This window comes from Pseudophaeobacter sp. 1A16562 (assembly GCF_041008785.1).
Taxonomy (GTDB): domain Bacteria; phylum Pseudomonadota; class Alphaproteobacteria; order Rhodobacterales; family Rhodobacteraceae; genus Phycobacter; species Phycobacter gallaeciensis_A.
Map to the genome: position 1 here is coordinate 393,274 of NZ_JAXGFT010000002.1, position 44,239 is coordinate 437,512.

Below are 44,239 nucleotides of genomic sequence, written 5' to 3' on the forward strand. Positions count from 1 at the left end.
TGGACCTTGACGCGTTGGTCTCCTCGCGCACCGATATTGCCTGTGGGCAGGAAGGATCGGACCGGGTCTGGCAGGCGGGCCGCCCCACGGCGCGGGACCTTTCGGTGGCGATCCTGATGGATTGCTCCCGCTCGACCGAGGCCGCGATCGGCGCCACCTCCGTCATCGAGGTGGCGCGCGAGGCGCTGTCGTCGCTGGCCGAAGGCATCGACACCGCCGGAGACAGGCTTGGCATCTGGGGATTTTCTTCGCTGCGCCGTGACCGCGTTTTCCTGCACCGGACAAAGAGTTTTGCCGAACCGATGTCGCGCGACGTGACAGCGCGGATCGGCGGGCTGACCCCGGGCCACTACACCCGTCTTGGCGCGGCGATCCGCCATGTCTCTGCCCAACTGGCCGAGGAAGGCGCGACGCGGCGTCTGCTGCTGGTGCTGACCGACGGCAAGCCCAATGACCTTGACCATTACGAAGGCCAGCATGGGATCGAGGACAGCCGCATGGCCGTCCGCGAGGCCCGCGCCCTTGGGCAGGCGGTGCATGGGGTCATCGTTGATCAGGACGGACAGGACTGGTTCGCCCGGATCTTTGGCCGCGCCGGTTTCACCCTGCTGCCCCATCCCGAGCGCCTGCCGCGCGCTCTGCCTGAAATCTATCAAACTCTGACCATGGAGAGCTGAAATGAAACCCATCCTTGCCGTCGCCCTGACCCTGCCGAGTACGGCCATTGCCGAGGCCTTTGACCGTCCGATCCCGCAACCGCAGACAGACACCGCGGAGTTATGGTTCTTCGTCGGATCGATCGCGCTGATCCTTGCACTGGTCGCGGTGCAGATGCTGGTGAGCCGCCGATGAGGCCCTCACCAAAACTTGTCGCCGCACTCTATCCGTTCGGTGCCGGGGCCATGGCGGTGAATCTCTTCTTTGCCTCCCTGATCGGATCCTGGCTGGGCTGGCCGGTGCTGACGCCCTCACAATCGGCTGCCGGGGGGCTGGTCATCGGCCTTCCGGCGACGTACGCCTTCGCATGTCACATCGTGCGATTGATGGAAAAGGCCGACACCGAATGACCGACTGGACAGAATACGGCTTCGCGCTTGGGATCTTCGTCGCGAGCCATTTCCTGCCGCGTGTTGGGGGACTGCGCGAACGGCTGATCCGCGCGTTCGGGCGGCGGGTGTATTTTTCGGCCTACGGGCTGCTGTCCCTCGGATTGCTGGTCTGGGTGATCGTGGCTGCGGGCCGGGCGCCCTATGTCGAACTCTGGCCACAGATGCCGTGGTCACGGTGGGTGCCCAACGTCTTGATGCCGCTATCTGTCGTTCTGGTGACCTGTGGGAGCGGGCTGTCGAACCCGTTTACACTCGGCGGCAAACGGAAGGCGGTTTTCGATCCGGCAAATCCCGGCTTCGCCTCCATCACGCGTCACCCGCTCTTTGTCGCTCTCGCGCTTTGGGCTGGGGCGCATCTTGTCCCCAATGGTGACCTTGCTCATGTCATCCTGTTCGGCAGTTTCACGGTGATGGCCCTTGCCGCGATCCCGGCATTCGATGCCCGCGCGCGGCGGGAACTCGGGCCGCAAGCCGCCAGCTTCTTTGCGGCGACGTCAACCCTGTCGCTGATGTCACTGGCAGATCGCAGCTGGCTGGCGGTCAATGGTCGGGCGCTGGCTATGCGCGCCGCCCTCGGCCTGATCCTCTGGATTGCCGCGCTGCACCTGCACAGTCTGGTGATCGGCGTTTCCCCCTTTCCGCTCTGAGCGTCAAACCCGGAAGAGACGCCGATTGGCTCATGGCTCCCGGACCAGCCGAAACCCCAGGTGTTCCGGCGGCAGGCCAACGGCGCATCCACCTGAACGCGCATCTCTGATGAAATCGACAATGGCGGCGCGATGCAGGCCGCCCGCGATGCGAACCGCGCAATAGGGTTCGCTCGACGCGATGGAGCCGTCCGGGTTCAGGGTTCCGTTTTCCATGCAGCCGCCTGTCCACTCCCAGACGTTGCCGGAGAGATCAGCCACACCTTTGGAATTTATTCCAAACCCCCCGGCAGGCCGCAGTGCCGGGCTGGCCGTGCCGCGCAACAGAACCCCTGCCTTGTAACGGGCCAGCATCCTTTCACCCGGATCCAGATCGCCCGGATCCGCGACCGCATCCCCGTAGCGTTCTGCTGCTGCCAATTGCCATTCGCGGTCGGTCGGAAGGCGCCACACATCCCCGGTTACGTCTGAGTACCAGGCCGCAAAGGCACTGGCATCCTGCCAGTTCACCTGCGTCTGCGGCAGTCCCACTCCCTCGGCGGGAACCTGCGCACAGGCACCGGCCTCCACGCAGGCGCCATATTGCTCTCGGCTGACCTGAAATTTCATGATTGAAAACCCCTCGACCCTGAGCAGGATCTCTTGTGGGGTCTGTGCCTTTCCCGCCTGTTCGAAATTCCCGAAGGGGCGGTAGTCAATGACTCCTGCCTCAACGTCCACAACCTCAACCGGGTCAAAGGGCGGGGGCGCAGCTTCCTGTGCGGGCCACATTGCCAGGGTGACAAGCGCGGCCAGACCGGTGGCTCCAAACGAAAGCGCAATCCTCTTCATATCCGAACTCCTGAACCATAGCGGGGCGACCAATACTCTGGCCGCCCCCATCATCATCACTGATTGTGCCTGGCCGTTATGGCAGCGCGGTCTTGCCCTCATAGGCCGCGTTATATTCGACCGGTGCCTGTACCTGCTCCATCAGGTTGTTGTTCCAGTCGCCCTCGACCACCACGTGGGCTGTCGCGCCAAGGTTCACCGCTTCGATCAGATTGTGGTTCACATAGGCATAGACACCGGGTTGCAGGAATTCATAGAGCGCAGCCCCGGCAGAGCCACCGCGAATGAACCAAGTTTCCAGATCACGCTCCGGCGGGTTGTTGAACTTGCCGGTTTCCCAGACAAGGTCACCGTGGCCGCCGATGAGGTGCGGCCGGGTATCCCGGTTCGCCTGGCTATGGACAAAGAGCACCTTCTCGCCCTGCGCCGCATGAAGCGCGTTGTCGCCGGTCAGCGATCCGATCTTGCCGTTGAATACGACATGGCTCGGGATCAGCCCGTTCATCACCTCCAGCGTGTCGGGGTAGCTTTCGCCGACATCCTCGAACCGCTTGTAGTTTCCGTCTGCATCCTTCGGAATGTAGAAATCATTCTCTCCGATGTAGAAGACGCGGTCATAACGGACCGGCTCGCCATTGTGGTCGCTCAAACCGTTGCGCGGCAGGACCATGATTGCGCCGGACATGCCGCTGACGACGTGCCACGGGATCATCGGGCCACCCGGAGCGCAGTGGTAGACGAAGGTGCCCGGACGGGTTGCCTTGAAGCGCAGTGTGGTTTTCTCGCCAGGGTTCACCAGCGTCAACGACCCGCCGCCAAGGGCACCTGTAGCAGAGTGGAAGTCGATGTTGTGCTGCATCAGGTTTTCGGGCGAATTATAAAGCGTCAGTTCGACATAGTCGCCTTCGTGTACCACCATCAAAGGCCCCGGAATTGATCCGTTGAAGGTCATCGCCTGAAGATAGGCACCATCGCCGACCTCGACTTCCTTTTCAACGATCTGCATCTCGAATTCGACGATGCGCGGTTCCGCAGGGGCCACCTGTTCATGCTCGTGGACCATCGGCGGACGGACCAGCCTCCGCTTGATCCGCTTGAGACTCGACAGGTCGGCGGGCGGAGCCATGGAGGTGTCCATGATCTCCTCAGCCGTGGCTGCCTTTGCAAGAAGCGGTAGCGCGGCAACGCCTGCGCCCCCCATCAATGCGGCTCTTCTCGTCAGCATGTCCCGTTCCTTTCCGTTCTGACTGCTGTTTGAGAAAAAGCTATCCTGGGCGGGAACTCAGAACGTTGCGCAAACACAAACTTCCGGTGTGACTGGCTCTTCAGGAGTTCTTTTTTCACAGAACTGGGCTGTTCTGCTCTGAGTGCTGCCTCGAATCTCGCGGCTGCGACGGCAGGGGAATACACCTTCATCGAAGGGTAGGCTCAAATGAAAGGGCGTTTCCCTCACGTTAATGGAGGAGCAAGTCAACTTCATTGTCTGTTTTCAGGCTGAGCCGGACCCCAGCCAACAACAAGCGACGGGGCAGGTTCTGGCCTGACTTTCTGCTGTTTGGAAAGCGGCTGGGTTGGATATCGCAAGACATCGTTGGAAGGGAGACCTGGGGCACCACGCGGGGAAGTGTATCAACACTGCCCCAGATCTTTCGCTGGCCTCACTTCGGTAGACCGTCCTATTTGATTGCAATGGGTGCAGTCGAGAGCGTGGCAGTTCCATCCAAGCTCCTGGAAGTCGCCCTTGAGCTTCGCGTCCCGGATTAAAACGAATGATCGTCGATCAATGCGCTCGGTTTGGCGAACCGTTCCAGTTCATTCTGGTCCGAAATCGTGATGAGGTTGCCGGTGCTCGTCACGCCGTAGGGCTTCAACCCCTTAAAAGCCCGGCTGAGGTTCTCTGGCGTCATGCCCAGCAGTGAAGCGACCCGCCGCTTTTCAGTGTCCAGCTCGAAACTTTCAGCGCCGCCAGAGCGGGTTTGCTGCCGCAGGAGATAATTGGCAAGGCGTTCCAATGAGGTCCGGAGCTTTAACGTCTTCGTGTTTTTGACCATGCGGCGGTAGCAAAGGGCCAGTTCGGTGACCATGGCGCGGGCAAAATCCGGATCGCGATCGAATACGGCACGCACGTCCTGGCTGGGGATCAGGACGATACGGCTTTTCTCCATCGTGCGCGCCGACATCAGATAGGGGGCATCCTTGATCGTCGCCGCCAGGATGAAGGTCGAAATCGGTCTGACGGTTTCGAGGCTGGTGTCGCGATCATTCCAGCCAGCGTAAAGATCGACAGAGCCTGACAGGACGATATGCAGAAAGTCGCTTTTGTCGCCCTCATGTATAAGGTCAATCTGCGGCGGGAAGTTCTGAACATAAGAGCCGCGCATCAACGAGGCGAAGTTTTCTTCCTGCATGGCGGAAAAAAGTTCGAGCTTTCGTATGTCATCGAAATGCGACTCAGCCATCTGTTTTCTCCATCCCTCCCTGTGCCGACATTTGTCTCATGTCGTCTTGATAAATGTTAACCCATCAGTTGCTTGATGTCTGCATGGCGTTTGACTCTCGTCATGATTGCAGGCCAAAAATTTCAGTAAGACGTTTATTTTAAAGGAAAATATTTCCCTTTCTGATCTGGATCAAGCTTTGCACCCCTGTGCGTCACTAAGGCTCGAAGCAACCCCATCCCATAAGACGGATGGGCGAGCCGAGAGGGGCGAAACCATGCATACACTCGATGGAGTCACGCGCGAAGAGCAATACCGCGCATTGGGGCTCAGCACATTCGCATTTACGGTCTGCTTCGCAGTCTGGACGATTTTCTCGATTATCGGCGTCAAGATCAAACAGGAGCTGGGCCTTTCTGATACCCAGTTTGGTCTGCTTGTCGCGACGCCGGTCCTGACTGGTTCGGTCAGCCGCATCTTCCTTGGCGTCTGGACCGAGCAATTCGGCGGCCGCATCATGTTTCCGCTGCAAATGCTGATCACCGCAGTCTGCGTCTGGCTGCTGACCAGTGTGCAGACCTACGAGGTTTTCCTGCTGGCGGCGCTTGGGCTTGGTTTGGCCGGGGGCTCGTTCATCGTTGGTGTCGCCTATACATCGCGTTGGTTCGAAAAAGAGCGTCAGGGCACTGCGCTCGGTATTTTCGGGGCCGGCAATGTGGGGGCGGCCGTGACCAATTTCGCCGCGCCATTTCTTGTCGTCGCGGTTGGCTGGGAGGGCACTGCCCGCGTCTATGCTGTCGTGCTGGCGGCAACTGCGGTTCTGTTCTACCTGCTGGCGAAAACCGATCCGGTGCAGCAGGAGCGCAAGCGCACCGGCGAACGCCCGGTTTCCGCCAGCTCGCAGCTGGAGCCGCTGAGGAATGTCCAGGTCTGGCGCTTTGCCACCTATTACTTCTTCGTTTTCGGTGCATTCGTGGCATTGGCCAGCTTCCTGCCGCGCTATTACGTGGGCGCCTACGGTCTGGAGCTGACCACCGCTGGTGTCTTCGCAGGCCTCTACAGCCTTCCCGGTTCGGTGTTCCGCGCGCTTGGCGGCTGGATGTCTGATAAATGGGGCGCACGGTCTGTCATGTATCTGACCTTCTTTGTCTCGCTGGCCGTCCTGTTTGTCATGAGCTATCCGCAGACGAGCTACACCGTTGCGGGCATTACAGGGCCGATCGGCTTCGACTTTGGCCTGTCCGTCGGCTTTTTCGTAGCGCTGACCGTGCTGCTGGGTTTCGTGATGAGCCTGGGCAAGGCGGCGGTCTACAAGCACATCCCGGTCTATTACCCGCATCACGTCGGCGCAGTCGGCGGCCTTGTCGGCATGATCGGCGGGCTGGGTGGCTTCTTCCTGCCCATCGCCTTTGGTATGTTGCTCGACCTTACCGGAATCTGGACTGCGCCCTTCATGCTGCTGTTCGTGATCGTCGCGATCTCCACAGTCTGGATGCATGTTGCAATCCGGCGGATGGAACGCTCCCGGCATCCGGGCCTGGCAGAAGAGAAGTTCCTGTCTGACGTTCCCGAAGCGCCGGTGGCCAAACCCGTCAGCGAAGGCCGCAAAGGCGACGAAGCCGCCTCTGCACAACCTGCCCAATAATCCAACACATGTGGGCCGTCCGGCGGCGGCCCACCCCCCGCACCCCGCCTGAAAGGATTGATCTCATGGCGACTTCCGTTTCACATGCCGGTCAACAGGGGCACACCCTGATCGACTGGCGCCCCGAAGACCCGCAATTCTGGACCGATCACGGCAAGGCTGTGGCCAGTCGGAACCTCTGGATTTCCATTCCCTGCCTGCTGCTCGCATTTTCGGTCTGGCTCGTCTGGTCGGTGGTGGTGGCAAAACTGCCCGCCATCGGGTTCGACTACACGACCGGTCAGTTGTTCTGGCTGGCTGCGCTGCCCGGCCTGTCGGGCGCGACGCTGCGCATCTTCTACAGTTTCATGATCCCGATTTTCGGCGGGCGGCTTTGGACCGCACTTTCCACCGCATCGCTGTTGCTGCCGGCCTTCGGCATCGGTTTCGCCGTGCAGGATCCTGATACCTCATATACCTGGTTCCTGATCCTGGCCCTGATGTGCGGGTTCGGCGGCGGCAACTTTGCCTCCTCCATGGCGAATATCGCCTATTTCTACCCCAAGAAAACCAAAGGCAACGCGCTGGCCCTGAACGCGGGCCTGGGCAACGCCGGGGTGTCGGTGATGCAATTCGTGGTGCCGCTGGTGATCACCGCCGGTGTGTTCGGCGCGATGGGTGGTGAGCCTCAGGCGCTCAGCGACGGTGGCAAACTCTATCTTCAGAACGCCGGTTTCATCTGGGTGCCCTTCATCGCCATCGCGGCTCTTGCGGCTTGGTTCGGCATGAACGATATCGCCGATGCCAAGGCTTCTTTGTCGAACCAGCTGACCATCCTCAAGCGTCGGCACAACTGGATCATGTGCATCCTCTACACAGGCACCTTTGGCAGTTTCATCGGCTATTCTGCAGGTTTTCCGCTGCTGATGAAAACCCAGTTCCCGGACGTGAACGTGCTGTCCTATGCCTTTCTCGGGCCGCTTGTGGGTGCCCTGAGCCGTGCCGGCACGGGCTGGATCTCCGACCGGTTCGGCGGTGGCCGCGTCACATTCTGGACCTTCCTTGGCATGATCATCGCGGTAGTCGGCGTGCTGCAATTCCTGCCGCTGGGTGACAGCACGGGCAATTTCTGGGGCTTCTTTGCCTGCTTCATGGCGCTGTTTTTCCTGACTGGTGTCGGCAATGCCTCCACCTTCCAGATGATCCCCTCGATCATGCGTCAGGAAGTGCCGCGCCTGAATCCCGGTCTGAATGAGGCGGCGATGCTGAAACAGTCCGAGATGGAAAGCGCCGCGATCATCGCCTTTACCAGCGCGATTGCCGCCTATGGCGCCTTTTTCATCCCCAAGGCCTACGGCACCTCGATCGCGATGACCGGGGGACCTGCAGCAGCGCTCTGGGCCTTCGCCGGGTTCTATGTGCTCTGCCTGGTGATCACCTGGATCTTCTACAGCCGCAAGAACGCGCCGGTGCCCTGCTAAGCCCGAAATAATGCCACCGGGTGCGGGACATTCCGCTCCCGGCCAGCCCATAGGAGAATGACATGAGCCATTTGCTCGACAGACTGAACTTCCTCCAGCCGAAGGAGCTGGAACAGTTCTCTAACGGCCACGGGCAAGTGACCCGGGAGAGCCGCGACTGGGAGGACACCTATCGCAACCGCTGGCGCCATGACAAAGTTGTGCGCTCGACCCACGGGGTGAACTGCACCGGATCTTGTTCGTGGAAGATCTACGTCAAATCGGGGATCGTGACCTGGGAAACCCAGCAGACCGATTATCCGCGAACCCGTCCGGATCTGCCGAACCACGAGCCGCGCGGCTGCGCAAGGGGTGCATCCTATAGCTGGTATCTTTATTCCGCCAACCGGGTGAAGAACCCGCTGGTGCGCGGCAGGCTGATGAAGGTCTGGCGCAAAATGCGGGAAACCATGACCCCGATTGATGCCTGGACCAAGCTCCAGAACGATCCGATCCTGCGCGCCTCCTACGTCGAAACGCGTGGCAAGGGCGGCTTCGTGCGCGCAAGCTGGGACGAGGCGACCGAGATTACCGCTGCCGCCAACGCCTATACCGCCAAAACTTACGGTCCTGATCGTGTCTTTGGCTTCTCGCCGATCCCGGCGATGTCGATGATTTCCTACGCTGCGGGCAGCCGCTACCTATCGCTGCTGGGCGGGGTCTGCATGTCGTTCTATGACTGGTACTGCGATCTGCCGCCTGCCTCTCCGATGACCTGGGGCGAGCAGACCGACGTGCCGGAAAGTGCAGACTGGTATAACGCGGGCTACCTGCTTCTGTGGGGCTCGAACGTGCCGCAGACCCGGACACCGGATGCGCATTTCTATACCGAGGCGCGCTATCGCGGCACCAAGTCTGCCGTCATCTGTCCTGACTATTCCGAGGCCGCCAAGTTCGGCGATGTCTGGCTGAACGTGAAACAGGGCACCGACGCGGCAATGGCGATGGCCTTTGGCCATGTCATCCTGCGTGAATTCCACCTTGACCGGCAGGCCGAGTATTTCGAGGAATACTGCCGCAAGTATTCCGATTTCCCAATGCTGGTGAAGCTGGAGGAAAAGGACGGCAAGATGATCCCGGGCCGGTTCCTGCGGGCGGACGATCTGGATGGCAAGCTGGGCGAGGACAACAACCCCGAATGGAAGACCGTCGCCTGGGATGAGGCCTCGAATGGCCTTGTCGCGCCGAATGGGTCGATCGGCTACCGCTGGGGCGAACAGGGCGAATGGAACCTTGAAGAAAAGGCCGATGCAGCCGCCACCAGGCTGAAGATGTCGCTGGTTCTCGACGAAGACCACGATGCGGTTGTGGGCGTTGATTTCCCCTATTTCGGTGCCGATGCAACCGAGGCGTTTTCGACCGGTGACAAGCGTCCCAACGTGTTGACCAAGAACGTGCCGGTGAAGACCATCAAGACCGCCGAGGGCGAAGTCCGGGTTGCGACGGTGTTTGACCTGTTCTGCGCCAACTACGGTCTTGACCGCGGGTTGGGTGGTGATTGGGTGGCCACGGATTATGCCGAGGACATCCCCGGGACACCTGCCTGGGCCGAGAAGATCACCGGCGTTTCGGCGGATAAGATCATCCATGTCGCCCGTGAATTTGCCCAGAACGCCGAAAAGACCCAAGGCAAGTCGATGATCATCATCGGCGCGGCGATGAACCACTGGTACCACATGGACATGAACTATCGCGGCGTCATCAACATGCTGGTGATGTGCGGTTGCGTGGGCCAATCCGGTGGCGGCTGGGCACATTACGTGGGTCAGGAAAAACTGCGCCCGCAAACCGGCTGGCTGCCGTTGGCCTTTGCGCTCGATTGGGGCCGTCCACCGCGGCACATGAATTCGACCAGCGCTTGGTACGCGCATACCGATCAGTGGCGCTATGAGACGCTGACGGCAGGGGAAATCCTGTCTCCCACCGCTCCCGAGGGCGACTGGGACGTGTCGATGATCGACTATAACATCCGCGCCGAGCGGATGGGGTGGCTGCCCTCGGCGCCGCAATTGAAAACCAACCCGCTCGAGGTGGCAAAACAGGCCAAGGCGGCAGACATGGACATTCCCGCCTATGTCGCCGAGCAGCTCAAATCCGGCGATCTGGAAATGTCCTGCGAGGACCCAGACGCACCGGAAAACTGGCCGCGCAACCTGTTCGTATGGCGATCCAACCTGTTGGGATCCTCGGGCAAGGGGCACGAATATTTCCTCAAACACCTTCTGGGTACCGATCATGGCGTGCTGGGCAAGGATCTGGGCGAGGAAGGCCGACAGTTGCCGAAGGAAGCCAAGTGGCACGAGAACGGCCCGCGTGGAAAGCTGGACCTGCTGGTGACAATCGATTTCCGCATGTCCACCACGGCGGTTTATTCCGACATCGTGCTGCCGACGGCATCCTGGTACGAAAAGAACGACCTCAATACCAGCGACATGCACCCGTTCATCCACCCGCTGCAGGCGGCGGTAGACCCGGCTTATGAATCGAAGTCGGACTGGGAGATTTTCAAGGCCATCGCCAAGAAATTCCAGGAAGTCGCACCGGAAATCCTCGGCAAGGAAACCGACATCGTCGCGCTGCCGATCCTGCACGACACGCCTGGCGAAGTCGCACAGGACCAGGTCAAGGACTGGAAAAAAGGTGAATGCGATCTGATCCCGGGTAAAACTGCGCCAAACTACATCCCGGTGGAACGTGATTACACCGCGCTTTATGACCGGTTCGTCGCGCTTGGCCCGCTGCTGGACAAGCTTGGCAATGGCGGCAAGGGCATTTCGTGGAATACCGAGCACGAGGTCCAGCACCTGCGCGATCTGAACGGCGTCTGGGAAGATGGCCCGGCCAAGGGATGTGCCAAGATCGTCACCGACATTGACGCGACCGAGGTGGTGCTGATGCTGGCGCCCGAAACCAACGGCGAAGTGGCAGTGAAAGCCTGGGATGCGCTGAGCAAGACGACGGGTCAGGATCACACCCACCTGGCGATCCCCAAGGAAGACGAGAAGATCCGCTTCCGCGATATCGCCGCCCAACCGCGCAAGATCATTTCCTCGCCGACGTGGTCGGGGCTGGAAAGCGAGAAGGTCTGCTACAACGCGGGCTATACCAACGTGCATGAGTTGATCCCCTGGCGCACCCTCACGGGACGGCAGCAGCTTTACCAGGATCACCTCTGGATGCGGGCCTTTGGCGAAGGTTTCATGTCCTATCGTCCGCCGGTGGATCTCAAGACCATCACCGAGGCGGTGCGCGATGAAGGGGACACCCTGACGCTCAACTTCATCACTCCGCACCAGAAATGGGGCATCCATTCCACTTATACCGACAACCTGTTGATGCTGACGCTCAACCGCGGCGGGCCGGTGATCTGGATCTCCGAAAACGACGCCAAGAAAGTGGGGATCGTCGATAACGACTGGGTCGAGCTATACAACTCCAACGGCGCGCTGACCGCGCGGGCCGTGGTGTCGCAGCGGATGAAGGATGGAACCACCTTCATGTATCACGCCCAGGAAAAGATCGTGAACACGCCCGGCTCGGAAAAGACCGGCAAGCGCGGGGGGATCCACAATTCGGTTACCCGCGCCACGCTGAAACCCACCCATATGATCGGCGGCTATGCCCAACAGTCCTACGGCTTCAACTACTATGGAACCGTGGGCGCCAACCGGGATGAATTCGTCGTCGTCAGAAAGATGCGCAAGGTCGACTGGCTCGACCGCGAAGCGACCCAGAAGGAGGCAGCGAAATGAGAGTGCGCGCCCAAATCGGCATGGTGCTGAACCTCGATAAATGCATCGGGTGTCACACCTGTTCCGTCACCTGCAAGAACGTCTGGACCAGCCGCGATGGTGTTGAATACGCATGGTTCAACAACGTGGAGACCAAGCCCGGCACTGGCTATCCGACCGACTGGGAAAACCAGGAGCGCTGGAATGGCGGCTGGGAGCGTACCCGGTCGGGCAAACTGCAGCCCAAACAGGGATCGAAATGGCGGATCCTGGCGAATATCTTCGCCAACCCCGACCTGCCGGAAATCGACGATTACTACGAACCGTTCGATTTCGACTACGACCACCTGAAATCGGCGCCGGAAATGGAAGCTTTCCCGACCGCGCGCCCGCGTTCGAAGATCACCGGAGAGCGGATCGAGAAGATCGAAAAGGGGCCGAACTGGGAAGAAATCCTGGGCGGTGAGTTTTCCAAGCGTAGTCAGGACTACAACTTCGACGGGGTGCAGAAACAGATCTACGGGGAATACGAGAACACCTTCATGATGTATCTCCCCCGGTTGTGCGAGCATTGCCTGAACCCGGCCTGTGCCGCATCCTGCCCCTCGGGCGCGATCTACAAGCGCGAGGAAGACGGCATCGTCCTGATCGATCAGGAAAAATGCCGTGGCTGGCGGATGTGTGTTTCCGGCTGCCCCTACAAGAAGGTCTACTATAACTGGTCGACCGGCAAATCCGAGAAATGCACGCTCTGCTATCCTCGGATCGAAAGCGGCAACCCTACCGTCTGTTCGGAAACCTGCGTCGGCCGCATCCGCTATCTGGGCGTGATGCTTTATGACGCCGACAAGATCGAAGAGGCGGCCAGTGTCGATGCCAAGACCGATCTCTATGATGCCCAGCTCGACGTGTTCCTGGACCCCCACGACCCGGTGGTGATCGAAACCGCCCGCGCCGACGGGATCCCCGAGGACTGGATCAGGGCTGCGCAGGAAAGCCCGGTCTGGAAAATGGCGATGGAATGGAAGGTCGCCTTCCCGCTGCATCCGGAGTACCGGACGCTGCCGATGGTGTGGTACATCCCGCCGTTGTCGCCGATCCAGAACGCCGCTGAGGCAGGCGCGATCGGCAGTGATGGTGCGATGCCGGATGTGCGCAACCTGCGTATCCCGCTGAAATATCTCGCGAACATGCTGACTGCGGGTGACGAGGAACCGGTGGCGCATGCGCTGGAACGGATGCTGGCGATGCGTGCCTACATGCGGGCGAAGACGGTGGATGGGGTCAAGGACGAGGCGATCGCGGCCCGCGTCGGCCTGTCCGGTCGCGTGATCGAGGACATGTACAAGATCATGGCCCTGGCCGACTACGAGGATCGTTTCGTGATCCCGACCACGCATCGTGAGCAGGTTGAGGAAGCCTATGATCTTAAAGGCGGCTGCGGCTTTACCGATGGCAACGGCTGCTCCACCGGGATCTCCAAGGGATCGCTGTTCGGTGGTGCCAAGAAACCCCTGAAAATGCCCGAGGAGGTGCGCTGATATGGACCGGACATTGAAAGCCCTATCCCTGCTTCTGAGTTACCCAACGCAGGAGTTACAGCGCGCCATTCCCGAGATCGGCGCAGTGCTGTCCGCCGAGCGGCGACTGACTGCGGCCGCGCGCCGGGCGCTGCGCCCGCTGGTCGAAGAGATCGGCGGACGCGACATGTACGACCTCGAAGAGCAGTATGTCATGCTCTTCGACCGGTCGCGCACGCTGTCGCTCAATCTCTTTGAACACGTTCACGGCGAAAGCCGGGACCGGGGCGGCGCGATGGTGTCGCTGATGGAAACCTACCGCGATGGCGGGTTCGAACCGGCGACCAGCGAATTGCCTGACCATCTTCCGGTTCTTCTGGAATTCCTGTCGACGCGTCCTTTTGCCGAAGCACAGGAAACCTTGGCGGATGCGGCGCATATTTTCGAAGCTCTCAACGCCCGGCTGGCCCGGCGGGAAAGCGAATATGCCGCCGTGTTCGCCGCTCTTTTGCAACTGGCCGGAGCGAATGCAGACAAGGAGGCGGTAGCTCAGCTTCTGGAACAGCCAGACACGGATCCGAACGATCTGCAGGCGCTGGATGAGGTCTGGGAGGAAAGCGAAGTGCGCTTTGGCCCTGATCCCAATGCAGGCTGTCCGCAGGTACGTGACATGCTGGCGCGTATGGATGAACCGGTTCGACCCGCCCCCGATGGCGTGCCGGCAGAGTGATGGAGGCTTGAAATGCATAATTTTCTGTTCGGAATCTATCCCTATATCGCGCTCGGCGTCGGGATCATGGGAACCATCGCGCGCTACGAACGCGATCCCTTCACTTGGAAAAGTTCGTCTTCGCAACTGCTGCGACGTAAGCAGCTGGTAATCGGTTCAGTGCTGTTCCATGTCGGCGTTCTGGTGATCTTTCTGGGCCATTTCGTGGGTCTCTTGACCCCGATCTGGGTGTTCGATGCCCTTGGCATCAGCCACGGAGCCAAGCAGCTGCTCGCCGTTGTCGCAGGCGGGATCGCCGGGGTGATGGCGCTGGCGGGGGGCGGTATGCTGTTTCATCGCCGCTGGACCGATCCGCGTATCCGCCAAACGTCCAGCTTTGCGGATATTGCGATCCTGGGACTGCTCTTGGCGCAGCTGGTGCTGGGGCTTGGCACGATCTTCGCGTCGCTGGGGCATCTCGATGGGCATGAAATGGTCAAGTTCATGGCCTGGGCACAGGGTGTTTTCACCTTCGATGGTGCGGCCGCGGAATATATCGCGGATGTGGCGTTCATCTTCAAACTGCACCTGTTCCTCGGGCTGACGATCATCCTCGTCTTCCCGTTCACCCGTCTGGTTCACATGATCTCTGTTCCGGTGCGCTACCTGTGGCGGCCCGGCTATCAGGTGGTCCGCTCCCGGCGTCAGGCACCGATGGAGGGACGGGGTGGTTCCGTTGCATCGAAAGCGGGGGGCGCCGCGAAACGCGCGGTGACGACCGCAGCCAAACCGGCGGAGTGATCCCATGCACGCGGCTTTATTTCCCGATCTGATCGTCAACGGCGAAACCGTGCCCCATGCATTGGTCGCCGCCGAGGCGCAAAACCACAGCGCCCCCAAAGGCAAACCCGGGATCGCTTGGCGCAAGGCCGCCAACGCGGTGGCCATCCGCACACTGCTCTTGCAGGAAGCGCGTCGGCGCGACCTATCCGCAGACCCCGCCGAAGTCGGGCCGGGACGCTTTGAAACAGAAGAGGAGGCCCTGATCCGGGGCCTTCTTGAAACCGCGGTGGAGACTTTGCGCCCCACGGCGGAAGATATCCGTGCCGAATGGGCGCGCGATCCGTCGCGATTCCGCGCCCCGCCGTTGTGGGAGGTGTCGCATATACTTTGTGCCTGTGATCCGCGGGATGAGAAGGCAAGGATTGCCGCTCAGGCACGTGCGCTCGATCTGAGCAAAAGAGCCTTGGACAATCCTCGGAGCTTTGCCCGGCTTGCGAGCGATCACAGCGACTGTGGTTCAAAAGCCAATGGTGGTGCGCTCGGCCAGCTTGGTCCCGGCGATACGGTGCCCGAATTCGAGGCCGCGCTGCGCCGCATGGCCGAGGGCGAAATCAGCGCCGAACCGCTGCTGACCCGGCATGGCTATCACGTCATCCGCATGGATGCGGTTGCGCAGGGCGCAGTGCTGCCTTTCGAGGCGGTCCGGCTGAAAGTGTCCGATGCCATGGAAAAGGCTGCCTGGGCCCGGGCCGCCCGCGCCTTTGTCGACAGGCTGGCCGCTGATGCTGACATCACTGGCGCGGATCTGCGGCCGGTATAGAACGGAGTGCGTATGATGACCTCGCGACCCACATCGCCAAGACGAGGGAACTGCCTGGCGCCGACTGACATCGCGTTGCTCGGCAATCCACTGGATTTCCTCGCCGAGGATCATCTGCGCATTCGGACTATGTGCGCAGAAATCGACCGGCTTGCCCAGGCCGCAACTGTTGAGACGGCCGAGGCCCGCGCGGTGCTGGATTTTCTGACGGAGGAATTGCCATTCCTGATCGAGGATGAGGATTGCGATTTGCTGCCGCTTTTGATCCGGCGTAGCGCGCCGGAGGACGAAATGCACAGGCTCAAGGCGCGTCTCGATCAGGATCATGCCCGGATCGTGGGCCGCCTGTCGGATGTTGTCGCCGTTTTCGCAGTCCTTTCGGAGAACGGCGGGCGGATCCCGGAGGCACAGCGAGAGGCCCTGCGCGATTTTTCGGCAGACATACGCGATCACCTGCTTCTCGAAAACGCCATCGTGTTGCCGTTTGCACGGCTGCGCCTGTCCGAAGGCGACCTAGATAGCCTTGGGCTGTGCATGCTGCAGCGTCGCGGGCTGGACCGGGTCATGGGGGCTGACGATGCTGAATGATCTCCTTGCCCGCAACAGAGCCTGGTCCGAGCGACGTAACACCGAAGATCCTGGTTATTTCACCCGGCTGGCCGGTCAACAGGCTCCGGAGTTTTTCTGGATCGGCTGTTCTGACAGTCGGGTTCCCGCCAATGTCGTTGCCGGTCTCGATCCAGGTGAAGTCTTTGTGCATCGCAACGTGGCGAACGTGATCCATTCCTCTGATCTGAACCTGTTGTCGGCCCTTGAGTTTGCAGTCGAGGCGCTGAAAGTGCGCGAAATCGTGGTCTGTGGCCACTACGGTTGTGGCGGGGTCAAAGCGGCCACCGAGGATTTCCCGCACGGGTTGGCCGATCACTGGCTGGAACCGATCAGGCGCCTTGCACGGGCCTATGTGGTTGATCTTGCTCAGGCTGCGGACACCGAGGACCGTCGGGACCGGCTGGCCGAGCTGAACGTAATCGAAGGGGTCCGGCGTGTCGCTGAAACGCCAATCATGCAAACAGCATGGGGACGTGGCGCTAACATCCGGATTCACGGCCTGATTTACGGCCTTAGGGACGGACGCTTGCGCGATCTGGATTGTTCGCTCGGCCCCGGCCATTTCCTGCAGGAGGTTGCAGAATGACCATTCTGGAAAAGATTGAGCAGCCCGGATGCGGCTGCGATGCGCCTGAACGGCTGAAGGCGCTTCTCAGTATCGATCACGCCTTCCGGCGCATCTCGCAACACACGTGCCCGGTGGAAGGAACGGAAACCATTTCGCTGGCACGGGCACAGGGGCGCATTCTGGCCAATCCGGTGCGGGCGCAGGCCATGACGCCGCCGTTCGACAATGCGGCGATGGATGGCTATGCCGTCGACAGCACAGCCCTTGTCGGCGAGGGGCCCTGGATGTTCCGGGTCGCTGGCCGGGTTCCTGCGGGGCAGACTGCAACACGGGGCATCTCCGGTGATGCCGCGGCACGGATCTTTACCGGGGCACCGGTGCCTGTGGGGGTCGATGCGGTGGTGATGCAGGAAGACGTGCGACACTGCGGCGATAGCATTCGTATCGATCGCAGACCCGTGTCGGGGATGAATATTCGCCGCGCGGGTGATGACATGCGGACCGGTGACATTATCCTTGCCGCCGGTCAGCGCCTAGGGCCGCGCGAAGTCGCCGCCTGCGCCGCGGCAGGTTCCGCAAAGGTCCGGGTGCGCCGCCCGGTTCGGGTTGCGTTACTGGTAACCGGAGATGAGGTACATCAGACCGGGAGCGCGCGCGCGGCGGCAGGGATCTGGGACGTCAACACGCCAATGCTGACCGCCATGCTGAGCCGCCCCGACGTTGATCTGCTTCATATCCGCACCGGGGCGGACGACCGACCGGGCCTGCAGCGCCAGCTAGAAGAACTTTCGACAGAGGTCGATCTGGTGGTCACCACTGGCGGCATATCTGTCGGTGAAGAGGACCACGTCAAGCCCGCGCTGAACGCGCTTGGCGCGGAGTTTCTGTTCAGCGGCGTCGCAATGAAACCGGGTAAACCGGTCTCGTTCGGCCGGATTGGCTGCGCTCAGTGGCTTGGGCTTCCGGGCAATCCGCTGGCTGCCTTCGTGACGTGGCAACTGTTCGGGACAGCCGTCTTACGTACTTTGTCTGGAACGACAGGAGGCAGTGCGGCACGCCGCAACGTGGTGCTGGGGCACGGCATCCGCCGCAAACCCGGCCGATGCGAATTACGCCCGGCATGGATCGCAGGCTTCGATGGGGCGGGGCGCGAGGTCGTGCAGTTCGAGGAGGCCACCCACTCAGCCCGGGTCGCACGCTTGCCTGCGGCGGACGGTCTGATGCTGCTGCCAGCCGAGGCGGACCAGCTGTCCGAAGGCGCGCTGGTCGAATTTCAACCCTTCTGTGACATGTGAGGAGTTCATCAATGCATATCGCCTATACCAAAGCGCCGGGCAAAGGGGACACTGACCTGCTTCTCCACGAGGCTGCCGCGCAAATGCAGGCCCGCGGTTATCGCTTGGCGGGGACGGTTCAGATCAATACCGACCGGGAGAAAAATGGCCCCTGTGACATGGACGTGAAGGTCCTGCCGGATGGTCCGGTCATCCGGATTTCACAAAACCTCGGCCGTGGGGCGCGGGGTTGCAGGTTAAACCCTTCGGCGCTGGAAACTGCGGTCGCGCAGGTCGAAACTAGCCTTGCGCAGGGCGTGGATTGCCTGGTCGTAAACAAGTTCGGAAAACATGAAGCGGAAGGTCGTGGGTTTCGGCCGGTAATCGTCGATGCTCTGTCGCGTGGAATCCCGGTTCTAGTCGGTCTCAACCAGCTGAATGAGAACGACTTCCTGACATTCGCGGAGGGGTTGGCGAAGGAACTGGAGCCGCAAAGCCCGGCGTTGCTCGATTGGCTGGCGATGGCTGTTACTGATAGTTCAGAGGCTGCATAGGAACGGAAAGGGCTCCGCTCCGCGCATTATATTCACAAAAAAGCAACCGGGCGGAGAGGTGTTCTCGCCCGATTGCGCTCGGCTTTTTAACGGCCTCACTCGTCTGATCAAATCCTCGACACTGACAAGGCAGGAGCGCCGTGCTCTGATCCGCGATATCGCGTCGCGTATCTCGGAGGCGCTTGGTGCAGTCATATTTGCGTTTCGCATCGTAGGTGTCGAGGAAAGATGCAACTTTCGCGAAAACCGAAAATCATCACTGAGCCCTAAAAACTCACTTGACCCTCAGGTTGTGTCTCCGCTATTTGTTTCGCCATGAACTTGAACCACCATATCATACTCACGTCCCTGGGGCTTATAGGATGATCCTCCCGGATCGGGCGCAGGGTACAGTTCAGTTCACCGCTCCTGCTCACATAACACTTCATCGAATCAGTAGCCGTGGAATACTTTTTTCTGCCTCTGAAGTTCGCGAAGATCAGTGAGACGGAACGCGTAAGACAGATCATTCCCTATCCTTGAGACCGGGCCGCTTGCGAAAATACGCAGCGGCCTTTTCTTTGTCGGATTGCTGCCCGGCCGCAAGGACTGCTGAAACTTGTGCCACAGCTTGATGCAGTCACAATTTGTAAGGTTCCGATCTAGCGTCTGGATGTGAAAATGGAACTTTGATTTGCCTGTATCGCGTTGAATCAAAACAACAAAAATTCTTCTCGGAAGGCGATCAGATTGTTATCGTCTCCGGGGACCCGGTGCTGAGTTTTTCGCTCAAGATCCGGCTCGATTTGAAACTGACTGAACGAGGAGAAACGCCGATGTAAAAGCGACCCTTCAAAATGAAAACGTCCGAACCTCGGCAAAGGGACGGACGCGTTCATAAGGCAGATCAAAGTCTACCCAAGTAGCAATGGTTCGATAGCAAATCCGGCCTCGGATTTCAAGGACGGCGACTGCCTCACCAAAACCGCTGCATCCAATCTGGACGTCTCGCGTCCGGGGCCGATGGAGCACGCGCTGAACTATCAGCTCCAACGCTTCGCATTCGGTTCTCACCGCTGCGGAGCGCCGGAAGAGCTGTGCCTTTTGTCAGCCGAGAGCGATCACCGTTGCCCAGTTCCGGGCCGCGGACCACTCAACTGTGAGATAAATCAATGTCCTATACTCTTCAGCAGGGAGGCATCCGGCTTCCCGAAGCCAGCCTTGCCGACCGCAACGTCGCGGCAGCCTCAAAGGGCCACTTCACTGGCCACATCGTGTTGGGCGATGGTCCTGGTCGTATTACCCAGATCGAAAGCCATCACGAGTTGAAGGCCTGCCTGTGCCTGGCCGTCCGACCGGAGACCGATGAGATCTACGAGCAGGTTGGCTTTGAATGGGAAGACGAGGATGGCGAACGTCACACCCATTATTTCGACTTCGTGGTGGTGCAGACCGATGGGGAGATTTTCGCATATTCCGTGAGGCCTTCCTATGGCGTGACCGATGCGTTCTTTGAAGAAATGTGCCGGATTTCGGATCAGGCGCGGACAGAAGGGTTTGTCACTGATGTCCGCCTAGTGACGGAAGAGGATCTCGACCCTGTCGCGCTGTTCAATGCCGAACTGCTTCATTCCATTCGCGAGGAGGATCCGGAGGCCGATGCGGCGGCGCGAAAAACCGTTCGGGAAATGGAGGGTATCGAGACGCTGGAAACCCTCAGGGACATTACCGGCTGTGGCGCAATGGGCTTTCGCGCGCTGATCCGGTTGATCCGGTCCCGCAATCTTCAGCTGGTCAGCTACGAGCGCATTTCCCCGAAATCCCAGGTCTTCAAAAGGGAGCTGATCTGATGAAGCTGTCCTGCGACTCCCACAATGGAGCCGCACACGCGGCGTTTAAACCTGTTCTGAACAAGCTGGACCTGACCCACCCGGGCCAACGGCTTGAGATCGATGAATGCAAAATCGATCTGATGACGCTGATGTATTCCGGCGGCCGCATCTACTGGTTCAAAGAAGTGGAGTGGCTCCTGTTCGGAGTGACCTCCGGATCGGAGACCGGTGAGGTCTGCGAACAAGCCGACTTCGAATGGCGCGATGAGGACGGCGCCCCCCAATACGTCGGCTACGACTATAAATCCCCGAAATTTCAAGTCTTTGAGGAAGGACGGTTCTGATGGAGATGTCCTTCGATTACCGCAAAACACGCATTGCAATCGGTGCGTTCGATCGCGTCACCGTCAATGAGGTTTCTTACAGGCTTATCTTTGAGAGTGAAGCAGGCGTTACGCTGCAAATGGACGATGGAACGGGCTGCGCCCATCAGTTCTCGCACGAGGAACTGAGTCGCCTTGCGTCGATGGGGCGTATCCGCTTTGAGCCAGACTTCTTCAATCCGGAAAAGGCTAAGCGGCAACAGCAGTCAAATACCGGGCTTCTGTCAGCTTTGTCGTTGCCCCAAAATGCTCGCGTCGCGAAGCGCAGCGCCTATGTCGAGGCCTTCCTCGAAATGGAGCGCAACGGTCACATTAATCGCACCGACGCGGCCATTAAAGCAAACGAGAAAACTTTGATCGGCCACGCAACGCAATTTGCGGAAAACCTCAACCCGATGGGGTTGGCCAATCCAGGAAAGTCAGCCGATATTTCTGTTCCGCCGAGCCCTCGGACGCTGAGATCCTGGATCAAGGCCGCAGAACTTGATGGCCCAGTCGGCCTCCTGGATGCAGTGCATCTGCGCGGGAACCGCAATCGTATTCTCGGGCCTGAGGAAGTCGGGCTTCTGATGAAGGAAGTGCGCGGTTACATGAGCTCTGACCGGCCGACCATCAAGACGATCCACGAAAAGGTTTTGGCTTCCTTCGATGAGCTGAATGCTGAACGAGTTGAACGTGGCCTGCCTGCCTTCTTTGTGCCCAGCCGCGAAACCACACGCCGTGCGGTCCGGTCCCTGGATCCGTTTGCGGTAGTCTCGGCCCGCTTCGGTGAGGCGGCTGCCCGCAAAAGGTTCAGACCGGTTCTAAACGGGCTTGATCTGACCCGTCCGCTTCAGCGGGTCGAGATTGATGAATGGGAAGTCGATCTGATGTCGCTGATGTATTCCAGCGAACTCATCGACATGTTCACGGACGAGGAACGCCTCGCTCTGGGCTTGGACAAGACCAAGAAGCGTTGGACGCTTACGGTGGCGATCTGCTGCACTACGCGATGCATCGTGGGAATGGTCATTTCAACTGCACCAAAAGCACAGGCAGCGGTGCAGGTGCTCCAGATGGTCGTGTCCAACAAAGGTAAGTTGGCTGGTCTGGTGGCCGCACAGAGCCATTGGGATATGCATGGTACGCCTGAAACGATCGTCACTGATTGCGGAAGCGCGTTTAAATCGCAGGCCTTCCGCTTCGCATGTGCCGACCTTGGAATCACCAAGGAAAATGCAATCGCGGGATGCCCAGAGGTCCGCGGCACCATTGAGCGTGTATTCGGCACTATCGCAAAGCGTCTGCTTCCCAGTCTGTCGGGGCAAACCTACTCTGACGTCGTCAAGAAAGGGGACGCAAAGCCGGAAGACCGTGCGGCGCTGACCTTGGACGACCTCGCGTTCGTCTTGGTGCGCTGGGTTGTCGACTACTATCACAACACCCCACATCTCGGGTTGGGTTGTGAGACACCGGCAGATTGCTGGCGCCGTTTGATGGGACAGTGGGGCGTACGGCCTTCTCCGGACATGCGTCGCCACCGCCTTGTCTTTGGCCGCCGAATGACACGTGTCCTCAGCAAGGAGGGCCTGACTGTTCTTGGCGTCCGCTACCATTCGGAGCGGCTAGCCGATTGGATGCTTCGGAAGGACAAATGCGATGTTGATGTGCGCTGGCACCCCAAGGACATCGGCGCCATCGAAGTGCGGCTCGGCACCGACTGGTTCACAATCCCTGCAGTAGATCATGCGCTTGAGGGCGTGCCCGCGCAGGTCTGGCTGTCGGCCACCCGGGACGTGCGTTCACGGAACCCGAAGGCAAAACGGATCAACTCCGACGTGGTTCAGCAGGCGATCAAAGCAATTTCTGAACGCAATGCGCAGGCCATGGCGCTGGCAAATCTGGTGGTCGAAGACTGGTCCCCGGAGCGCATCGCGCGCGAAGAGAAGCGGATCTTCCAAGGGATCCGGTTTGGCAAATCCCAACCCAAGAAAACAGTCTCTGAGGGTATCGGCCGCTCTTTTCCTTCACCGGACCCAGAAACCGGCGGAACCGAGAAAGCCACCATCCAGAAGCCTGCTGTCACACGCCACAAACCCAAATCTACCGACTGGACCATTGAGGAAAACTAATCATGACTGACTTTGCAAAAATCGCAGCGACTCTGGAAACCTTGCGAAACCTCCATGTCGGTTCTCCCAGGGACACGGAATTTGGGTCCCACCTCGACCGTCTCCTTAAACGCGATCCCTCGGGGAACCTGTTGCCAGAGGCAAGGCGCTTTACCTCCACCGGTGAAACCCGCGGCATCCTGGTGATCGACGGACCAGGCGGTGGTAAATCCACGCTGGTGGACCGGGGGCTGTCCCGGCACCCTGTGCTCTCCCAGAAGCCGGAGGGCCGCTCTTTGTATCTGGACGCGGTGGTGCCGAGTCCGGCTACCCTGAAAAGCATGACGCAGGAACTCCTGACCCGCAGCGGCTACCCCGTCAAATCCGGCCGCAGCGAAGTCTGGAGCCAGCTGCAGGTGTTCCGTGAACGGCTCCACATGCTGGGGGTTGCCGTCCTGTGGATCGACGAGGCGCATGACCTGTTCTGCGCAGACCGGAACCTGATCCTAAGGGCGGTGAAGACGCTGATGCAGGGGGATCACCCGGTGATCGTCATCTTGTCCGGTACCGAAAGGCTGCGGGAAATCATCCGCACCGACGCGCAGGTTCAGCGCCGGTTCTCCACCATCAACCTGAAACCGGTCGCAGTGCATACTGACAAGGAGCAGTTCTCCGCTCTTATCGAACGGTACTGCACCCGCGCGGATCTGCAACCGCCTCAGCAGGAGGATCTGGTCGACAGGCTGTTCCACGCTTCGCGCTACAGGTTCGGGCGCTGTATCGAGACAATCAACGCGGCAATCGAGCAGGCGCTGAATCATGGTGAGGCGGCCTTAGATATCTGGCATTTCTCGGAAGCCTGGGCTTTTGACGAGGGTTGCCCGCTCGAACGGAATGTCTTCGACGCTCCAGAATGGTGGACGATCGACCCGGATGCATCCGCTGAGGATGAAGAACCCAGGAAACCGGCTAAACGCAAGCGGAAGCAGGGGGCATGACCATGGACAAGCTGTATCCCTCTCTTCCATTTGCATCCGGCGAGACACCGCTGTCCTGGGCTGCGCGTCTTGCAGCCCTGCACACCGGTGGCGGTCTCCGGCCTTTCCTCAATGACATGGACGTGCCGTTCATGCCGCTCGCGAGCGGACATGCAGACGCGATCCGCCGCCTTTGTGAACTGGCCGGACAGGACCACAATGTGGTGGGTCACAATACTATCCGCAGCTTGGACGGCAGGCGTTTTGAGCTGCGTGGCGAGGTGTTTTCCAAGGACTTCATGACTGGCCGTGTGACCCGCTTCTGCCCTGCTTGCCTGGTGGAGGATGAAGGCGGCGCCATCCGTCCCCACGTGCGGCGGCGGGGGCGGCTGGAGTGGCTGCTGGCTCCGGTCAGGGTTTGCCCGCGCCATCAGCAACCACTCATGGAGCGGCAGCGTGATGCCTGGGACGGTAAGGCCCGGGAGCTGCAACTTCTGGTGCCTGAGACCGGTGCTGACCTGCAGGCGCTGGCGGAGCCGTTACCGGTCCTTAAGCCGTCGCCGCTTCAGGACTATGTGCTTGGGCGCCTTCAGGGTGCAAAGGGGCCGGATTGGCTTGATGCTCAGGGGATCGAGCAGGCAGTCCGCGCCACCGAAATGCTGGGGGCGGTATTGAGGTATGGTGTCGACGCCAAGGCAGGTGAAATGGGGCAGATGGACTGGGACGAAGCTGGCCGGGCAGGGTGGCCTTACATGTCCGCCGGAGAGAAAGGTGTCGGAGAGGCATTGGACCTTTTGCTTGCCGATGCGCAGAACCGAGGAGATGGGCCCCTTCGCCGGGTCACGACTTACGGCATGCTCTATTCTTGGCTTGCCGCATCCAAGTTGTCTAAGGATCCGGGGCCTATCCGTGACATCCTACGTGAGCATATTCTGGACAACATGGACGTGCAGGCTGGGCGGTTGCTGCTCGGGGAAATCGGGGTGAAACCGCGTCGGAGCAGTATCGCGTCTCTGGCGACATCTGAGTTCGTGAATGATGTCACTCTCAAGAATGTGCTGCACGCCAAAGGCGTGATCTCAGACAGTGAAGCGGCGCTGCCCGGCTCCCACGTGCTTGTGGACTACGAGACCGGCAAGGGGGTGGCTGATGAGATCAACCGAGCGGTTGCTGTCACCGTCCTGCCGCAGGTACTCAACACATCCCGGCCCATTGTGGCAGCGCTCATGGACGAGGGGTTGCTGCCCCAGTTGCACGACGGTGGCCTGAAAGTGGGGAAAATTAGTTGTGCCGTCGATCGTGAGCATGTGGATGCGCTCCTCCACCGAATTCAGAAATATGCCAGTCCTGTCGCCGAGGCTCCCCGTACCATGGTCAGTCTCGCAAAGAGTGCTGAAATCAGCCGGAAGAAGATGCAATTGGTTCTTGCCCTTGTGTTTGGGGGGCGACTTAAACGTGTCATGCGGTTGGAAAATGAACCCGGGCTCGACGGCCTCCTGGTCGACCCGCTTGAGGTTAAATCCCTGACACCGCGTTGTCGGCCAGGCATGAGTGCAAGTTGTGCGTTCATGATGCTGGGCGTTGGGGCCACTGCTGGAAAACGGCTGCTCTCAGAGCCGGGGGGGCGGGTCCTACTGAAAGCTGTCAAATTGCCGGGTGAGGAAGAAGCGTGGATCACGCCCGCCGCCATGGCGTGCTTCAGAAGCAGATATGTGACCTTGAGGAGCCTTATGATCGAACTGAAATGTACGAAGTCGCAATTGAAGCGGAGGCTGGATGCTCACGAAGTGAAGCCAGCATTCGATCCAAGGTCCTTCGGTGGGACTCTTTACCGAAGGGCTGACTTGCCAAAATCCATGGAAATCTGACGTTCCAACGCATGAGCATCAAGAGTGCCGCCTTCGGGCGGCATTTTTTTGAAATTTTCGATGGCAAATAATCTCGTGCGGGAATGGCAGAAAAGGCGCCTTCCTAGGTTTTTTGTCGATGCCGGTCCTTATAAAACAATGACTTACAGCGGTTGCGCGAAGATCAATGGCAGTTTTTTACGAGTTCGGACAAGTCAGAGCAAGCATATGAATGCACAAAGGAAAGCATAAACCTGCGCAAGGGGTGTCAAGGGGGAAACGTCCCTCTTGATGCGCTTTGTGCGGGCCGCTGACACAGAGTGATGGAGACGCCGGGGCTAAAGCTCGGGCGTCTTTTTTGTGTTTGGGGTGCATCAATCTTCGGTACCAGAACCTTCCGTCTGGATGGCTTCAGGGCACTCGAGAAGCGTCAGTCGGCTTGACTACTCGGCGCAGGAAGTAGGCCTAGTGTTGGAGTATAGAACGCCGCCCAGTCCAGCACTTCCTGCCCAGAACCGACTTTCGTGCCGGGTGTCACTCATGACCGGTGTCAGCCCAAAGCGGTCGCAGCCAACTGGCCTAGCTTTAGCTTCCAGAAAGCTGCGCGGCACACGGAAAGCGGACATTGGGGGCGTGTGAAGCCGATGCCCAGAGCGCCCCTCCCTATCCTGACCGAACCATGCGTTTCATCACGTTGTTTTTAAGTACGATACGGTGAAAGGGAACGGCGAGAACGTGGAGTACGATCAGTCCCAATAGAACGGTTTTCAGCACATTGTGCGCTTGCGCGGCGGTACCTTGTTCGAGGAACCACGCGACAGCTCCAGTCACTGACATGGCGGTTAACAGCGCGTAAAAGACCCAGTGGACCACATGCGACAGGATCTTAAGCGGCATGGGTTCATTATCAGGAGCCGACGGTGCGCCACGACGCAGACGCAAAGCAAGGCGCCAGACCACCATCAAGAGAATCAGCCCTCCTCCCGCCACATGTGCAAGGATTAGCGGCTCAAAGGCAAAGTCCTTCTCTCGACTGATCGCTTCCCATGCAAGGGAAATTGCGTCGTGAAATAGATACTGTGCTGCGACCAGTAATGCTATGAGCCAATGTAGGACAATCTGGGCTGTCGAATAGCCTTCGGGTTGTGTCACTGAAACCTCCTGAACACTGATGCATTCAGAAGTTCATATATGACTGAGGCGCGCCTTGCGCTGGATCAAATCAAACGTACCTCAGAACTGCGAGCGCCAGCGCGGATGCTCATCGTCGATGATCAGCGGATGGGCGTGGCGGCGCCGCCCCTGGAGGTGAGGATGATCCGATGGCAAGTTGTAATGAGTATGCTCAATCACCTCCGGGTCGCCCGCAGGCCAAAGGCGCAGGGCAGCAAGGATACCCAGCGTTGCCAGCGCCGCCAGAACCAACAGCGCGGGAACAGTGCCGAAGGTGGTCATCAACCAGCCAGACAGCGGATAGGTTAGCAGCCAACAGGCATGGCTAAGTGCAAATTGCGCGGCGAACAGCGCCGGGCGGTCCTCCGGGTGTGCCGAACGACGCAGCAGGCGGCCCGAGGGTGTCAGAACGGTAGAATACCCAAGGCCCACGATCAGCCAGCCAGCCACCAGGAGCGGCCAGCTTAAGCCAATGGTCACGACTGCCCCCGCAATACCCAACAGTGCTGTCACCATCGTCCAGCTTCCTGCCAACATCGTCGGCCTGTCTGAGACTTTGTCCAACAGATGTGGCAGCCCCACCGCCGCAACCATGCTACCGATGCCAAAAGCGAACATCGCCCAGGCCAAAAAGCTTGCGCTCAACCCCAGTTCTCCGCGCACCAAAATGACCGAGTTCACCAATACCATTGCACCAGCACTGGACACGGCAAGGTTCAATCCCAGAAGGCCCCGTAGGCGGGGTGTGGAAAGGTAAATGCGAATTCCGCGCGTGGTTCTATCATAGATGGCTCGTGGCTCGGACGCCTCCGGGCTAGGTAGTAATACCGAGACAACCAAGAGCGCCGACGCGGCAAAGCCCGCAACTGTGCCAAAGAATAGAGTATTGTAACTCATCACCCCCAATAGAAGTGCGGCGAGCGTCGGTGAGATGATGTTTTCCAGGTCGTAGGCCAGGCGCGACAGGGATAACGCTCGCGTGTAGCGCCCTTCTTCTGGCAGAACATCTGGGATGGTCGCCTGAAAGGTAGGCGTAAAGCCTGCCGAAGCTGATTGCAGCAGGAAGATCAGCGTGTATACCTGCCAGACCTCGGTGACGAAAGGCAGGGCCAGCGCCGCTGCCGCGCGGATCATGTCCAAAGCCACCAGCAGGGCACGGCGCGGGACGCGGTCAGCAAAGGCACCAGCCACCGGGGCAATACCCACATAGGCCACCATCTTGATCGTGAACACAGTGCCCAGCACCATCGCCGCTCCGTCGCCCGCGAGATCATATGCAAGCAGGCCAAGCGCCACCGTCGCCAAACCGGTGCCAAGAAGCGAAACGACCTGCGCGAGAAATAGGTGACGATATGTGCGGTCTAATAGGACTTCGAACATAGATAAGCCTCAGAGGTAGCGGGTGATCGCCTTTAACTCTTCCCGGTCGGATTCAGATCCATCCGCGTCAAGGCAATGGTCCAAATGGTCGTGAATCAACAGCTGTTTGGAGTTGCGTATCGCGCTTTCGACCGCTTGCAATTGCTGCGCTAGGTCAAGACAGGGCCGTCCGTCTTCGATCATGTCGATCACCTTGCGCAGATGTCCTTCAGCGCGTTTCAGCCGAGCGATTACGTTCGGGTGGCTTGCATGTTGATGGTGATTTGTCATAGTCAACGCGTATCCCCCCTAGGGGGATAACACAAGGTGTCATAGAAGACGCATCACGTGGAACAGAGGTAGTGCAGTTGATAAGCGGACAGCACAATACAGCAGGGCTTGGGGTACGTCTGTTCGCCCTCTTGACCTGCATTGGGCTGGCGGTCTGGACTGTATCGCCGAATGCCTCACATGTTCCAAAAATCGTGGAGACCTTTCAGGAGCATGCCGAGGTTATTGGCGAGCATGGCCATTCCCATGGCTTGGAGGAAGATCTGCTCTGGGCGATGCATGGCCATAGCCACGACGTCGCAGACCACGATCACGGACAAGCCGTCCTGATACCTACCCGGTATAGCGCAATGCCGGTCGAAACCGACACGACCAAGCATCGCCATCCCTCATTTGATTGGGTGCCGCCTGTATTCCGATTGGAAAGACCTCCGCGCGCGTGAAGCTTGCCCTAAATGGGCGCAACACCACGCAACAATTAACTTTCCAAGGAGAAACACATGCACTCCGCTTTTGCGGATGGACGTTCGTGGCGCAGCTCGCGCGCGACTGCCATCCTGACGGCCCTTGCGGCCACCACGCTATATGCAACGGCTGCTGGCGCTCACAACGTGACTGAGGGTGACGCTGGCTATATTCAGGAGATCTGGGGGGTAAACCTGATCCCTTTCATGTATCTTGGGGCCAAGCACATGGTCACCGGATATGACCATATCCTGTTCCTGTTGGGCGTCGTCTTCTTCCTCTACAAAATGAAGGACGTGGCCATCTACGTCAGCCTCTTCGCGCTTGGTCACTCGACCACGATGCTGATGGGGGTATGGTTCGGCTGGGGCGTGAACGCCTATGTCGTGGATGCCATTATCGGCCTGTCCGTCGTCTATAAGGCACTCGATAACCTCGGAGCCTACCAGCGCTGGTTCGGGGTTCAACCCAATACCAAGGTTGCAACGCTGATCTTTGGCTTTTTCCACGGTACAGGGCTGGCAACCAAAATCCTTGACTACAACATCGCCTCTGACGGGCTTTTGCCCAACCTTCTTGCCTTCAATGTCGGTGTCGAGATTGGGCAAATCATGGCGCTCGCCGTCATCTTGATCGTCATGGGGTACTGGCGCCGAACCACTGCGTTCCTGCGCCAGGCCTACACCGCAAACGTGGTGATGATGACCATGGGGTTTATCCTCGTGGGCTATCAGATCACCGGATTTTTCCTCGCCTGAAATCAAGACAAGGAGACATAACATGTTCAACTCCAATCGCCCCTCACTTGAGGAACTGCCCAGCTCGGCACAACTTTTGAAATCCACCGCCATTGCTGCCGTTTCGGCCGCAGCTATCCTCGTCTCCGTGGTTTTGCCAGCAGAATATGGCATTGACCCCACGGGGGTTGGTCGCGTCATAGGTCTCGCCGAGATGGGCGAGATCAAGACACAGCTTGCCGAAGAGGCTGAGATGGATCGTCAGTTGATACAGGTCGAGGATGACCAGTCTACTCTGCTCAACGACTTCTTTGGCTTGTTCGTGGGCACAGCCCATGCGCAGGAGGCCATAGCCTGGCGTGATGAGGTCACCTTCACGCTCGAACCTGGCGATTCTGCCGAGTGGAAGCTGGTAATGACTGAAGGGCAGGCTGCTCAATACCGTATGATCGTCGAAGGCGGTCGCGTTAACTTTGACCTACATGGGCACGGTGGCGGCCAGTCGGTAACATATGAAAAGGGCCGAGGCTCTACTGGCTCCGAAGGCGCCATTATCGCCAGCTTCGATGGCGAACACGGCTGGTTCTGGAGAAACCGCGACAAGGTGGATGTGACCGTCACGGTCCAAGTCCGCGGAGAATACGCGGAGTTCAAAGACGCAAGTTAACTTCAACGCCGCCACTCGCGCGACCAAAGAGTGAGTGGCGGCAAAGAGGATGTTCGCTTTTGAATTAACCCGACTTCAGCCGCAGCTTTGCAAAGTCCGGTTTCTGCGCATTGCGGTCGATCAGGAATGGCGTAAAAACGCCCACGACCGGCTATGCCAGCAGCTCGCCCCCCGATGTCGCCAGAGGCAACAGGTGGCAACGTCGATACGTTTCCAGAGCTGATTTCTGCTGCTTCGATCGCGAGCTTCACCTTCATATGAGCCGCCCACTCCCATCCGCTGTGTCGAGAGGCAGGAGTGCCCCATCAGGCAGTGGTCGCTGCAATTGGTGGGCAGTCTCAATGGGCGAATTTAACCAGAGGTCCCATTCACCCGGCTCCGTCAAGATCACCGGCATAGCCTTCGGATGGACCGCAGCGACCTCCGCATTTGGCTGGCACGTCAGAAAGGCAAAAAGATCGCCCTCTGTCTCCCCATCCTTGACCTTGCGCACCGAGCGCCAACTGCGCGTCTCGATCCCCGCGAAGAACATTGGGCGATCTGGATCGGCGCAACTGAACCACTGATTGCCCCCTTTGATCGGCTCGGCAAAGGAGGTGATCGGCACCAAACAGCGATGTGCAGGTCCCAACCAGCTTTGCCAATGGCTCGAGGCCAGGTTTCGGACGTTGGTGACGCCAGGATCTCGCTTCGTCTTCAGCACAAAAGCAGGGGATGGCATTCCCCAACGCGCTTTGACCAGTTCCAGTCCGTTGGCTGAATGCCGAATGATCGGCGCCAACTGGTCGGGGTAATAGGAGCCACTTCCCAAGTTCCCGGCGCGATCCACGAGGCCGGGGAAGAGGTGTCTCATGGCGTCTTGAGATCTGGTGTTGCTGTAGAGGTTGCACATATCACCACGCTGCCGCCATTGGCTTCGGTTGGTCAAGGCTCCAACCTAAGATGTTCTTTGTGGTTTCACTCTCGGGGGGGGCTTTGAGGATTGTACCGCATGGAATACTACGGCAGGAGCGGAAGCGTCATGTCCACTACTGATCAGGAGGCGTGTATGAGCGATGCACGGATTGAGGTTTCAAGATTGCCTGATGGGCAAGTTAGCGTTTGTAAAGGGTTCTGGAATGATATCTTTCCTGAAGAGCGCCGTGAGCCTTGGGCGGCTTGGTATGAGAGCATGTACGAACAGTATGGATATGCCGGTTACCTTGATATGGCGCGGGCCTTACGGGACTTAGGTCCGTTAGCCAGCTGATCTTCGAAAAGAGTGTAGCAGCCTACTAGGCCGCAAGCCCCAGGAGGTGCCGGGGTTTGCGGCCCTTTCCTGAGCTCCGCCTTTTCGTCACGGTCGGGGCAAGCCTTCCCGTCAAGCGGCTACGGTAGAGCACATGCTTCCGGTCTGTGCTGGACCGGTACTCCGAGGTATCCTTCCAAGGAGTACTGTTCTCCTTGGAAGGATACTCGCGCAGCGCAATCCACGAATGCTCGAAGAGAAGGTCCGCGGTCTCAGTAGTTTGTCCGTGGAAGACGCAGAGAGCGTGACTTTCTCGCTTGCAGGAGAGAATTCACGCCTTAGCCATTCGTGCCGGACCGTACGGTTGCTGGCCCAAAACCTACTTGAGTTTGCCTGCGTCCTGAAGTTTCTTCGCCTGCTTGTTGAGCTCTGTCATGGTCTTCTTGTCGAATGTTCGCTGCATAGCCTTCTTTTGAAGATCCTTCGGTTTCTCGCGACCTGAAGCGTGGCTGACAATGGCCTCCATGGCTCGCATGAACTGTTTTTCCATCAGGCTTTGACGGGTCTTGTCCATCATTTTGACCAGTATCTCGTTCTCTTTGCCCTTAGGCACGTTCAGCCCCTCAAGCAACGTCGCCTTGGTTTTCTTGTCCATGCTCTTCACGAAATCCCCGGCGACATACTCCCCGAAGTTCTCAAATTCCTTGAACGCACCGCCGTAGACAAGGTTCGTACCCAGATGTGTATAGAACTTCTCCCAAGTCATCTTGTCAGGGTCCTTGAGGGTCAGTTTCAGCCCGTCCTCGACCGCGCCATCCAGCGCTGTGGATGCCGAGGCCTTAACGTATTTGGCCATGTAGCCACCAAGGATATTGTCGTTGAGCATCTTGTTGGCGTTCTTGCCGATCAGCTTGCGGCCGTTCTTGCCCAGCCAGCCGAAGAACCGCTCGCTTTGCTTTGACCCGGTAAAGGTCGAGACCGCTCCGGTGATGAGCGTGTCGCTCAACACGTTCGTGGCGGCCTTGCGAAAGCCGCCGGAGGTGCCTGCAAATGCTTTGCAGGCCTCGGTCGAAAGAGCTTCCACTGCGGTAAGTCCGGCGCTGGCTCCGGCGTATTTAAGTACCGCGCCAACGCCCATTCCGACGGGCCCGGGGGTTGCGACGCATTGCAGGAAGGTGAAAGAGGCCGTCTTGGTGAATTCCAGTGCCTTGATGGCCTTGGCCGTGCCCGAAATCATGTCGGCTTCGTATTCCTGCATGACCTTTATGGCGAAGTTGACGTGAAATTCGGCCCGCTCAACCCTGTGGACGATCTTTTTCATATCATTGGAGGTCAGAACAGCTTTGAGGTTGCCGAGTGCCAGCCCCGCCTCGATCACGACAGACTGGTCGGGGATAGGGCGGCCGAAGGTCTGGCTCATGATAAAGCCGACGACATACTGGTTTTTGTTCTTCTTGTGCCAGTAGTACCAGATGTCCTCTGCGGTATCCGTGCGCTTTTCCAGATCCCGGTAGAGGCCTTTCAGAATTGCTCGACAGGAGCGTTTGGACACCAGCATGTATTCCTTGCGCGTCAGCAAGTAGGCATGGCGGTTGTAGTTGACCTGGCACTCGGGTGGCTTGCAGGACGAAGCATATTCCAGCGCGTCAAGCGTGTCGTTGTCGGCGTTGCCGCTGGGTTTGAGAATACTGTCCTTCTGGAACTGTTTAAGGGTCGCAATAAAGGCCTTGGTTACATGGCCTTTCATGTTGTCGACTTTGTACCCGGCAGCCTTCAGAAGCCCCTGAACGTCTTCGGCGACGGGATCAGTGGTTCCGACTTGAAATACGGCAGTTTGATGCGCCATCGGTGCCCCACTTGAAGTGCAAGAGCCAAGTCTGCAGTCTTGGACTCTACCACATTGCTCGGATCATTTCACCTTCACCGCGTGAAGGTTGCCTGACGGGGGCGTATCCCGTGTCCCTTTGGACTGGGGGCGCAAGCCCTCGGGGTTGCACCATTCGTGTGACCGGCGGCTTTTGGGCGTATCACCTGGTTTTTTGCGCTCGCGGCGTAGCCTCGATAGTAGGCCGTTCGAATGTCGCGTTTTGGGCCTGCTGTCTTCATCTGTTGGCCAACCCGGTGTGCGTTTTGGCGGCGTATCTGGCGCTGCAGCGCCACACGGCGGGTTCGAGGTCACGATAACAGTGTCAAATCTACGCACATTTTGCGAGGCCGCTACCCAACCTCTCAGAACCTGTCCGGATACATGGCCATCATGCTTTGGACGTCAGCGTCGCTGGAAAAGGCATCCGGATTGCGGGATATGATCTCCCTGATAAATTCCCGCCGGGCCCGTGCGTCATCGGGCGATGTCGCCTCAAAGAAGGGGCGCAAGCCGAAGCTGAATATGCGCTTAATGAAGTCTCGGGCTATGAAAAGCGACGGGACGGTGCGGGTGTTGGTATCAGATACGCTCATCTCACGGGCCTTTCCTGATGCTATGAAGATGCTCTCACTGTAGCGACTGGGCGATTGTCCCGGTATCAATCGCGGCGATGTGCTACTCTACAGAAATGAAGAGCGAATTCCGAAATTGGTCAGGAATCAGAATCTTTCTTGCCGTCGTGCGCGCGGGCTCCACACTTGCTGCTGCGCGCCAGCTTGGCATGGCCCAGCCAACCGTTGCGCGTCGCATCGAGGCGCTTGAGCACGAGCTCGGCGTGCCCCTCTTCGAACGCGATACGCGCGGTTTCCATCCGACGGAAATGGCACGAGCGCTGCTGCCGAAAGCGGAAGAAATCGAGGCTGCGACAACACGCTTCGCTCAGACGATCGAAGCGCTGACCTGCACCTGACCAATCCGGATCACGGCCTATTCCGGCAACTTCTCGCCCCGGGTCGCGACGATCTTCAGCGAGTTCTCTGTACTTCGTCCCGATGTCAGTTTCGAATTCCTGCCCAGCGTCGAGGTCCTGGATCTGGCAGCGGGCGAAGCGGACATAGCATTGCGCCTGACTAGAAACCTTCCCGATCCGGAGCTGATCTGCCGCAAGATCAGCACGGCGAGGTATGCCCTGTACGGCTCTCGCACCTACGCTGAAAAACACGGATTGCCTGTCTCGACGGAAGACCTGGTCAACCACGCGTTTGTCAGCTTCCTTCGTGAAGGCGTGCCATCCGCTTTTCATGACTGGCTCATCCGTCATGTCGAACCTGACCAGATCAGACAAACCTATTCAGAAATAGATTTAATGCATGCCGCGATCCGGTCTGGCCATGGTCTTGGCATCATGAACGTAAAACTTGCCGAAAGCGATGACACACTCATCCAATGCTTCGCGCCACTGGAGGAAATGAACTCCGAGCACTTGATGCTGATCGCGCCCGAGGCGTATCGGCGCCCCGAAGTAAAGGCCTTCACGAAGTTCTTCGCCCCCCGCTATGCTGCCGTATTCAGGTCGCCCCCGCCAACGAAATAGAAGCTGCGGCGGTCCGTCGGCCGATCGCGCCTTTAGTTGCAGCGGGTGCCCGAATGCGCGCTGCCCGCAAGTCCGGCGAAGCGCTTCCGGGAAGTCGCTCGGCATTCTTCGCACGTGCAGTAGCTCTAGATGCGCTGTCCATCAATGTAGGCTGGCAATTTCGCCCAGGATAGTGGTGTGGATCAACGGTTCTGAGAGTAATCAAGAGCTCAGAAGCCCAAGTATTTAGATGGAACGGAAGGGGTAAGCCAAACGCCGTTATCCGCCCTCCAGAAGATGAGGCCATCTGCGTGCATGGCCGCAGTGTTGACCCGCAGGACGACCGGGCGGCCGTGGCGCGTACCGACCTTCAAGGCGGTGTCCTGATCGGGCGACAGGTGGACGTGCTGTCGGCGGCCAGGGATGAGGCCCGATGCAAAGATCGCATCGAGGTTTGCGCTTGCGGTACCGTGGAACAGTATGGTCGGGGGCTCGGAGGGAGCCAGTTCCAGGTCGACCGGAATACTGTGACCTTGCGCCGCCCGGATGCGCCGCCCGTCGTCGGAGAGCGTGAAGCGCTGCTTGTCATTTTCCGCGACGATCTGGCGGAGAGCGTCGCGTGTGATCCGATGTCCTGCCTTTTTCATGGCGCGCAGCAGGTCATCCACCTGGATCCAGCCGCCCCTGCCAAGTGTCAGCCCGACTAGGTCAGGTTCATGCCGGAGGATGCGTGATAAAAGCTTGCTCTGTCTCGACATGGTCTCTGCGTTGTCCAGTATCACTTCGTTTTAAGGTAGGGGCGGTTTTATCAATGCCCCTGTAAATATACACGTTCCATAGAAAGAAGAGCGGATTGTGGAATGGGTTATTCGTCAACCGCCCTGTTCATGATTTCAGTCAGGAAGTCGTAGGTTTCTTCGGCGACCTGGGGGGCATCCGAAGTCAGGAGGTCAAAGACAAAGTACCGTGCCGGGAAACCTGGATCGATCCGCGCGGGCTTCGGATAACGGTCGCCCAGCGTTTGGAAGAAATCCCATATCTGGTGTAACTAGGTATTTCACGTCTTGTCGTCTTTCTTCTTTGGAGGGACCTGTTTTGCTGAGGCTGCGAGCTGCACTGCGTTTACAGCACCTCTTTCGAAAAGCGCCCCATAGTCCTGACCATCCGGGCTGAATGGCTCCACGCCTGCATCTGCGAGCTTGGGTCGCAGAGCCTGCCAAGAGAGACCCAATTCGACTGCCAATCCACGAAGGGGTACGAACCGGTCATGAAACGCGGCGATATCGGCCGGGGCAAGGAAACGTTGAGGGACACCGGACTTCGCATGGCGCCCTTCCGTGGATGGGATGTGAGCTTCACGGACCAGGCGCATAGCGGCAGAGGGTTTCAGACCACATTGGCGGGCGAATAACTCGATGCTGATCCCGGGGGCGTCTGGTCTATTCAGGAGGCGCTCAATCTCGTCATGGGTAACGAGGATGGCCCTGTACCCTTCACGGGTCATGTGGCGTCCGACGCGCTGAACTTTGCCACGCTCAAGGAACGACAGGATGGTGCCTGGCGAGATCTGGAGGCTTTGCGCAATCTTGGGGAGGTCTCCCCAATTGTGCATGGGGACGTAGATGGGCTCAGCGCCGGTCAACAGTTTCTCGAAGAACTTGTGAGCCGCACGGACGTCCCAGAGGGGCTTGTGGTCCCCGTTGTCGACCGCCGGTGCAAAATAGTCTTCTTCTCGCAAAAGCTCGAATTGATTGCGGGACATGTTCAGCGCGTTCTGGAAGTCTTTGGCGGACACCAGTGTGTTGAGCCGGTCTAGATGAGGTTGCGCCTTCGTTGCATCGAACAGCTCCCATTGGTCGTCTTTTCCGGTCTCAATTGGCCGGACGAGATCAACATCGACCAGCAGCTTGCGAAGGCGTCGCGGATCCATGCCCAGCTCGCGCGCGGCGGTGCGAACGGAATGAACCCTGCGTTCCAGCACCGGCTCCCCCATCAAGTCATCACCAGGGCCGAGCGGCCAGGTGGCAGTGATGTGGTCACGGAGTAATTTCCGGAAGGGTGCGTATTCCTCTCCTTTGAGGTCGAAAGCCAGCCGGTCATACAATGCGCCAAACTTCTTCTTGGGGCCATCCGTGGGCTCGCCAATACCAGCCTGCAGTTCCGTGAGGGCCGTCCGGATTCTGTCTTCGCCCTTGTTGGCAAAGTGAAATCCCATATCGAAAGAGAGCCAGTCTTTCTCGGGTGTGAATTTATTCGACTTTGGGTGCCAAAAAGCCAAGATGGCCCTTCCCAGTAGCTCGCAGAAATGCGCGGCTGCATAGAGTTCGAACTGGTCCAGCCAGCTGCTCGTGCGCTGGTCCAGAAGGCGCGCTTCGATCCATTGATCATACTCTCTCGGCTCACGAAGCTTCGTGTCCAATTTTTCAGACCTGACATCCTGGGCGATTTCGGCCAGCCGGGAAGCCGCGTCATAGCGGAGCGTAACCTGGCGCTCAGACCAAAGCGGGACGAGAGGATGGTGATGCTTCACGCAGAGGCTCACTGGTCGAAAGAGCCAGTGACCCCTGATATACATTTCACCTGTATCGTTATCGGGGCTGGCTTCAGCGTCTTCTCGCAGGCAGACAGGACATCCACGAACGGTCGTATCCTTGATGGCCTTCGCATGCACGCGATGGCCGCGGAACGTGTGTGCGCGGTTACCAAAATAAAGAGGCGTCCAACGTTTCAGGTCCTCTACGTCACTGTCGCAAAGGGCAGCCAGTTTCATCAGGTCCTCAGGAACCCCATTGATGATCTTGGTGAGAGAGAGGCCCATGTCGGTGCAGAAATCGGCGGTATCCACGCCATTCATAGCCGCCATCCGAGACACGTAGGAGAAGGCCGTTTCCCGATCTTTTATGGCGGGCATGAGTGCGAGTGGTGTTCTCAACGGAGGGCCCTCTCTTGTCGTTGCAGCTCCTGCGGGCTGCAGTCTCTCTGCTCGCTGGAACTGGTGCCTTTGTGGCCGTCCTTGTCGAGTATCTGGACGGGAGAGGCGCTCTCGAGGAAGCGCCTCACGCGCTCCGGGGCAGGCTCTGTGAAACAGACGCTCTGCCTGTAGATCATCAGCGACCTGACAATGGTGGACCCACCGATCGCTATTGCACCAATCACGAGGAATGAATCGATGGACACTATTCTCTTTCCTTAAGTTTCCGAGCCAAAGCGGCAACGCCATCGGCCGGGTAGCAAGCTTCCCCGGTACCCGCGAGCGGGTGAGTGCATCGCGACCGACGCGCTAGGTCAGGTCGAAAATGACGTCAAGGAAAACTCGGTCTGGTGATAAAATAGTGATTTGGAAGGATAATTTTTCGCATTTTGATTTGTGGGGGCGTTCGGCAGCAAATACAGGAGCGTGCGCTCTGTACAGATCGATTTTTGGAACTTTTTCGCATAATCGCTGTTGCGCGTCGACTTGCTCCAAGCCCTGTCAATCAACCTCGAGGAAGCGAGGGTCGACGTCTGAAAACGAATCAAGTGCTATAGATCAGAACGTCGTCTTTGGGCGGGGGAGGGGCCTGCCAATCTCTTGAAGCCCTCGCCCGACCGTTGGTCATAGTTCAACAGGTCCGGATTGCAACGATCCAGCTGTCGTAGGCTGCAACCTGGACCTACCGCCTGTCAGTTGGGCATTGAGCACCGAAGTATGCCGACGTCATGGCATCGCAGGCAATGAGACGGGATGCCAAGGTGTTGTGTCACGGAAAGAACCGTGGGTTTCCGCGCAAACGCGCTCATGTAGTCTACGTCTTCTGGCGGCGGCACAGAGTGCTGAAGTTCGATACTTTCCAGTCAAAGCCTACCAGCCGCAACAAGCTTTCGACGAAGCGAAGGGGCATGCCGAATAGTACCTTCACCGTGAGAAGAACCTGGATTGCTGCGTCGCTGAACTCGTGCTGACGACCGCGCTTGTTGGTCGACGGGGCTTACCATTCCATATCAGGATCAAACCAGATCGATCGCGAACCGCGCTGCCTCAGCGCCGTGTTGTACGAAGGCCAGTTCCTGGTCTTGTACGTCGTAGGGGACCAACTGCTCATGCGCCGTTGCTACCCCACTGGATTCAAACCGGGAATCCCTCACGCCGTTTGTGCAACAAAGCCCCAAAGCCGATAAGATAGGCTCCTAAGAACTGGCGCAAAGCGCAAAACCTTTCGTCAAAGAATTCATGCCGTTCATGTCCCGCATATCTGATTGGAATGTCTTTTATGGAGACACGGCCGGATCAATCAGATTGAGTTTCGTTGCCACTTGCTGCATCACGTCAACCGCCCTCATTGGGGAAGCCGAGGCACATGCAGCAGATATTTCATAATAGAATTTCGTGCCATGGAGTGTTTTCGAAGGAAAAGAAGAATGCACGAGATCCGCCTCAATGATGTTGTTGTCTTGCATGAACCATCTCATGAGAACGATAAACGGCAAGGTCTCTTCCTGCGGCAGGCCCAGATCATCGTGAAAACCACCTGTTCGCCTATAGTTGGCAATTTCGGCATCATGATATGCGAAGATGAAGTCGTCATGCCGTGCGCTCAGCTCTTCGCAGGTTAATCCTACAAGGTCTTTGGCGGTATAATGCTTTATTTGAAACGGCTGGGACCAGGCGAAAAAGACCAGTGCGACCGCAGCAATGCAAAACAACAAGAAAAATCCGGCGATCTTCTTCATGGTCCCTCCTACAATCCAGCGGGCCTGCCTGTCAAAATGGCACTCTGCTCCAGCAAGGAAATTGCAGATTACCGCGAAGAACCATACGAATAGTGATCGTCAAAACATCCAGTGGACTAAGCTAATAGGGCTTGGAGCTGTCGTGTGGTAACGCAGCGAAGTAGGTTCGGCGATTTGATCTTGCGGCGTCGGGGACGGCCCAAAGCCGCCTTCCACCCTACAAGCAGGTGCCGCGCCGCAGCTTCACCAAACCGGCCATTCGTGCGTGGTGCAGCATTTTCGGAGGATGAAGGTCGGCAGAGCGGACAAAACTGCCGTTCGGCACCATGGCACCCGAGACTGCTATGAGTTCCAGGCGGGCAATTTCGTCTAGCTGCCGATTGATGGTGATGCCTATCGGTGTTGAAACGCGATGCGGTACTCTTTCGGCGTAGTTCCGACGCCCAGCTTGAACGCCCTCGTAAAGTGAGATTGGTCGGCGTATCCGGCGAGGAAGCCGATTTCGACAAGGCCGAACCCGTTGGGGGCGCAGAGGTGGTCTGCGGCGACCTGAAGGCGCGCTTCGGATAGCACTTGGGAGAAGCTGGTTGAATGCGCGCTCAGGCGGCGTTGCAGGGTTCGTTCAGAGGTTCTTGCCGTACGTGCCAGAGATTTTACAGTCCAACGGCGCACCGGATCATCAGCGATGGCCCGCCGAAGGGTATTTACGTCTTGTTCGACACTTTCCGGCTTAGCGTTTTGAGTTTGGGGTTCGCCAGCAGTTAGTATCATTTGACCGATGGTCTCGCCAAGCGGGTGCGACGACCATGCCCCTTTTTTACGCCAGAAACGCCCTTTGCTGTCTTCGAGTGTTACTGCCTCAGCGCCAAGCGCCTCGCAGAGCCGAGTGATGACGCCAAGAACCAAGAGGCTCTCGGCAGCGCCAGGTGGCGGGCCATCATCGCAGGCAACATGATTTAGCGTGAAATCGTACGTACGGGTGCGCGCCGCTTCTATGCGATGACGGGCATGACTGAAGGTTTCCAGTCTCGCCCAACGGTCGAGCAGGTCGGGGACAGACTGCGCTTTGCGCAGGGCGATGAGCACAGGCTCGGGCGGCATCAAAGGCGCATTATCAGAGATGGCAAGGATTGCCTTTGGGCCGTGTTCGGCCAGCACCTGTTCCAACACGTCTCGCTTCGTGCTGCGCGGAACATGGGCACCTGCCGGGGCCGACTGCGGTGATGAAATGCCTTGCGCTGCAAGCCCCGCTACGACGAGCCGCATCATTGCAGCAGAGGCGAAATCTTCCCTCTCAGATGTCAAACTGCCAAGTCCTCCTGTCTCAGTGGTAGCCTTTCCATCCTCATGCCCGTGGCCGCCCTGATCGCATTGGCAATCGCGGCAGGTCCAGCAACCATGGCGGTCTCTCCGGCACCTTGCGGCGGACGCGGGCTGTCCACAAGATCAATGACCATATCCGGCACGTCGCTTTGACGCGGTATGGGGGCATCCGCGAATACCTCAGCCGCGACGAACCCATCTTTAAGCGGCAAATCGTCCGTCAAGATCATGCCGATGCTCCAGGCAAGGTTACCCTCACACTGCGCACGGACCTGATCGGGGTTCACCGCCAGCCCACAATCATGGGCACACCAGAGCTTTTCGACCTTGGTCCAGCCATCTTCTTCAACGCGGACATCAGCGACGACAGCTGCATAGCTTGTATTCTTGTATACTCCACAAGCAATTCCGCGCCCCTTGCGAAGGCCCTTCTCAGGACGCGGCGGCGTGCCCCAATCAGCAATCTCGGCGACGCGCTGGAGAACGCCTGTTAACAAAGTGTCGTCGATATGGTTCAGGCGGAATTCCAGCGGATCCACGCCTGCCACGCGCGCCGCCTCATCCATGGCACATTCAATGGCCAGCGCGTTCGGACCCGCGCCGAGGCCCCGCCACGCCGCCGTATGAACCGGCAAGCGTTTGACATCATATGTCGCACGTGCCCGGCCCTGCACGTAAGGTGCAGCCATGCCGCGCGCGACGCCATCGTCTCCGATCAGCGTATCGGTGGCGCGTTGCATCCATTTGGGCGCGACAGCAGAGGTGAAGAAGATATGCGATGAGACCTGCCCGTGGTCCCAATCGGTGACCCTACCCTCCGCGAGGCGCGCTTTGATCCGATGCGATGCGGGCGGGCGGTGATAGCCCAATGCGAATTCTTGTGCGCGCGTCCACTGCACTTTAACGGGCGTCTTTACCGCGCGGGCCAAAGCTGCCGCTTCCAGTTCGACTGTCGCAATGACCCGCCCCCCAAAGGCCCCGCCGACCCGCATCGTTTGAACGACCACCTCTTGCACCCCGAAGGTGTCGGAGAGCACATCGCGCACATAAAATGCGTCTTGGGTGCCCGTCCAGATCGTCAGCGCGTCACCTTGCCACTCAGCGACCGCTGCCCTCGGCTCAATGGAACCATGGGCGGCAAGGGGGATGTCAATTCGCAGGTTCACATCCCACGAACCGTCCTCGGGTGAACCGTCATTGGCAATATGTGGCAACGCCCCTTGGTCCAGACGCGTATCAATATCGATGGCGGCCATGACATCGGCACGGTCGGGACTGCCGTCCACCTGCCACTCAACATCCAAAGCCTCAGTGATTTGGTTGAGCGCATCGGGAGTGCTTGCCACGATCCCGAGACCTTGCGCCTTGCCGATGGCTGGCCCGGTCTCTTCAACGATAGCAACAAACCCGGGCAAGGCCTGAGCCGCAGAGGCATTCCAGCGCTGTGGGCGCGAGGCCACCTCAACCGAAGCCGGAGCCCTTAGGACGCGACCAAAGAGCGTGCCCGTTCGCGCGATATCCGCCGCATAAAGCGGCTTGCCCGTAACGATATCCAAGCCTTGCGCGATCTGGGGCGATGCCCCGATCAACCCACCTTTTTGCAGCGCGCGAAGCTCTGCCACGGGTCGGGCCAGAACGGTCACCTCTCCCGTCTCGCGCCCCTCCGCCATAGCATCCCGCAACGCGGCACAGGCCTGCGCCAGTGGTTCGGCAAATAGCATCATGCTTTCGCTACCCACTGTCGCCTTGACCCTTGCCATAGCCGTATCGTGAAAGTCCACATCGACGGCGTCCCAATCCGCCCCTAGTTCGGCACAGGCGATCTGCTTGAGGGCAGTCGTAATGTTCTGCCCGATCTCGGCCCGTGGGAGGGTCAGGGTGAAACGTCCGCCTTGATGTGCGATCCAGCCCGCAGCTGTCGCTGCATCTGGTTCTGGCCGTTTGGGGAAGACCGGTACCTGAGAATAGACCAAGGCCCCGCCACCGATCACAGCAAAAAGAGATGCTCCGCCAATCAAAAATCCCCGCCGCTTCATTGGGTCGCCTCCGCCGCGCGGGCAATCGCGGCTCGGATACGCGGATAGGTCCCACAACGGCACAGATTACCGTCCATGCCTGTCTCGATGTCTTGCTCGCTTGGGTTCGGCACCTCTTCGAGCAAGGCCACTGCAGACATAATCTGCCCCGCCTGGCAGTAGCCGCACTGCGGAACGGAGAGATCAAGCCACGCCTGCTGCACCGGGTGCAACGTCTCACCCTCTGCCAGCCCTTCGATGGTGCGCACTTCAAGCCCCTCGACATCGCGGGCGGACGTGATGCAGGACCGCATGGCGACCCCATCCGCAATTACCGTACACGCCCCACAAAACCCCACCCCGCAACCAAACTTCGCCCCCTTGAGGTTGAAGTGCTCGCGCAAGAGGTACAGCAAAGGCTCGTCTTTCCAAGCGTCGGGAATGTCTTGGGGTCGTCCGTTCAGAGTAAATTGCATCTCAGACTCCGTGTGGTTGCTATCGCGATGCCATTTAGCCAACAGTTTTTGAGGTTTCTTGAACGATCACGCCAAAGCGGACTTCCGCACTTAGTTGACGCCGGTCAAAATGGGCTCAAAGCTGACTTGCGGCACCGCGACACCAGGGTTGCAGCGACATCGCACCTGTTCCCCGCCGCCAGATGACATCAGCCAGCCCGAAGCGGACTTCCGTCCTGCTACATAGCCGCAACTGGTTCTCATGTCGGTCCGGCGCATGAAGCTGACCTTCGCTGCTCAGATTGCACGCGGGAGTGATACGCAGGCGGCAGAGCATCTCAGAATCCTGTGTGCATGTCTTGTGCAGGCGGTATCTAGACACGGGTTGGTTGGCCGACCTGGCTAGACTTTGACCTGCCCCCCGCTGGTCCCTCGCTCATGACGAGAGTCTGCGGGTTTGATTTTGGTAGTCGTCGGTTTCGGGTTTGGCAAGCGCGGCAGGCGCGGAGCCCTCAAATAGCTCAAGCGCCT

General features: G+C 58.9%; 41 protein-coding genes and 1 pseudogene (1 of these 42 cut by a window edge). 25 read left to right on the forward strand and 17 right to left on the reverse strand.

The features are described 5' to 3' along the window. The 4 genes in view from SM764_RS04225 to SM764_RS04240 are tightly spaced (at most 1 nt apart) and all read left to right on the forward strand, a layout consistent with a single transcriptional unit that may run on beyond the window. Nucleotides 1–677, forward strand: the 3' portion of a protein-coding gene (locus tag SM764_RS04225; protein ID WP_369001099.1) for a nitric oxide reductase activation protein NorD. It extends 1,198 nt beyond the left edge of the window; only the last 677 of its 1,875 coding nucleotides appear in the window; its start codon lies beyond the left edge, outside the window; it ends in the stop codon at nucleotides 675–677. Nucleotide 678: 1 nt separating this feature from the next. Next, nucleotides 679–852 carry a hypothetical protein gene (locus tag SM764_RS04230; RefSeq protein WP_369001100.1) on the forward strand — a complete coding sequence of 58 codons (174 nt, stop codon included), beginning with the start codon at nucleotides 679–681 and terminating at the stop codon, nucleotides 850–852. Then, nucleotides 849–1,067, forward strand: coding sequence for an NnrT protein (locus SM764_RS04235; protein WP_368948303.1), 219 nt, complete (start codon nucleotides 849–851; stop codon nucleotides 1,065–1,067). The genes SM764_RS04230 and SM764_RS04235 overlap by 4 nt, the downstream gene beginning before the upstream one ends. Continuing rightward, entirely contained in the window at nucleotides 1,064–1,756 is a 693-nt protein-coding gene (locus SM764_RS04240) for an NnrU family protein (protein ID WP_369001101.1), read from the forward strand. Before SM764_RS04235 ends, SM764_RS04240 begins: the two co-directional genes overlap by 4 nt. 30 nt (nucleotides 1,757–1,786) lie before the next feature. Here SM764_RS04240 and SM764_RS04245 read toward each other — a convergent pair whose 3' ends face one another. The 3 genes from SM764_RS04245 to SM764_RS04255 form a co-directional block, all read right to left on the reverse strand. Further along, on the reverse strand, nucleotides 1,787–2,587 hold the full coding sequence (locus SM764_RS04245) for an SUMF1/EgtB/PvdO family nonheme iron enzyme (protein ID WP_369001102.1): 801 nt from the start codon (nucleotides 2,585–2,587) through the stop codon (nucleotides 1,787–1,789). A gap of 76 nt (nucleotides 2,588–2,663) precedes the next feature. Continuing rightward, nucleotides 2,664–3,812, reverse strand: a complete 1,149-nt coding sequence (gene nirK / locus SM764_RS04250) for a copper-containing nitrite reductase (protein ID WP_369001103.1) — start codon at nucleotides 3,810–3,812, stop codon at nucleotides 2,664–2,666. A gap of 535 nt (nucleotides 3,813–4,347) precedes the next feature. Then, nucleotides 4,348–5,046: a cyclic nucleotide-binding domain-containing protein gene (locus SM764_RS04255; protein ID WP_369001104.1), complete on the reverse strand. Its 699-nt coding sequence runs from the start codon at nucleotides 5,044–5,046 to the stop codon at nucleotides 4,348–4,350. Nucleotides 5,047–5,302: 256 nt separating this feature from the next. On the opposite strand from SM764_RS04255, the gene SM764_RS04260 reads away from it, so the two are divergent. The 16 genes from SM764_RS04260 (at nucleotide 5,303) to SM764_RS04335 (ending at nucleotide 25,866) form a co-directional block, all read left to right on the forward strand. Next, complete coding sequence (locus SM764_RS04260; RefSeq protein ID WP_369001105.1) at nucleotides 5,303–6,670, forward strand: MFS transporter; 1,368 nt, start codon at nucleotides 5,303–5,305, stop codon at nucleotides 6,668–6,670. A 65-nt stretch (nucleotides 6,671–6,735) separates the two neighbouring features. Further along, complete coding sequence (locus tag SM764_RS04265) at nucleotides 6,736–8,130, forward strand: NarK family nitrate/nitrite MFS transporter (RefSeq protein WP_369001106.1); 1,395 nt, start codon at nucleotides 6,736–6,738, stop codon at nucleotides 8,128–8,130. Between the two features lie 62 nt (nucleotides 8,131–8,192). Further along, on the forward strand, nucleotides 8,193–11,921 hold the full coding sequence (locus SM764_RS04270; RefSeq protein WP_369001107.1) for a nitrate reductase subunit alpha: 3,729 nt from the start codon (nucleotides 8,193–8,195) through the stop codon (nucleotides 11,919–11,921). Beyond that, nucleotides 11,918–13,441: a nitrate reductase subunit beta gene (gene narH / locus SM764_RS04275; RefSeq protein WP_369001108.1), complete on the forward strand. Its 1,524-nt coding sequence runs from the start codon at nucleotides 11,918–11,920 to the stop codon at nucleotides 13,439–13,441. Before SM764_RS04270 ends, narH begins: the two co-directional genes overlap by 4 nt. 1 nt (nucleotide 13,442) lies before the next feature. Continuing rightward, the gene (gene narJ / locus SM764_RS04280; RefSeq protein ID WP_369001109.1) at nucleotides 13,443–14,150 is read left to right on the forward strand and encodes a nitrate reductase molybdenum cofactor assembly chaperone; all 708 of its coding nucleotides are present in this window, start codon (nucleotides 13,443–13,445) and stop codon (nucleotides 14,148–14,150) included. A gap of 12 nt (nucleotides 14,151–14,162) precedes the next feature. Then, the gene (gene narI / locus SM764_RS04285) at nucleotides 14,163–14,930 is read left to right on the forward strand and encodes a respiratory nitrate reductase subunit gamma (protein ID WP_369001110.1); all 768 of its coding nucleotides are present in this window, start codon (nucleotides 14,163–14,165) and stop codon (nucleotides 14,928–14,930) included. A gap of 4 nt (nucleotides 14,931–14,934) precedes the next feature. Next, entirely contained in the window at nucleotides 14,935–15,732 is a 798-nt protein-coding gene (locus tag SM764_RS04290) for a peptidylprolyl isomerase (RefSeq protein ID WP_369001111.1), read from the forward strand. A gap of 15 nt (nucleotides 15,733–15,747) precedes the next feature. Then, nucleotides 15,748–16,320, forward strand: a complete 573-nt coding sequence (locus SM764_RS04295; protein ID WP_369001112.1) for a hemerythrin domain-containing protein — start codon at nucleotides 15,748–15,750, stop codon at nucleotides 16,318–16,320. Then, a complete protein-coding gene (locus SM764_RS04300) occupies nucleotides 16,310–16,927 on the forward strand; it encodes a carbonic anhydrase (protein WP_369001113.1) in 618 nt (205 codons plus the stop codon). Before SM764_RS04295 ends, SM764_RS04300 begins: the two co-directional genes overlap by 11 nt. Further along, entirely contained in the window at nucleotides 16,924–18,204 is a 1,281-nt protein-coding gene (locus SM764_RS04305; protein WP_369001114.1) for a molybdopterin molybdotransferase MoeA, read from the forward strand. The genes SM764_RS04300 and SM764_RS04305 overlap by 4 nt, the downstream gene beginning before the upstream one ends. An 11-nt stretch (nucleotides 18,205–18,215) precedes the next feature. Continuing rightward, a complete protein-coding gene (locus SM764_RS04310; protein WP_369001115.1) occupies nucleotides 18,216–18,737 on the forward strand; it encodes a DUF2478 domain-containing protein in 522 nt (173 codons plus the stop codon). A 1,151-nt stretch (nucleotides 18,738–19,888) separates the two neighbouring features. Continuing rightward, nucleotides 19,889–20,566: a hypothetical protein gene (locus tag SM764_RS04315; protein ID WP_369001116.1), complete on the forward strand. Its 678-nt coding sequence runs from the start codon at nucleotides 19,889–19,891 to the stop codon at nucleotides 20,564–20,566. Next, on the forward strand, nucleotides 20,566–20,892 hold the full coding sequence (locus tag SM764_RS04320) for a hypothetical protein (protein ID WP_369001117.1): 327 nt from the start codon (nucleotides 20,566–20,568) through the stop codon (nucleotides 20,890–20,892). Before SM764_RS04315 ends, SM764_RS04320 begins: the two co-directional genes overlap by 1 nt. Continuing rightward, nucleotides 20,892–23,042, forward strand: a complete 2,151-nt coding sequence (locus tag SM764_RS04325; protein WP_369001118.1) for a TnsB C-terminal domain-containing protein — start codon at nucleotides 20,892–20,894, stop codon at nucleotides 23,040–23,042. The genes SM764_RS04320 and SM764_RS04325 overlap by 1 nt, the downstream gene beginning before the upstream one ends. Before the next feature lie 2 nt (nucleotides 23,043–23,044). Further along, nucleotides 23,045–24,019, forward strand: a complete 975-nt coding sequence (locus tag SM764_RS04330; protein ID WP_369001119.1) for a TniB family NTP-binding protein — start codon at nucleotides 23,045–23,047, stop codon at nucleotides 24,017–24,019. Next, nucleotides 24,016–25,866 carry a TniQ family protein gene (locus SM764_RS04335; protein ID WP_369001120.1) on the forward strand — a complete coding sequence of 617 codons (1,851 nt, stop codon included), beginning with the start codon at nucleotides 24,016–24,018 and terminating at the stop codon, nucleotides 25,864–25,866. Before SM764_RS04330 ends, SM764_RS04335 begins: the two co-directional genes overlap by 4 nt. 642 nt (nucleotides 25,867–26,508) lie before the next feature. On the opposite strand, the gene SM764_RS04340 is transcribed toward SM764_RS04335, so the two are convergent. From SM764_RS04340 to SM764_RS04355, 4 genes are all read right to left on the reverse strand, one after another. Next, entirely contained in the window at nucleotides 26,509–26,997 is a 489-nt protein-coding gene (locus SM764_RS04340; protein ID WP_369001121.1) for a cytochrome b, read from the reverse strand. Between the two features lie 81 nt (nucleotides 26,998–27,078). Beyond that, nucleotides 27,079–28,398 carry an MFS transporter gene (locus SM764_RS04345; RefSeq protein ID WP_369001122.1) on the reverse strand — a complete coding sequence of 440 codons (1,320 nt, stop codon included), beginning with the start codon at nucleotides 28,396–28,398 and terminating at the stop codon, nucleotides 27,079–27,081. Between the two features lie 9 nt (nucleotides 28,399–28,407). After that, nucleotides 28,408–28,668 (reverse strand): metal-sensing transcriptional repressor, encoded by a 261-nt coding sequence (locus tag SM764_RS04350; RefSeq protein ID WP_369001123.1) that lies wholly within the window; start codon nucleotides 28,666–28,668, stop codon nucleotides 28,408–28,410. A 176-nt stretch (nucleotides 28,669–28,844) separates the two neighbouring features. Beyond that, on the reverse strand, nucleotides 28,845–29,048 hold the full coding sequence (locus SM764_RS04355) for a hypothetical protein (RefSeq protein WP_369001124.1): 204 nt from the start codon (nucleotides 29,046–29,048) through the stop codon (nucleotides 28,845–28,847). 120 nt (nucleotides 29,049–29,168) lie between these two features. On the opposite strand from SM764_RS04355, the gene SM764_RS04360 reads away from it, so the two are divergent. Both SM764_RS04360 and SM764_RS04365 read left to right on the forward strand, forming a co-directional pair. Then, the gene (locus SM764_RS04360; RefSeq protein WP_369001125.1) at nucleotides 29,169–29,891 is read left to right on the forward strand and encodes a HupE/UreJ family protein; all 723 of its coding nucleotides are present in this window, start codon (nucleotides 29,169–29,171) and stop codon (nucleotides 29,889–29,891) included. A gap of 22 nt (nucleotides 29,892–29,913) precedes the next feature. Beyond that, complete coding sequence (locus SM764_RS04365; RefSeq protein WP_369001126.1) at nucleotides 29,914–30,537, forward strand: transmembrane anchor protein; 624 nt, start codon at nucleotides 29,914–29,916, stop codon at nucleotides 30,535–30,537. A 253-nt stretch (nucleotides 30,538–30,790) separates the two neighbouring features. Here the strand turns inward: SM764_RS04365 and SM764_RS04370 are convergent, their stop codons facing one another. Beyond that, entirely contained in the window at nucleotides 30,791–31,465 is a 675-nt protein-coding gene (locus SM764_RS04370) for an SOS response-associated peptidase (protein ID WP_369001127.1), read from the reverse strand. Between the two features lie 120 nt (nucleotides 31,466–31,585). Here SM764_RS04370 and SM764_RS04375 point away from each other — a divergent pair, with 120 nt between their 5' ends. Continuing rightward, nucleotides 31,586–31,786 (forward strand): hypothetical protein, encoded by a 201-nt coding sequence (locus SM764_RS04375; protein WP_369001128.1) that lies wholly within the window; start codon nucleotides 31,586–31,588, stop codon nucleotides 31,784–31,786. A gap of 358 nt (nucleotides 31,787–32,144) precedes the next feature. Here the strand turns inward: SM764_RS04375 and SM764_RS04380 are convergent, their stop codons facing one another. After that, nucleotides 32,145–33,611 carry a peptidoglycan-binding domain-containing protein gene (locus tag SM764_RS04380; RefSeq protein WP_369001129.1) on the reverse strand — a complete coding sequence of 489 codons (1,467 nt, stop codon included), beginning with the start codon at nucleotides 33,609–33,611 and terminating at the stop codon, nucleotides 32,145–32,147. A 383-nt stretch (nucleotides 33,612–33,994) separates the two neighbouring features. Then, a complete protein-coding gene (locus SM764_RS04385) occupies nucleotides 33,995–34,225 on the reverse strand; it encodes a hypothetical protein (protein ID WP_369001130.1) in 231 nt (76 codons plus the stop codon). A gap of 95 nt (nucleotides 34,226–34,320) precedes the next feature. On the opposite strand from SM764_RS04385, the gene SM764_RS04390 reads away from it, so the two are divergent. Both SM764_RS04390 and SM764_RS04395 read left to right on the forward strand, forming a co-directional pair. Further along, nucleotides 34,321–34,602 (forward strand): LysR family transcriptional regulator, encoded by a 282-nt coding sequence (locus tag SM764_RS04390; RefSeq protein ID WP_369001131.1) that lies wholly within the window; start codon nucleotides 34,321–34,323, stop codon nucleotides 34,600–34,602. Nucleotides 34,603–34,611: 9 nt separating this feature from the next. After that, on the forward strand, nucleotides 34,612–35,226 hold the full coding sequence (locus tag SM764_RS04395; RefSeq protein WP_369001142.1) for a LysR substrate-binding domain-containing protein: 615 nt from the start codon (nucleotides 34,612–34,614) through the stop codon (nucleotides 35,224–35,226). Nucleotides 35,227–35,435: 209 nt separating this feature from the next. Here SM764_RS04395 and SM764_RS04400 read toward each other — a convergent pair whose 3' ends face one another. The 7 genes and pseudogenes from SM764_RS04400 to SM764_RS04430 form a co-directional block, all read right to left on the reverse strand. Next, nucleotides 35,436–35,963, reverse strand: a complete 528-nt coding sequence (locus tag SM764_RS04400) for an RNA 2'-phosphotransferase (protein WP_369001132.1) — start codon at nucleotides 35,961–35,963, stop codon at nucleotides 35,436–35,438. Nucleotides 35,964–36,262: 299 nt separating this feature from the next. Continuing rightward, entirely contained in the window at nucleotides 36,263–38,116 is a 1,854-nt protein-coding gene (locus SM764_RS04405) for a TniQ family protein (protein ID WP_369001143.1), read from the reverse strand. A gap of 877 nt (nucleotides 38,117–38,993) precedes the next feature. Further along, nucleotides 38,994–39,287, reverse strand: a pseudogene (locus SM764_RS04410) (transposase); the annotation flags it as partial. 166 nt (nucleotides 39,288–39,453) lie between these two features. Beyond that, a complete protein-coding gene (locus tag SM764_RS04415; RefSeq protein ID WP_369001133.1) occupies nucleotides 39,454–39,915 on the reverse strand; it encodes a hypothetical protein in 462 nt (153 codons plus the stop codon). A 393-nt stretch (nucleotides 39,916–40,308) separates the two neighbouring features. Then, nucleotides 40,309–41,220 (reverse strand): helix-turn-helix transcriptional regulator, encoded by a 912-nt coding sequence (locus SM764_RS04420; protein WP_369001134.1) that lies wholly within the window; start codon nucleotides 41,218–41,220, stop codon nucleotides 40,309–40,311. After that, complete coding sequence (locus tag SM764_RS04425; RefSeq protein ID WP_369001135.1) at nucleotides 41,217–43,211, reverse strand: xanthine dehydrogenase family protein molybdopterin-binding subunit; 1,995 nt, start codon at nucleotides 43,209–43,211, stop codon at nucleotides 41,217–41,219. Before SM764_RS04425 ends, SM764_RS04420 begins: the two co-directional genes overlap by 4 nt. A 59-nt stretch (nucleotides 43,212–43,270) precedes the next feature. After that, the gene (locus SM764_RS04430) at nucleotides 43,271–43,729 is read right to left on the reverse strand and encodes a (2Fe-2S)-binding protein (RefSeq protein WP_369001136.1); all 459 of its coding nucleotides are present in this window, start codon (nucleotides 43,727–43,729) and stop codon (nucleotides 43,271–43,273) included. Nucleotides 43,730–44,239: the final 510 nt, after the last annotated feature.

Excerpts from the sequence above, each read along its gene's own strand:
- SM764_RS04230 (WP_369001100.1), top strand. The coding sequence starts at position 679 with ATGAAACCCATCCTTGCCGTCGCCCTGACCCTGCCGAGTACGGCCATT.
- SM764_RS04235 (WP_368948303.1), top strand. The coding sequence starts at position 849 with ATGAGGCCCTCACCAAAACTTGTCGCCGCACTCTATCCGTTCGGTGCC.
- SM764_RS04240 (WP_369001101.1), top strand. The coding sequence starts at position 1,064 with ATGACCGACTGGACAGAATACGGCTTCGCGCTTGGGATCTTCGTCGCG.
- SM764_RS04245 (WP_369001102.1), bottom strand. The coding sequence starts at position 2,587 with ATGAAGAGGATTGCGCTTTCGTTTGGAGCCACCGGTCTGGCCGCGCTT.
- nirK (WP_369001103.1), bottom strand. The coding sequence starts at position 3,812 with ATGCTGACGAGAAGAGCCGCATTGATGGGGGGCGCAGGCGTTGCCGCG.
- SM764_RS04255 (WP_369001104.1), bottom strand. The coding sequence starts at position 5,046 with ATGGCTGAGTCGCATTTCGATGACATACGAAAGCTCGAACTTTTTTCC.
- SM764_RS04260 (WP_369001105.1), top strand. The coding sequence starts at position 5,303 with ATGCATACACTCGATGGAGTCACGCGCGAAGAGCAATACCGCGCATTG.
- SM764_RS04265 (WP_369001106.1), top strand. The coding sequence starts at position 6,736 with ATGGCGACTTCCGTTTCACATGCCGGTCAACAGGGGCACACCCTGATC.
- SM764_RS04270 (WP_369001107.1), top strand. The coding sequence starts at position 8,193 with ATGAGCCATTTGCTCGACAGACTGAACTTCCTCCAGCCGAAGGAGCTG.
- narH (WP_369001108.1), top strand. The coding sequence starts at position 11,918 with ATGAGAGTGCGCGCCCAAATCGGCATGGTGCTGAACCTCGATAAATGC.
- narJ (WP_369001109.1), top strand. The coding sequence starts at position 13,443 with ATGGACCGGACATTGAAAGCCCTATCCCTGCTTCTGAGTTACCCAACG.
- narI (WP_369001110.1), top strand. The coding sequence starts at position 14,163 with ATGCATAATTTTCTGTTCGGAATCTATCCCTATATCGCGCTCGGCGTC.
- SM764_RS04290 (WP_369001111.1), top strand. The coding sequence starts at position 14,935 with ATGCACGCGGCTTTATTTCCCGATCTGATCGTCAACGGCGAAACCGTG.
- SM764_RS04295 (WP_369001112.1), top strand. The coding sequence starts at position 15,748 with ATGACCTCGCGACCCACATCGCCAAGACGAGGGAACTGCCTGGCGCCG.
- SM764_RS04300 (WP_369001113.1), top strand. The coding sequence starts at position 16,310 with ATGCTGAATGATCTCCTTGCCCGCAACAGAGCCTGGTCCGAGCGACGT.
- SM764_RS04305 (WP_369001114.1), top strand. The coding sequence starts at position 16,924 with ATGACCATTCTGGAAAAGATTGAGCAGCCCGGATGCGGCTGCGATGCG.
- SM764_RS04310 (WP_369001115.1), top strand. The coding sequence starts at position 18,216 with ATGCATATCGCCTATACCAAAGCGCCGGGCAAAGGGGACACTGACCTG.
- SM764_RS04315 (WP_369001116.1), top strand. The coding sequence starts at position 19,889 with ATGTCCTATACTCTTCAGCAGGGAGGCATCCGGCTTCCCGAAGCCAGC.
- SM764_RS04320 (WP_369001117.1), top strand. The coding sequence starts at position 20,566 with ATGAAGCTGTCCTGCGACTCCCACAATGGAGCCGCACACGCGGCGTTT.
- SM764_RS04325 (WP_369001118.1), top strand. The coding sequence starts at position 20,892 with ATGGAGATGTCCTTCGATTACCGCAAAACACGCATTGCAATCGGTGCG.
- SM764_RS04330 (WP_369001119.1), top strand. The coding sequence starts at position 23,045 with ATGACTGACTTTGCAAAAATCGCAGCGACTCTGGAAACCTTGCGAAAC.
- SM764_RS04335 (WP_369001120.1), top strand. The coding sequence starts at position 24,016 with ATGACCATGGACAAGCTGTATCCCTCTCTTCCATTTGCATCCGGCGAG.
- SM764_RS04345 (WP_369001122.1), bottom strand. The coding sequence starts at position 28,398 with ATGTTCGAAGTCCTATTAGACCGCACATATCGTCACCTATTTCTCGCG.
- SM764_RS04350 (WP_369001123.1), bottom strand. The coding sequence starts at position 28,668 with ATGACAAATCACCATCAACATGCAAGCCACCCGAACGTAATCGCTCGG.
- SM764_RS04355 (WP_369001124.1), bottom strand. The coding sequence starts at position 29,048 with ATGCTTGGTCGTGTCGGTTTCGACCGGCATTGCGCTATACCGGGTAGG.
- SM764_RS04360 (WP_369001125.1), top strand. The coding sequence starts at position 29,169 with ATGCACTCCGCTTTTGCGGATGGACGTTCGTGGCGCAGCTCGCGCGCG.
- SM764_RS04365 (WP_369001126.1), top strand. The coding sequence starts at position 29,914 with ATGTTCAACTCCAATCGCCCCTCACTTGAGGAACTGCCCAGCTCGGCA.
- SM764_RS04375 (WP_369001128.1), top strand. The coding sequence starts at position 31,586 with ATGAGCGATGCACGGATTGAGGTTTCAAGATTGCCTGATGGGCAAGTT.
- SM764_RS04380 (WP_369001129.1), bottom strand. The coding sequence starts at position 33,611 with ATGGCGCATCAAACTGCCGTATTTCAAGTCGGAACCACTGATCCCGTC.
- SM764_RS04385 (WP_369001130.1), bottom strand. The coding sequence starts at position 34,225 with ATGAGCGTATCTGATACCAACACCCGCACCGTCCCGTCGCTTTTCATA.
- SM764_RS04390 (WP_369001131.1), top strand. The coding sequence starts at position 34,321 with ATGAAGAGCGAATTCCGAAATTGGTCAGGAATCAGAATCTTTCTTGCC.
- SM764_RS04400 (WP_369001132.1), bottom strand. The coding sequence starts at position 35,963 with ATGTCGAGACAGAGCAAGCTTTTATCACGCATCCTCCGGCATGAACCT.
- SM764_RS04405 (WP_369001143.1), bottom strand. The coding sequence starts at position 38,116 with ATGCCCGCCATAAAAGATCGGGAAACGGCCTTCTCCTACGTGTCTCGG.
- SM764_RS04415 (WP_369001133.1), bottom strand. The coding sequence starts at position 39,915 with ATGAAGAAGATCGCCGGATTTTTCTTGTTGTTTTGCATTGCTGCGGTC.
- SM764_RS04430 (WP_369001136.1), bottom strand. The coding sequence starts at position 43,729 with ATGCAATTTACTCTGAACGGACGACCCCAAGACATTCCCGACGCTTGG.